Origin of the sequence: Bradyrhizobium genosp. SA-3 (genome assembly GCF_004212635.1) — a bacterium.
GTDB lineage: Bacteria > Pseudomonadota > Alphaproteobacteria > Rhizobiales > Xanthobacteraceae > Bradyrhizobium.
Window position 1 is genome coordinate 1 of the sequence record NZ_PSRT01000078.1, and the last position, 41,612, is coordinate 41,612.

The window sequence follows — 41,612 nt, forward strand, 5'->3', positions numbered from 1 at the left end:
GCGAGCGCAGCGAAGCAATCCAGAAATGTATCCGCCGAAAAAGTCTGGAATGCTTCGCTGCGCTCGCAATGACGATGTTGAAGTGGTCGCGCGCCGCTTTGTGAGTTGTGTCCGCGCCGCGGGCCGCTACCATAGGCCCTTCCTGTGACACGCAGGAGTCAGCACAGCAAGCGGGGACAAACATGAGCGGACAGGAACGCAAGGTGAAGGGATCGGACCTGTTTGTCGCGGCGCTGGAGAACGAGGGCGTCGACCGCATCTTCGGTGTCCCCGGTGAGGAGAATCTCGATCTCGTCGAATCGCTCCGCACCTCCAGGATCGAGCTGGTCCTGACCCGCCACGAGCAGGCCGCCGCTTTCATGGCCGCCACGCATGGGCGGTTGACTGGCAAGCCCGGCATATGTCTGTCGACACTTGGACCTGGCGCACTCAATCTGTCCACCGGCGCGGCATATGCGCATCTCGGCGCGATGCCGATGATCCTGATCACCGGCCAGAAGCCGATCATGAGCAGCCGGCAGGCGCGTTTCCAGATCGTTGACGTGGTCGCGACCATGAAGCCGCTGACGAAGCTGTCGCGGCAGATCGTCAGCGCCTCCAGCATCCCGACCGTGGTGCGCGACGCCTTTCGCGTGGCGATGGAAGAGCGGCCGGGGCCGGTGCATCTCGAATTGCCCGAAGATATCGCCGGCGATGAAGTGCCCGCCGCCCCGGTCATTCCGGTCCATCCGATCGAAATTCCGGTCGCCCATCGCGCCGCGCTCGATCGGGCCGCCGAGATGATCCTGGCTGCAAAGCGTCCGCTGGTGATGATGGGCGCTGCGACCAGCCGGCCGCGATCGACGCATGGCATCGCAAGCTTCGTGCGGCGGACCGGCATTCCCTTCTTCACCACGCAGATGGGCAAGGGCACCGTGCCCGGCGGCACCAATCTCTATATGGGGACCGCCGCGCTGTCCGAACGCGACTACGTCCATGACGCGATCGATGCCGCCGACCTGATCGTCGCGATCGGCCACGACCCCGTCGAGAAGCCGCCTTTTATCATGGGGCCGGCGGGGCCGAAGGTCATTCACGTGAGCTACACGCCGGCGAGCGTCGAGCTGGTCTATTTTCCCGACGCCGAGGTCGTCGGCGACGTCGGCCCGAGCCTGGAGCTGCTCGCCGACCGGCTCGAAGGCAAGCTGCCGCAGGCGGCGGCGCTCTTGCCGTTGCGCGAAGAGATCCTCAGTCACATCGCCGATCGCGCCACCGAGGCGCGCTGGCCGCCGACGCCGCAGCGGATCGTGCACGACATCCGCCAGGTGATCCCGGAGAATGGCATCGTCGCGCTCGACAATGGCATGTACAAGATCTGGTTCGCGCGGAATTACCGCACCCGTGTCGCCAACACGCTGCTGCTCGACAACGCGCTGGCGACGATGGGTGCCGGTCTGCCGTCGGCGATGATGGCCGCGATGCTCCATCCGGACCGCCGCGTGCTCGCGGTCGCCGGCGACGGGGGCTTCATGATGAACAGCCAGGAGATGGAGACTGCCGTCCGCCTCAAGCTCAATCTGGTCGTGCTGGTGCTCGAGGACAACGCCTACGGCATGATCCGCTGGAAGCAGGCGGTCGATCATTTTGCCGATTACGGCATGACGTTTGGAAATCCGGACTTCGTCGTCTATGCGAAGGCCTACGGCGCCAAGGGGCATCGCATCGCGAGCATCGACAGCTTCGGCCCGACGCTGGAGGCGGCCTTCCAAGAGGGCGGCGTGCACCTGGTCTCGATCCCGATCGATTATTCGGAGAACGTGCGGGTGCTGGTCGACGAGCTGCGGGCGCATGAGAAATCGAAGGCGTGAGTCGATGCTCTCACCACCCTCGTCATTGCGAGCGCAGCGAAGCAATCCAGAATCTTTCCACGGTGACAGTCTGGATTGCTTCGCTGCGCTCGCAATGACGAGTTCGTGGCAGCAGCTCGTCCCAATAAATCAACTGCACTTGTGTCACGCTCCTTAATCGCCGACACTCGCAAATCACCAAACCAATGACAGGAATTAGGAAATGACTCGCGTTCGTTGTGTCACCGAGATGGGCATGGGCGTCGACGTCCACGGCAGGGACGCCACCAAGGCGGCGAAGCGGGCGGTGTCGGACGCGATCAGGCATTCGAGTCTCGGCTTCTTCCGGATGATAGGCAAGACCGCGAACGACATGTTCGTCGACGTCACGATCGCGGTGCCCAATCCGGAAGCCGTGGACAAGGAAGCCGTCGCCAAGGAGCTGCCTTACGGCACGGTGACCATCAACGCAGTCAAGGGCGGGCTGGAGATTCCCTCAGCCACGGAAGTGGCCAACGACCCCATTCTCATCGCCAATGCGGCGGTGATCGTCAGCTTCGACAAGGACTAGGCCGGTGTCCGACAGCGATGTGGCGCTGCTCGATCGTCCGATCTGGAGCGCGCTGACAACGAGCCAGAAGCATCTGGCCGAGGGTGGCCCGCGCGCGCTGCGCTATCCCGTGGACATGACGCCCTTTGCCGACATGGTCGACATGTCGGCGGCGAGCTTCGCCGCGCTCGGCGATCTCATGTCGGACTCGCAGGTCGCTGCATTGTTCACGCCGGAGCCCGTCGAAGTGCCCGCCGGCTTCAAAATCGTGCTCGCCGAGAGCGGCGAGCAGATGATCGGCTCCCCGGCCGACAGTCGGCTCCGTGATGCCGAGATCGTCACGCTGGGACCCGCCGACGTGCCTGCCATGATGGCGCTGACCATGCTGACCAAGCCCGGTCCATTCGCGCTGCGCTCGCACGAACTCGGTACGTTCCTCGGTATTCGTGTCGGCGGCGAACTGGTCGCGATGGCCGGCGAGCGGATGAAGCCGGGAAAATTCGTCGAGATGACGGCCGTCTGCGTGCACCCTGATCATCGCGGACGCGGCTATGCGCAGGCGCTGCTCGCGGCGGTCGCGCGGCAGATCGAGGCCCGCGGCGAATTTCCGTTTCTGCACGTGTTTACCAAGAATACGTCTGCGATTGCGCTGTACGAGCGGCAGGGCATGCGGATTCGGCGGCGCCTGCACGTCACTGCGTTCATGAAGGAAGGATAGCGCTCGCAGGGGAGGTCTTCATTTCCCGCGAATTCCCGCTATATCCGACCCGACGATCATTGGGGAAAACACATGGACGCCAGGACACCAGATTTTTCCGCCGCACGGACGGCGATGCAGCGTTATGTCGATCAGGAGATCATCCCGGGTGCATCCTGGGCGGTGCTGCGGGGCCGCGATGTCGTCCAGCAATGCGTCGGGTTCGCCGACCGCGAGAGCAGCACTGCGCTGCGGCCCGACCACATCTTCCGCGCCTTCTCCAACACCAAGATCTTCATCACCTGCGCCATCATGCTGCTGGTCGAGGAAGGCCGCGTCGGGCTCGATGATGCCGTCGAGGAATTCCTGCCGCAGCTCGGCCATCGCATGGTGTTGAAGCCGGGCGCTGCGAGCCTTGGCGATGTCGAGCCGGCGAGGAGCGCGATCACGATCCGCCAGCTGCTGACCCACACGTCCGGGCTCAGCTACGGCATCTTCGATCCCGGTACGGTGCTGTTCAAAGGCTACAACGAGGCGCGCATCCTCAATCCGCTGACGCCGCTCGCCGACATGATCGACCGGCTTGCCGATCTGCCGTTGTCCTATCATCCCGGCGCCGGCTGGGAATATTCGGTGGCGACCGACGTGCTCGGCCGTGTCGTCGAGGTCGTCTCCGGCCAGCCGCTCGACGCCTTCCTCAAGGCACGCATCTTCGATCCGCTCGGCATGATCGATACCGGCTTCCACGTGCCGGAAGCGCAGCAGGGAAGGCTGGTCGCACTCTATAACGGCGCAGACGCGCTCGATCCGATGAAGCCCGGCCTCATGCGGGCCGACCATCTGCCTTATCCGCAGGCCTATCGGCGGCCGTTGCCGCGGCTGTCCGGCGGTGGCGGTCTGGTCTCGACCTTGGCCGACATGCTGGCGCTGGTGCGCGCGCTGCTGCCCGGTTCGGATGCGCTGCTGAAGCCGGAGACGCTGCGGCAGATGATGACGAACCAGCTGCCCGCCGGCCAGACCATCCGCTTCGCCAATCTCGGGCCGATCCCCGGCAAGGGCTTTGGCCTCGGTGGTGCCGTCACCTTCGCGCCGACGCCCTTCGATCCCTCGAATTCGACCGGTGAATTCCAGTGGGGCGGCCTTGCCGGCACCCATTGGTGGATCTGCCCTGAGGCTAACACCGCCGGCGTACTGATGACCCAGCGCTACATGGGCTTCTGGAATCCCTTCTTCTTCGAGTTCAAGCGCCTGGCCTATCAGGCGGCTGGAGGCTGACCGCGAAAAAATCTTCCGACGCCGCGAATCCCTTTTGGCGATCGCGCCCTCTTGATGGTCGAGACGATCAGTCTCGGCCCATGTCGGAGGATGTGATGGGATTTTACAGGAAGAACATCGGCGGCGCGCATCAGGCGGTGCGGGTCGTCTTGGGCGTCGCGGTCGCGGTCGCAGCATTGGTCTATCTCGCCGGCACCGCGGCGTGGCTGGTCGCGCTCGGCGGCGCGGGCTTTGCAATGACCGGTCTCGTCGGCTACTGCCCGATGTGCGCGATGGCCGGCATCGGCAAGGGAGGGGTGTCGTGAGCGCGGCTGCGATCTCGCCAAATTTGTTCGAGGCCGCGCGGCTCGGCGACCCCCGGGCGATCGCGTCTCTGCTGGAGACGGCACAGCCCGACATCCGCCGCTATGCGCGGGCGACCTGCCGCAGCTCGGCGGATGCCGAGGATGCAACGCAGGAAGCGATGTGGATCCTGTTCCGGCATGTCGGCACGATCCGCTCGCTGCTGGCGTTTTCGGCCTGGCTGTTCAGCGTGGTCCGCCGCGAATGCCTGCGGCTTGCGCGCAAGACAGGCCTTGCGCCGGCGATCGACGACAGCGAGGTGGAGGCGGCACTGCTGGCACGCCCGGAAGCCGATCTGCGGCTCGATGTGGCCGCCGCCTTCGAGGCGCTGCCGCCGCACTATCGCGACGTCGCCTTGATGCGCGACGTCAAGGAGATGACCATCGACGAGATCGCCGTCGCGCTTGGGGCCTCCAGGCAGACCGTGAAGGCCCGTCTGCATCGCGCCCGTGCCCTGATGCGCGAATATCTGACGAGATGAGACACGGCGCAAAGCCTGTTCGCGCGTCACCGGACAGGACACAAAAATGTTGCGAGTGGGGGGCCTACCTCCCACTCGCTGTTTGCGTCAGTCCTTCCACGGATCGAACTCGCCTTCGCCGGCCATGGCGACGGCGAACGGCCGCAGCGTGTGCAGCACCCGCACGGTGCCGGCGTGCTGCGCCAGCACGTCCGGCAGGCGGCGATAGGCCATCGGGCTCTCATCGAGGTCGGCACCCACAAGGGTGACGCCGCGTTCGTTGAGCCAGCGGTCCATCTCCGCGCGCGAGAAGCGCCGCTTCGCCTCCCGTCGTCCGAACAGGCGGCCGGCGCCGTGAACGGTCGAGTACAGCGAAGCCTCGGCCTCCGGACTGTCGACGCCTTCGAGGATGACGGCGTCGTCGCCCATCGAGCCGCCGACGAATCCCTTCTGGCCGGGAAACGCCGGCGTCGCGCCCTTGCGCACCACCCACAGATCCTTGCCGTCGTGGGTCTCACGCCAGGCATAGTTGTGGTGGTTGTGCACGCTCTCGGTCACGCTGCCGCCGATGATCTGGCGGACGCGCTCGACGACCCACTCGCGTCCCGCATAGGCGTAACGCCCGGCGAGCTGCATCGCCGCGATGTAGCGGCGGCCGAGCTCGGACTCCTCGTCGACCACTGCGGGCGGGACGTTCATGCCATCCTTGCCGCCGGCGGCCTTGAGGTAGCGCGTCGCGGAGGTGTGTCCGAGGCCGCGGCTTCCGAAATGGACGCCGATCCAGACAAAGCCTTCCTCGTCACGCATGAGGTCGACATAGTGATTGCCCGATCCGACCGTGCCGAGCTGGCTCACCGCCTTCTGACGGTAGGCCTCCATGTCGCTCTCGCGCCAGGCATCGCCATCGTCGAACAGCGCGTGCTCGGCCCGCTCGGCATTGGCGCGGCCGACACCGAACGAGATCCTCTTGGCGACGTCGCGGATGATCGTGGGCACGATGTCGGCGATGTCGTCGAAGCGCGTGTCGAGCTTTGCGGCCATGTTGCCGCAGCCGATGTCGAAGCCGACGCCAGAGATGCTGACCTGCTTCTCGTAGGCGATGACCCCGCCGACCGGCTGGGCGTAGCCGAGATGGCCATCGGCGCAGATCACGCCGGATACGACATTGCCGACCGCCATGCAGTTGCGCATCTGCGCCACGGTCGCCTCCTCATGCGGGCCGAAGATCTTCAGCGGCGCGTTCTGGAAGCGCGCCTCCTGCGGACGCAGGTTCGCGATCTCGCTCGCGGCGGTGTTGGCTTCGCGGGCGAGCTGCTCCTTGCGCGCGGCGTCCCGGTACGAGCACCAGGCCGGCTGGCCGCGTCCTTCGCCGACGCGCGAGTCGGGATCGACGCCGGCGGCGACGCAGAGCTCGCGGGCGCGTTCCATGTAGGGATCGGATCGTCGCATGGTCTTGAGTCCTGTTTCACATCCCGCGCGACTGCAGAGTGAACGTACGGTTCATGTCAGAGGTTTCAAGGGCTCCGGGCGCAGTCCGCGTCCGGGGTCGTTGTCATTGCGCATCAATTCAATGCCGTCTCCGACGCAGCGATCCACGCAATCGGGGCCTCAGAGAAGCCGTTGACGCGAGTCCAGGCGCTTGGGCACGCGCATCGTTTGCGCGAGCCCCGGGATCCGGGTCTCCCGTTCCGGCGATTGCCGGGATGTCTGAATGGGCCGCGCGACGGGCAACAAAAAACCCTCCGGAGCGGCAGGCTCGGGAGGGTCCGTGAGAAGCGGACTGTCGATCTTGCGGTCAGGCAAGATCGCTCCCATGAGCCGGGCATGCGCAATCGATTGGCCGCAGGCCATTCGACAGTCGCGCAAATCTTTCGTAGCTGTGCTTCATCACTGGGTTCATTGTTTTCGCGAACGGAAGTAATCGCGAGGGCGCGGGACATGCGCTCGCAACTTGCAGGTGTCAAGCGGCGCGCGTGAGAAAATTGGAAATGATGGACGCACGACGTGCCAACCTATCTCGGTCTCGATGGATTTCGCTTCGGCTGGGTCGCGGCCTGGATCGATGAGCGCGGCGATCACGGCTTCGATTATTCGCCGGGCCTGACGCGCCTGCTCGCGATGCCGCATGCGCGTGCGATGATCGACATGCCGATCGGGTTGAATCCGAGCGGCTATCGCGCTTGCGATCTGCGAGCACGCGAATTGATCGGCCCTGCCGTGTTTCTCGGCGCGCGCCGCGACCTCTGGACGTTCCCGGATATGGCTGCGGCCAATCGCCATTATTGGGCGCACGAGGGCGAGGGCAGGGGCGTATCCGCGCAGCTCTGGAACATCAGGGACAAGATCAGGGACGTCGACGCGATCATGACGCCGGCGCATCAAGCCAGCATCGGCGAAGCCCATCCGGAATTGATTTTTTGGAATCTGGCAGGACGAGTCCATCTTGCGAAGAAGACATCGGCGCAAGGCCGCGAACAGCGCATCGCGCTCTTGGAGCAGCGCGGATTCACGCGCCTGCCGAAATGGCTGACGCTTCGCTACCGCACCGGCATCGGCCGTGACGATCTCATCGATGCCTGCGCCTGCGCGGTCGCGGCGCGCGACAGCACGCAACGTGTCGGCGACGACCAGATCGATCCGCGGGGGCTGAGAATGGAGATCAACTATTGAGACCTCCGTGACCCTCGCGATCGCTTCCGTCTCCCGTGCGGCTGCGACGGGCATGGCTCTGCTTCAGATCAACGCCATCGTCGTCCAGTCTTGCTGCCCTCTCCTCGTACTCCTCGGCCATTGACTGCAAGCGTCGCGCGGCTGCGCTATGCGTGAGGTCGCCGGCGACGCGGCGACACCGCTTAGCATGGTCGAGCAGGGCGCGCTTCTCGATGCTCATCCGGCGACAACGCTTGGAAGGCTCAATGGTCCCTGCACGGGCGTTTGGAACTCTGCGATGGCGTTGTCTCGGAGAGTGGGAAAAAGCGGCAGTATTTTCAAGCGGGCAAGGAACATGGTCCTTGAACGGTCGTTGGCCAATGACTGTTGAGGGACAAAACACCATGTACGATGTCTGCCAATTGGCGACCGCGATGCTCGCGATTGCCTTTACGGCTCTGCTGTTGATCACGGGTCAACGGTTCATCGCGTACCGACTGCAGCACGACGCAACGACTCCGATCGTGGCGATGGCAACGCTGCCGCGATAAGGCGGGTTCGCCGGGACGAATAGTGACTTGCGCCGCACGGCGTCCTGCCTAGATTGGGCACGCCTCAGTCCATGCATCAAAGGTCCCGATGTCCGCTCTATCTGCCTTTCCCATCACCAAACGTTGGCCGGCGAAACATCCCGAACTGCTTCAGCTCTATTCGCTGCCGACGCCGAACGGCGTCAAGGTCTCGATCATGCTGGAGGAGATCGGACTGCCTTACGAAGTCCATCTCGTCGATTTCGGCAAGGACGACCAGAAGTCGACCGAATTCCTCTCGCTCAATCCGAACGGCAAGATCCCGGCGATCCTCGATCCCAACGGCCCCGGCGGCAGGCCGCTGCCGCTGTTCGAATCCGGGGCGATCCTGCAATACCTCGCCGAGAAGACCGGCAAGCTTCTGCCGGAGGACGCCGCACGCCGCTACCAGGCCATCCAGTGGGTGCATTTCCAGATGGGCGGCATCGGGCCGATGTTCGGCCAGGTCGGCTTCTTCCACAAATTCGCCGGCAAGGAGCTTGAGGACAAGCGGCCGCTCGAACGCTACGTGGACGAGTCCAAGCGCCTGCTCGGCGTGATGGAGGCGCATCTCGCCGGTCGGCAATGGTTCATGGATGACGACTACACCATCGCCGACATCTCCATGCTCGGCTGGGTGCGCAATCTCATCGGCTTCTACGGCGCCGGCGACCTCGTCGCATTCAGCCAGTTCAAGTCGGTTGGTGCCTGGCTCGACCGCGGCCTTGCGCGTCCGGCGGTGCAGCGCGGGCTGAATATTCCGAAGCGGCCGTAATTCGCCTCTAGAACAGCCGTCCGCCGTTCGGCACGGGCTTGCTCGGCTGCACCAGCACGACCTTGCCGGCAGCATCGGGGAAACCGAGCGTCAGCACCTCGGATACGACCGGGCCGATCTGGCGCGGCGGGAAATTGACGACGGCCGCGACCTGCAGCCCGACCAGCGTCTCGAGCGGATGATTTTCGGTGATCTGCGCCGAGCTCTTGCGGACGCCGATCGCGGGGCCGAAGTCGATCCATAGCCGCCAGGCCGGCTTGCGCGCCTCCGGGAACGGCTTGGCGTCGACGATGGTGCCGACGCGGATATCGACCGCGAGGAAGCTGTTGAAGTCGATGGTCGTCGAGGCGGCGGCTGCGGGATCGTGGGTGACGTGCATGGTCTATCCGTTCGGGGAGTGGCGTCGTTCGCAATATTGTCGCGCGAACCGGAGTTTCGTACAACGCGGCGGTCACGATACGACGCATGCGCGAGGAACGGTTTGCCCAACATCATCTACGGTATCAAGAACTGCGACACCATGAAAAAGGCGCGCACCTGGCTCGACAGCCATGGCGTGCCTTACGAGTTTCACGACTACAAGACGGCGGGAGTCGAGAAGGACAAGCTCAAGCAGTGGAGCGAGAAGGTCGGCTGGGAGACGTTGCTCAATCGCGCCGGCACGACCTTCAAGAAGCTCTCCGATTCCGACAAGGAAGGCCTCGGTGAGAAGAAGGCGCTGGCGTTGATGCTAGCGCAACCATCGATGATCAAGCGGCCGGTGCTGGAAATCGGCGGCAAGCTGCTGGTCGGCTTCAAGCCGGAGATCTATGTAAAGGAAGTTGGAGCCAAGAACGTTGGAGCCAAGAACGTTGGGGCCAAGGCGCGCTAGTTCAGCTCGATGATCTCGGCGGTGACGCTTGGGCTGGATTGGTCGGCGAGCTCGACCACATCGGCCGCCGCGATGCGGCCCGGCGCGCGATGAAACAGGTCGCGGTCGACCACGGCGCGCAGCCTCGGACGCGGCGGCGCGTCATTTCCGCGCATCAGATTCTTGATCTCGAAGCCGCCGTCCTCGCAGAAGGTTTTCACCGACGCGATGACGTGGCTGACCTTGTCCTCGGTCAGGAACGGCAGCAGCAGCCGTTCATAGGCGACGATGCGACCGTAGATGTCATCGATGTCGGCAACGCTGTAGATCGGAAGCGCGCGCGCGACGCATTCGTGATAGATGGGCATCACGAAGGGCGCGAGCCGCGGTCCGACATAGTCGTGCAGCAGGATGCCCTTGCCGGTATGTCCATAGGCGCTCGAGATGCGCGTGCCTTCGCTCTGGATGGTCAGGTGCGGCGTCGGCGTCGAATTGTCCACCGTGTAATAGATGAGATCGGACAGCTCTTCCTCGAGTCGCGCAGGCTGGTACTCCCAGATCGCCGGTGCGACCTGCTGGCGCGCATAAAGTCGCAGCCACGTGTTCAGGAGATCTACGCTGCCTGATCGACTTGACGACGGAGGGCGCGGTGCTTGCGAAATCCAAAACAATATTCCCAGCATGTCAAAACCCGCACATGATCCTCGCCGCGGGAAAATTTTCTATGAAGGCTGGCGCGGGAGACGAAAGACCGTTAACGACGACTTGATGACCGGTGCTTTGCGAACCGGGAGGCCGGGCAGGCACCACATCAATACATCTCCGACTAAGGGAGCATTTGTATCCCAGCCGGAGGCCTGATCTGCTCAGCTTTCCGCCTTGCCTAACCCCCGTCACCTCCGGCATATTCCGCGCCCGGAGGCGGCGTTCCGGATGGGCTCAAAGGCCTCCGGAAAGCCGAAGTCAACAAGGACAGCCACGCGCGGCCAGCGCGTCGCGCGGGCAGGGGGAAATCTGTTTGGCCGATGAGTTCATTCTCGAAACGGAAGGCTTGACCAAGGAGTTCGCGGGCTTCTTCGCCGTCCGCGACGTTGCGCTCAAGGTTCGCCGTGGGAGCATTCATGCGTTGATCGGGCCGAACGGCGCCGGCAAGACGACGTGCTTCAATCTTTTGACCAAGTTCCTCAAACCGTCTGCCGGAAAGATCCTCTACAAGGGGCAGGACATCACTGCGATGGCGCCGGCGGATGTGGCCCGCATGGGTCTGGTTCGCTCGTTCCAGATTTCGGCCGTGTTTCCGCATCTCACGGCGCTGGAGAACGTCCGCGTCGCACTTCAGCGCCAGCACGGCTCTTCGTTCGACTTCTGGCGTTCCAAGTCCGTGCTCAATCGCTTCAACGATCGCGCGCGCGAGCTGTTGAACGATGTCGGCCTCAGCGAGTTTGCCAATACGCCCGCGGTCGAGATGCCCTACGGGCGCAAGCGCGCACTGGAGATCGCAACCACGCTCGCGCTCGACCCCGAGATGATGCTGCTGGACGAGCCGATGGCCGGCATGGGTCACGAGGACATCGACAAGATCGCGGCGCTGATCAAGCGCATCTCCGCGAAATATACCATTCTGATGGTCGAGCATAATTTGAGCGTCGTGGCCAATCTCTCCGACATCATCACCGTGCTGACGCGCGGGCAGGTGCTCGCGCAGGGCCATTACTCCGAGCTCACCAAGGACGAGCGCGTCAAGGAAGCCTATCTGGGAGCCGGTCATGCCTGACACTGCGATCGCCCAGGCTCCGGCACAGGCTGCGACCGGCGGAAACATCCTTCAAGTCCGCAACTTGGAAGCCTGGTACGGCGAGTCTCACATCCTGCACGGGATCAACTTCGACGTGAATGCGGGCGAGGTCGTCACCCTGCTCGGGCGCAACGGCGCCGGCAAGACGACCACGTTGAAGTCGATCATGGGCATCATCGGCAAGCGCTCGGGCTCGGTGAAGTTCAACAACCAGGACATCATCCGCGCGACCTCCGACAAGATCGCGCGCATGGGCATCGCGTTCTGCCCGGAGGAGCGGGGGATATTTTCCAGCCTCGATGTGCGGGAGAATCTGATGCTGCCGCCGGTGGTCCGCGAAGGCGGGCTGCCGCTCGACCAGATCTTCGACCTGTTCCCGAACCTGAAGGAGCGGCTCAACAGCCAGGGCACCAAACTGTCGGGCGGCGAGCAGCAGATGCTCGCGATCGCGCGCATCCTGCGCACCGGCGCGAGCTTCCTGATGCTGGACGAGCCGACCGAGGGCCTTGCGCCCGTCATCATCCAGCAGATCGGCCATACCATTGCGCGACTCAAGAAGGAGGGCTTCACCATCCTCCTGGTCGAGCAGAACTTCCGCTTCGCATCGACCGTGGCCGACCGCTATTACGTGGTCGAGCACGGCAAAATCATTGACGGATTTTCCAACGCCGAGCTTGCTGCCAACATGGACAAGCTCCACACCTATCTCGGCGTCTAGAACTGCCAAAGAAGTTAGAACCATCGAGAATATTTAGAGAGGGAAGCCGCATGAACACCCGGTCGATCGCTTCATTTCTGCTCGGCACAGCGCTGGCACTTGCCGCGACAAGCGGCGCGATGGCGCAGGACAAGACCATCAAGATCGGCGTGCTCACCGACAACTCCGGGCTCTACGCCGACCTTGGAGGTCCCGGCTCGACGCTGGCCGCGCAGATGGCGATCGAGGATTCCGGGCTTGCAGCCAAGGGTTGGAAGGTCGATCTCATCTCCGCCGACCATCAGAATAAGCCCGACATCGGCACTGCGATCGCGCGGCAGTGGATCGATGTCGAGAAGGTCGACGTCTTCATGGACGTGCTGAACTCCGGCGTGGCGCTGGCGGTGAACAATGTCGTCAGGGAAAAGAATTCGATTCTGATCGACACGGGTGCGGCGACGTCCGACCTGACAAACGCGCAATGCTCGCCGAACACGATCCACTGGGTCTACGACACCTACATGCTGGCCAACAGCACGGGACAGGCGCTGGTGAAGGCCGGCGGTGACACCTGGTACTTTCTGACCGCCGACTACGCCTTTGGTCACGCGCTCGAGCGCGACACCGCTGCGGTGGTGGTCAAATCAGGCGGCAAGGTGATCGGGAGCGTCAAGCATCCGCTCAATACCGCGGACTTCTCCTCGTTCCTCCTGCAGGCGCAGGCGTCGAAAGCCAAGATCATCGGTATGGCGAACGCCGGTGGCGACACCACCAACACGATCAAGCAGGCGGCGGAATTCGGCATTGTCGCAGGCGGCCAGAAGCTCGCCGGGCTTTTGCTGTTCATCACCGACGTCCATGCGCTCGGATTGAAAGTGGCGCAGGGGCTGAACTTCACCGAAACCTTCTATTGGGATTTGAACGACGGCACCCGGGCCTTCTCCAAGCGTTTCTCCGAAAAGATGAAGAACAAGGCGATGCCTTCGATGGTGCAGGCCGGCGTCTATTCGGGCCTGATCCATTATTTCAAGACGCTGGAAGCTTTGGGTGGCAATCCGCACGATGGCGCCAAGGTGGTCGCCAAGATGAAGGAGATGCCGACGGACGATCCACTGTTCGGCAAGGGCACGATCCGCGCGGATGGCCGCAAGCTCCATCCCGCCTATCTGTTCGAGGTCAAGAAGCCTGAGGAATCCAAGGGGCCGTGGGACTACTACAAGCTGATCGGCACGACGGCGGCAGACCAGGCTTTCAGGCCGCTTTCGGAAAGCGCCTGTCCGCTGGTGAAGAAGTAGTACCGACAGCGTCCGCTGGCGGGCACCGTCGTCAACAAAACGGGACTGGGTACGAGATCGATCGATGCAGGCTCTATACGCTCAGCTACTGGTGGGACTGATCAACGGCTCGTTCTACGCGCTGCTCAGTCTCGGGCTTGCCGTGATCTTCGGCATGCTCAACATCATCAATTTCGCCCATGGTGCGCTCTACATGATGGGCGCGTTCGTTGCCTATTTCCTGTTGAACCTCGGCGGCATCAACTATTGGTGGGCGTTGCTGCTGGCGCCCATCATCGTCGGCATCTTCGGCATGATCCTGGAGCGGACAATGCTGCAATGGCTGACCGGGCTCGACCATCTCTACGGCCTGCTCCTGACCTTCGGCATCGCGCTGATCGTGCAGGGCGTGTTCCAGAACTACTTTGGCTCCTCCGGTCTGCCTTACGCCATTCCGGACCAGCTCAGGGGCGGCATGAATCTCGGCTTCATGTTCTTACCCGTCTATCGCGGCTGGGTCGTCGTGTTCTCGCTGGCGGTGTGCCTTGCGACCTGGTTCCTGATCGAGAAGACGCAGCTCGGCGCTTACCTGCGCGCCGCCACTGAAAATCCGACGCTGGTGCGCGCCTTCGGCATCAACGTGCCGCGCATGATCACGCTGACTTACGGTCTCGGTGTCGGCCTTGCCGCGCTCGCCGGCGTGCTCTCGGCGCCGATCAACCAGGTGCGTCCGCTGATGGGCGCTGACCTCATCATCGTCGTGTTCGCGGTGGTCGTGATCGGCGGCATGGGATCGATCATGGGCTCCATCATCACCGGCTTTGCGCTCGGCGTGATCGAGGGCCTGACCAAATATTTCTACCCCGAGGCCTCCAACACCGTCGTGTTCGTGCTGATGGTGCTGGTGCTCTTGGTGAAGCCAACGGGATTGACGGGAAGGGCAGCCTGACATGACGACCCTGACGGACGACACGCTGCCGACAACCCCTCGCGCGATGCGCGACGAGATGATCGTGTTCGTGGTGATGGCCCTGCTTTTGGCGGCAGTGCCGTTCACAGGAGTCTATCCGTTCTTCGTGATGCAGGCGCTGTGCTTTGCGCTGCTCGCGTGCGCCTTCAATCTGCTGGTCGGCTATGGCGGGCTGCTGTCGTTCGGCCACGCCATGTTCCTGGGAACCGCGGGCTATTGCAGTGCGCATGCGCTGAAGGTCTGGGCGCTGCCGCCCGAGCTCGGCATCCTCGTCGGCATCGCTGCGGCGTTCGTGCTGTCGATCATCACCGGCTACATCTCGATCCGCCGCCAGGGCATCTATTTCTCGATGATCACCCTGGCGCTGTCACAGCTCCTGTACTTCATCTACCTCCAGGCGCCGTTCACCCACGGCGAGGACGGCATCCAAGGCATCCCGCAAGGGCACATGTTCGGCGTGTTCGATCTGTCCAAGCCGACGGTGCTTTATTACGTCGTGCTGGTCGGCTTCCTCGCCGGCTTCCTCTTGATCTTCCGCATCATCAACTCGCCGTTCGGCGAGGTTTTGAAGGCAATTCGTGAGAACGAGCCGCGGGCGATCTCGCTCGGCTACCGCACTGACCAGTACAAGTTCCTGGCCTTCATCCTGTCGGGCACGCTGGCCGGCTTTGCCGGGGCGCTGAAAGTGTTCGTGGCGCAAAACGCCTCGCTCACCGACGTGCACTGGTCGATGTCGGGCGAAGTCGTGCTGATGACGCTGGTCGGTGGTCTCGGAACCATTTTCGGTCCGGTGATCGGTGCCTTTGTGATCATCGCGATGCAGCAATATCTAGCGGGCTTCGGCCAGTGGGTGACGGTGATCCAGGGTGGGATCTTCGTAATCTGCGTGCTCACCTTCCGCCGTGGCGTCATCGGTGAAATCGCGCATTACTTCCGGCGATCGCTCTAAGTATCTGATTTTAAATCGGTTTTCAGGTCGCTTGAAAGCGGTGGATGACCCGGCTCCGCGGGCGCGAGATGACACGCGCGTGGATCGAAAATGGTCTATGACAGTTTCATGACGGCCCTTCCGGGCCGGGCCATTTCCAACCGGTAGCCTGTCCCCATGATGCGATGGTTTCGTGCTTTCCTGCCCAAGGAAGAACGGTTCTTCGACCTGTTCGACCGTCATGCCCAGACCGTGATCCAGGGCTCGATCGCGCTCCAGGGCATGCTCAACGGGGGCGAGGAGACGCCGGTCTATTGCCAGCGCGTCAATCAGTTCGAGAACGACGCCGACAACATCACCCGCGAGGTGCTGACGGCAGTGCGCCGCACCTTCATCACCCCGTTCGACCGCGGCGACATCAAGAACCTGATCACCTCGATGGACGACGCCATCGACCAGATGCAGCAGACGGCGAAGGCCGTGATGCTGTTCGAGGTCCGCGCGTTCGAGCCGCCGATGCGCGAGATCGGCGGGCTTCTGATCGAATGCGCCAATCTGGTGGGACGCGCGCTGCCGCTGATGCAGTCGATCGGCCCGAACGTCGCCATGCTGAGCGCGATCACGGAAGAGCTGGGCAAGCTGGAGGGCCGCGTCGACGACCTCCACGACATCGGGCTGAAGGAGCTGTTCCTCAAGCATCGCAACGGCAACGCGATGGACTTCATCGTCGGTGTCGAGATCTACGACCATCTCGAGAAGGTGGCCGACCGCTTTGATGACGTCGCCAACGAGATCAACAGCATCGTCATCGAGCAAGTGTAGCGCATGATGCGGAAAAGTGTGCAGCGGTTTTCCGCTCAGATCATGCGTAAGCTTTAAGGCAGGGGCCGCGCCGTGGATGCTGCGTTGGGTTTTCCCGTCCTGGTCGGCTTGATCGCCGTCGCGTTGCTGTTCGACTTCCTGAATGGCCTGCACGACGCCGCCAATTCGATCGCGACCATCGTCTCGACCCGCGTGTTGCGGCCACAATTCGCGGTGTTCTGGGCCGCGTTCTTCAATTTCGTCGCCTTCATGGTGTTCGGGCTGCACGTCGCCCAGACCATCGGCACCGGCATCATCGATCCCTCGATCGTCGACGCCCAGGTGATCTTCGCGGCCTTGGTCGGGGCCATCGTCTGGAACCTCGTGACCTGGGCGCTCGGCATCCCGTCCTCGTCGTCGCATGCGCTGATCGGCGGCCTCGTCGGCGGCGGCATGGCCAAGGCGGGCATTTCGGCGGCGGTGTGGAGCGGATTGTCCAAGACGGTGCTGGCGATCGTGCTGTCGCCGCTGGTCGGCTTCCTGCTCGCGATGATGCTGGTGGCGATCGTGTCCTGGGCCTCGGTGCGCTCGACGCCCTTTGCAGTCGACCGCGCCTTCCGCATCCTGCAATTCGCCTCCGCCTCGCTCTATTCGCTCGGCCATGGCGGCAATGACGCGCAGAAGACCATGGGCATCATCGCGGTGCTGCTCTATTCGCAGGGCCATCTCGGCAGCGAATTCTCCGTGCCGTTCTGGGTGGTGCTGTCCTGCCAGGCCGCAATGGCGCTGGGCACGCTGATGGGCGGCTGGCGCATCGTCCGCACCATGGGCCTGCGCATCACCAAATTGACTCCGATGCAGGGCTTTTGCGCCGAGACCGGCGGCGCTGCGACCCTGTTCATGGCGACCTTCCTCGGCGTTCCCGTCTCGACCACCCACACTATCACCGGCGCGATCGTCGGCGTCGGCGCCGCCCGCCGTGTCTCGGCGGTGCGCTGGAATGTCGCGAGCTCGATCGTCTATGCCTGGGTGATCACGATCCCGGCCGCGGCCCTCGTGGCCGCGCTGAGCTGGTGGGCGGTCCAGATCGTCAAGTAACGAGCTTCAATCCGATAATTCCGGCGATGATCAAGGCGATGCTGGCGAGCCGGAAAGCGGTCGCGGGCTCGCCGAACAGGATGATGCCCAGCGTCGCGGTGCCGACCGCGCCGATTCCGGTCCAGACTGCGTAGGCGGTTCCGACGGGCAGTGATTTGAGAGCAACCCCGAGCAGGATGATGCTGCCGGCCATGGCCGCGAGCGTGACGACCGACGGAACAAGCTTGCTGAAGCCCTCGGTATATTTCAGGCCGATCGCCCAGGTGATCTCGAGAAGGCCGGCGACGAACAGGATGCTCCAGGCCATGACGACCCTCCGTTCAAGGCAGGGTCGTCCCCGCAGGCAATGACCTATGAAAGGGAGGGCCCTCCCTCCCAAAGGGCGATATGGGGCTGGCCGGAGGGCTCCGCAATCACCAAATGAGGCTTGATCAGGCCCATTTTCCCTGCCAAACGCTCCCGCCATGTCCGACATCGCCACCACCGCAGCCGAATCGCCGGCCCGTTCCCCGCTTGCCGCTGAAGTGTCGCGGCGGCGGACCTTTGCGATCATCTCCCACCCCGACGCCGGCAAGACCACGCTGACCGAGAAGCTGCTGCTGTTCGGCGGCGCCATTAACCTCGCCGGCCAGGTCAAGGCCAAGGGCGAGCGGCGCAATACGCGTTCGGACTGGATGAAGATCGAGCGCGAGCGCGGCATCTCGGTGGTGACCTCGGTGATGACCTTCGAGTTCGAGGGCCTCGTCTTCAACCTGCTGGACACGCCGGGCCACGAGGACTTTTCGGAAGACACCTACCGCACGCTCACGGCGGTCGATTCAGCCGTGATGGTGATCGACGCCGCCAAGGGCATCGAGGCGCGCACCCGGAAGCTGTTCGAGGTGTGTCGTCTTCGGGATATCCCGATCATCACCTTCATCAACAAGATGGACCGCGAGAGCCGCGACGTCTTCGAGCTGCTCGACGAGATCGAGAAGACGCTGGCGCTCGACACCACGCCGATGACCTGGCCGGTCGGCCGCGGCCGCGACTTCCTCGGCACCTATGACGTCGTCAATGGCGGCGTGCGTCTGCTCGAAGGTGGCGGCGCCAAGACCGGCGCGGCGCAGCAGATCGAGATCGCCGAGCTCGCCAAGCTCAATGCGAACCTCGACGTAACAGCGGTGAAGGACGAGCTCGAGCTCGTCACCGAAGCGTCAAAACCGTTCGAGCTCGAAGCATTCCGCGAGGGTCATCTGACGCCGGTCTATTTCGGCAGCGCGCTGCGCAATTTCGGCGTCGGCGACCTGCTGGAAGGCCTCGGCAAGTTCGCGCCCGAGCCGCGCGCGCAGGACAGCGATCAGCGCAAGGTCGAGGCCACCGATCCGCGCATGAGCGCCTTCGTGTTCAAGATCCAGGCCAACATGGATCCGAACCATCGCGACCGCATTGCGTTTGCGCGGCTCTGCTCGGGCAAGCTCAGCCGTGGCATGAAGGCCAAGCTCGTGCGCACCGGCAAGAGCATGCCGCTATCGAGCCCGCAATTCTTCTTCGCGCAGGATCGTTCGGTCGCCGACGAAGCCTTTGCCGGTGACGTCGTCGGCATTCCCAATCACGGCACGCTGCGCATCGGCGACACGCTGACCGAGGGCGAGGATTTCAATTTCGTCGGCGTGCCGAGCTTTGCGCCGGAAATCGTCCGCCGCGTCCGTCTCACCGACGCGATGAAGGCGAAGAAGCTGAAGGAAGCGCTTCAGCAGATGTCGGAGGAGGGCGTGGTGCAGGTGTTCCGTCCGCGCGACGGTGCGCCCGCGCTGGTCGGCGTCGTCGGCGCGCTCCAGCTCGACGTGCTAAAGGCCCGGCTCGAGGCCGAATATTCACTGCCGGTCGAGTTCGAGGTGAGCGAGTTCCAGCTCGCGCGCTGGGTCTCCTCGGAGGATCGCAAGAAGCTCGACACCTTCATCGCCGCCAACACCTCGAGCATCGCCGACGATGTCGATGGCGATCCCGTGTATCTGGCGCGAAACGAGTTCTATCTCGGCTACACCAGGGAACGCGCCGAGGGCATCGAGTTCACCAACGTCAAGGACGTCAAGAAGAAGGGGTAGGGCGGCCGCGCGCCCGGCTGCCGCAGCCACGCCCCCGCTGCGCAAGCACACCCTCCGCTGTCATGCCCCGGCTTGACCGGGGCATCCAGGGCGGCCTCTCGGCTCAATCACAACCGTCTCGGAATACTGGGTCGCCCGGTCCCGGCTCCGCCAAGGCTTCGCCGGGCTTTCGGTGTCGGGCCGGCGTAGCTTTAGCGAAGACGGCAAGCCGGGCGACGACACCGAGGTAGAACGCGAGCACGTGAACAGCCGCAGGCTTGAAGCCGCTCCAAGATCTCCCAACATGATTGCGGTCGCTCATCGCGGTGCTTCTCAATGCTGCGCGCAGTCCTGGTTCTGTTGCTGACCTTCCTGGCCGTGGGCGCCGCCGACGCGCGTCCACGCCAGATCAATCCGATTCCGTTTTCGCACGAGCCGTGCAGCGTGCTCGACGGCCGGCCGTGCACGCCGTCTTATTGCAGCCCGCTCGAGCCCGGCCCCTGCATTCCCGAGATCGACTACCCCTACGGCCAGAATCTCCAGCTCACGATCGAGAGCGTGCCGTCCGAGGTCGACCGCGCCAAATACCGGAAGCCCGATCACGATCTCGACACGATCGGCGATCTCTTTGCCGAGCTGCGCAGCTGCTGGTCGCCGCCATCGGACAACGCGCGCGCCGGCATGCAGATGTCGGTGCGCTTCAGTTTCAACAAGGCCGGTGGCTTGATCGGCCCGCCGCGCCTGACATACGCGACTGCGGGCGTGCCGGCCGGCACCCGCGCGACCTATCTCAATGCCATCAGCGCATCGCTGCAGGCATGCCTGCCGCTGAAATTCACTGGCGGACTTGGCGGCGCTTTGGCGGGCAGGCCGATCGCGATCCGCTATGTCGACAATCGCGAGCTCGGCAAGTAGCGCAGCTCTATCCCCTCATCCTGAGAGCGCGTTCTTCACGCGCGTCTCGAAGGATGAAGGCCCGGCTGTGGCAGCGGGGCCTCTATGGTTCGAGACGGCGCTTTCGCGCCTCCTCACCATGAGGGGCACGAGTTGCGAGCAGCAGCCAATCGATGATACCTCAGAGGCGGGGGGCTGCTTTAGGGGAGGATGTCATGGGTCTGGTGGTCATGGTCCTGGGGCTGGTGCTGTTTTTTGCCGCCCATATTTTCACGACGAAACGAAAGGCGCGCGCAGAGGCGATCGCGAGGCTGGGCGAGGGGACCTACAAGATCCTCTATTCGCTGGTTTCGCTCGCGGGGCTCGTGCTGATCATCTGGGGCTTTGGCCATTACCGCAGCTCCGGCTGGATCGACGTCTGGTATCCGCCGAAGGCGCTGAAGCACATCACGCTCGCCTTGATGCTGCCCGCCGTCATCCTGGTGGTGGCCTCGTACCTGCGCGGCCGCATCTATGCGACGCTGAAGCATCCGATGCTGGCCGGCATCAAGCTGTGGGCAGCCTCGCATCTGCTCGCCAATGGCGACCTCGGCTCCATCATCCTGTTCGGCTCGTTCCTGGGTTGGGCGGTGTATGATCGCATTACGCTGAAGCATCGCACCGATGCCGGCGGCCCGCCGATCCCGGTGGGCGGCGTCACCAACGATCTGATTGCGATCGCTGTCGGCGTCGTCGCCTACCTGGCGCTGGCGTTTGCTTTCCACCCCGTCGTGATCGGTGTTCCCGTGATCGGCGTCTAGCCGGTCAGCACAAGACGACACCCGGTGTCCATGCGCGGAAGATAACAAGGGCAACAAGCCGAGGCACGCCGATGGACTGGTCGAAATCTCAGATCCCGCCGATGCGGTTCGAGGCGCGCTTTGGCGATCGGGTGGTGCCGGCATTTTGCGATCGGCCGTCGAGCCTGTGGGCAATGATCGCGGAAGCCTGCGCGCGCAATGGCGATGGTGAGGCGCTGATTTGCGGCGACATCCGCCTGAGCTGGCGGCAAGCCGTCGAGCAGTCCGCGCGGATCGCGGCCGGCTTCCGCAAGCTTGGTTTGCAACGCGGCGACCGCGTCGCCATCCTGCTCGGCAACCGCATCGAGTTTCCGCTGCTGCTGTTTGCCGCCGCGCATGAGGGGCTGGTCACGGTGCTGCTCAGCACGCGCCAGCAGAAGCCGGAGATCGCCTATGTGCTCACGGACTGCGGCGCGAAGATCCTGATCCATGAGGCAGCGCTTGCCGAGCGACTGCCCGATGCGCAGGATGTGCCCGATGTGATCCACCGCATCGCCATCGGCGACGATCCGGCCCGGTCGCGCTTCTCCGCTCTCGCCGACAACGCGCCGGCGCCTGCGCCGGCCGAGGTCAATGAGGAGGATACCGCGATGATCCTCTACACCTCGGGCACGACGGGCAAGCCGAAAGGCGCAATGCTGGCCCATTGCAACATCATCCATTCCTCGATGGTGTTCGTGTCCTGCCTGCAATTGACGGCGGCGGATCGCTCGATCGCCGCGGTGCCGCTCGGCCACGTCACCGGCATCGTCGCCAACATCACGACCATGATCCGCTGCGGCGGCGCGCTGATCATCATGCCGGAGTTCAAGGCGGCCGATTATCTCAAGCTCGCCGCGCGCGAGCGCGTCACCTACACCGTGATGGTGCCGGCGATGTACAATCTCTGCCTGCTGCAGCCCGATTTCGATGGCTATGACCTGTTGAGCTGGCGCATCGGCGGCTTTGGCGGCGCGCCGATGCCGGTCGCGACCATCGAGAAGCTCAAGGCGAAGATCCCCGGCCTGAAGCTGATGAACTGCTACGGCGCGACCGAGACGACGTCGCCCTCGACCATCATGCCGGGCGAGCTGACGGAGAGCCATATCGACAGCGTCGGCCTGCCGTGCCCGGGCGCGCGCATTGCCGCGATGGGAACGGATGGGCGCGAGCTGCCGCATTGCGAGATCGGCGAGCTCTGGATCCAGGGCGCCTCCGTGATCAAGGGCTATTGGAACAACCCGAAGGCCACGGCCGAGAGCTTCACTGGGGGCTTCTGGCACTCCGGCGACCTCGGCTCGGTCGACGCGGAGGGGTTTGTCCGCGTGTTCGACCGGCAAAAGGACATGATCAATCGCGGCGGGCTGAAGATCTATTCGGCCGAGGTCGAATCCGTGCTGGCCGGCCATCCCGCCGTGATCGAGAGCGCGATCATCGCCAAGGCCTGCCCGGTCCTGGGCGAGCGCGTCCACGCCGTGGTGGTGACGCGCAGCCCGGTCGCCAGCGAGGCCCTGCGGGCCTGGTGCGCGGAGCGGCTGTCCGACTACAAGGTCCCCGAAACCATGGCGATCACCGCCGAGCCACTGCCGCGGAACGCCAATGGCAAGGTGCTGAAGCGGCAGTTGCGGGAGCTGCTCGGAAGCTGAGCCGGGCAGGCGGCTCCGGGCTATCCCGGGTGGTTAACGCCTTGATTGGCCTCGCTTTGCCTTGCCACCGCCATATCGTTAGGGTACCTCGCCGCCACGTGGGGACGGGATTCCTGTCGCGAACGCTTTGGCGCGCGCACCCGGACGGGCATGGGATTAGCTTAAGTGTCTGAATTATTTGACGAAGTCGACGAGGAAGTACGTCGCGAACAGCTCAAGAAGCTGTGGGACAAGTATTCGATCTACTTCATCGCCCTGATGGTGCTGATCGTGGCCGCCGTCGGCGGCTGGCGCGGCTACCAATATTTCGAGGCCAAGAAGGCCGCCGAGGCCGGCGCAGCCTTCGAGAAGGCCGTCGAGCTGTCCGAGCAGGACAAGCACGCGGACGCCGAGAAGGCCTTCACCGAGCTCGCCGCCAAGGCTCCGTCCGGCTATCGCACCCTGGCGCGGCTGCGCGCTGCGGCCGAGGCCGCCAGTCGCGATCCCAAGGCCGCTGCGAAGATGTATGACGACATTGCCGCCGATCGCAGCGTCGGTGGCGAGTGGCAGGATCTGGCCAAGATCCGGGCCGCCGGCTTGTTGCTCGACAGCGCCAGCTACGCCGACATGCAGCAGCGGCTGGAAGCCTCCGCCGCGCCGAAATCGACCTTCCGCCACAGCGCCCGCGAGATGCTGGCGTTGTCGGCCTGGCGCAACAACGACATGACCGCGGCCCGCAAATGGCTCGACGCGATTGCCGAAGACGGCGAAACACCGCCCGGCCTGCGCTCGCGCGCCGAGGCGTTGCAGGCTCTGCTGCCGCCCGTCGCCAAAAGCTGACGACGGCCCTCTGACGCAAACGAGACACAAGATGCGCCGCACGCCACGTTTGATCGCAGCCACCGTCCTGATCGCCTTCACGGGCCTGTTGGGCGGCTGCTCCAGCGGCGGATTCGATCCGAGCGACATGCTCGACTTCCTCGACACCAAGAAGAAGCTGCCGGGTGACCGCAAGCCGGTGTTCCCCGAGGGCGTGCCGGGCCTCGAGCAGGGCGTGCCGAAGGAGATGTACAAGGGCGCGCAGCAGCAGCCGGACCCGAACGCACCTGCCGTCGCGGCTCTGCCTGCAGAGCCACCGCCGGAGCCGGCCAAGCCTGCGAAGGGGGCCAAGGCGACGAAGTCCAGGCAGCCAGCCGCCACGGCGGCCGCGCCCGCTGCCGGCGAGGTCGATGGCGAGGCCCAGCCGGAGGCTGCACCGGCCACGGCCGCTCAGCCGCCCAAGCATAAGATTGTCCGCAAGCGCACCACCGCGCCGCCGCCAGATCAGCCTGTCCAGCAGGCGCAACCGACCCAGACCACGCAGCAGCAATCGCAGGGCGCTTTCCCGGCGCCACTGCCGAGCGGCAGCTTCTCGCGCTGATATTCTCCATTGCATTGACAGGCGCAGCCCCGGCAGCGCACGAATGACCGATGTCCTTCACGATCGCCATCATCGGCCGGCCCAATGTCGGCAAATCGACGCTGTTCAACCGCCTGGTCGGACAGAAGCTCGCGCTCGTCGATGACCTGCCGGGCGTCACCCGCGACCGCCGCGAGGGTGAGGCCAGGCTCGGCGACCTCCAGTTCATCATCATCGACACCGCCGGCCTCGACGAGGGCGCCAGGGGCTCGCTGACCGCGCGCATGCAGGAGCAGACCGAGACCGCGATCGCGCAGGCCGACGCGCTGTTCTTCGTCATCGATGCCCGCATCGGCCTCACGCCCACCGATCGCGCCTTCGCCGATTTCGCCCGCAAAGCCAACAAGCCGGTGCTGCTGGTCGCCAACAAGAGCGAAGGCAAGCATGGCGATGCCGGTGCGATGGAGGCCTTCGCACTCGGCCTCGGCGATCCCATCCAGATCTCGGCCGAGCATGGCGAGGGCATGGGCGAGCTTTACGATGCGCTCAGCCAGCTGATGCCGGAGCCCGTCGACGAGGACGAGGCCGAGGACGACGCGCCGCTCTCGGAGGAAGAGGCGGCGACGCGCCCGATCCGCGTCGCCATCGTCGGCCGGCCCAATGCCGGCAAGTCGACGCTGATCAACTTTCTGCTCGGCGAGGAGCGCCTGCTGACGAGCCCGGAGGCCGGCACCACGCGGGATTCCATCGCGGTCGAGATCAACTGGAAAGGCCGCGATTTCCGCGTGTTCGACACCGCCGGTCTGCGCCGGCGCTCGCGCATCGAGGAGAAGCTGGAAAAGCTCTCGGTCGCCGACGCGCTGCGCGCGGTGCGCTTTGCTGAAGTCGTCGTGCTGATGATGGACACGCAGAACCGCTTCGAGGAGCAGGATCTGCGCATCGCCGATCTGATCGAGCGTGAGGGCCGGGCGGTCGTGCTCGCCGTCAACAAATGGGACCTGATGGAGACCAAGGGCGGCGGCGCCATCTCGAGCCTGCGCCGCGATGCCGACCATTGGCTGCCACAGCTCAAGGGCGTGCCAATCGTCGCCGTATCGGGCCTGATGGGCGAGGGCATCGACCGCCTGATGCAGGCGATCCAGGATGCCTACGCGATCTGGAACCGGCGCGTGCCGACATCGGCGCTCAATCGCTGGTTCGAGCAGGCGATCCAGGCCAATCCGCCGCCCGCGGTCTCCGGCCGCAGGCTGAAGCTGAACTACATCACCCAGAACAAGGCGCGTCCGCCGAGCTTCGTGCTGTTCTGCTCGCGTGCCGATGCGGTGCCGCAGTCCTACTTGCGCTACCTCACCAATTCCATGCGCGAGACCTTCGATCTGCCGGGCACGCCGGTGCGCATCACCTTGCGCGAGAAGGCCAATCCCTTCGCGCACAAGCGCAAGCGGCCGTCGTGAGCGACGGGGCCGGCGAGGCGATGGCGCAAGGCGCGGCGCCGGTCCGGCGTGGCGCCGTTGCCTTCATCTTCGTCACCATCCTGCTCGACATGCTCGCGCTCGGCGTGATCATGCCGATCCTGCCGAAGCTGATCGAGAGCTTCGTCGATAACGACACCGCGCACGCGGCCCGCATCTTCGGCCTGTTCGGCACCGCCTGGGCGCTGATGCAGTTCGTGTTCTCGCCGCTGCTCGGCGCGCTGTCGGATCGTTTCGGGCGCAGGCCGGTGGTGCTGCTGTCGAATTTCGGGCTGGCGGCCGACTACGTGCTGATGGCGCTGGCGCCGTCGCTGGTGTGGCTATTCATCGGCCGCGTGATCTCAGGCATCACCTCGGCGAGCATCTCGACCGCGTTCGCCTATATCTCGGATATCACGCCGCCGGAACGGCGTGCGGCGATCTTCGGCAGGATTGGTGCGGCCTTCGGCGCCGGCTTCATCCTGGGCCCGGCGCTCGGCGGCTTGCTCGGCGACATCGATCCGCGCCTGCCGTTCTGGGCCTCGGCGGCCTTAAGCTTCGCCAATGCGCTCTATGGGCTCTTCGTCCTGCCGGAATCGCTGTCGCCCGACAAGCGCGCACCGTTCCGCTGGCGAAGTGCCAATCCGATCGGCGCGCTGCACCTGCTGCGATCCAATGCGGTGCTGGCCGCCTTGTCGGTCGTCAATTTCATCGCGCAGGTCGCGCATGTCGTGCTGCCCTCGACCTTCGTGCTCTATGCGACCTATCGCTACGGCTGGGATTCCAAGACCGTGGGACTGACCCTCGCCATGGTCGGCATCTGCGCCATGGTGGTGCAGGGGCTCGGCATCGGCCCGATCGTGCGCGCGCTCGGCGAGTGGAAGGCGCTGCTGCTGGGCTTGTGCTGTGGCGCGATCGGCTTCGTGGTCTTGGGCGCTGCGCCGACCGGTCCGCTATCTTGGCTCGGCATTCCGATTTTGTCGCTATGGGGCATTTCTGGTGCTGCCTCGCAATCGCTGATGACGCGGCTGGTCGCACCCGATCAGCAGGGCCAGTTACAGGGCGCGACCGCAAGCGTGCAGAGCGTGGCGCAGCTCGTCGGCCCGTTCCTGTTCACGCTGACGTTTTCCTATTTCATCGGCGCCAGCGCGCCGCTGCATCTGCCCGGCGCGCCGTTCCTGCTTGCGGCGGTGCTGATGGTGGTGTGCGTGACAATCGCGATGCGGTCGCTCGCTGCAACGAGGACGGTCTCGTAGGGTGGGCGAAGCGACTTGTCCGCCGTAGCTCAAAGAGCGAAGGCGGAAGCGTGCCCACCGCATCTCGATGTCGCGGAGAGATGGTGGGCACGGCGCTTAGGCGCCTTTGCCCACCCTACGGCAGTATCGACTGGCCTACTTCTTCACCAGCGGGCAATCGCTGTCCTTGAGCGGCTTGGCCGCGTCTTCCGGTGCGATGGTGGCGACCAGTTTGTAATAGTCCCACGGTCCCTTCGACTCTTCAGGCTTCTTCACCTCGAACAGATAGGCCGGGATGAGGCGGCGGCCATCGGCGCGCAGTGGGCCCTTGCCGAACAGTGGATCGTCGGTCGGAAGCTCCTTCATCTTGGCGACGACCTTGGCGCCGTCATGCGGATTGCCGCCGAGCGCGTCCATCGCCTTCAGGTAATGCAGGATCTCGGCATAGAGGCCAGCGACCGTCATCGAGGGCATCGAGCCCTTCGGCGAGACCTTCTGGAAGCGCTTCGACCATTCGCGGGTCTGGTCGTTGAGATCCCAATAGAAGGACTCGGTGAAGGTCAGGCCCTGCGCGGTCTTCAGGCCGAGCGAGTGCACGTCGTTGATGAACAGCAGCAGCGCCGCGAGCTTCTGACCGCCGGAGACGATGCCGAATTCGGCGGCCTGCTTGATCGCGTTCGTGGTGTCGCCGCCCGCATTGGCGAGGCCGATGATCTTGGCCTTGGAGGACTGCGCCTGGAGCAGGAACGAGGAGAAGTCGGCCGTGTTGAGCGGGTGCTTGACGCCGCCGAGCACCTTGCCGCCGGTGGCCGTGACCACGGCGCTGGTATCGCGCTCCAGCGCGTGGCCGAAGGCATAGTCCGCGGTCAGGAAGAACCAGCTGTCTCCGCCCGCCTTGGTCAGCGCCTTGCCGGTGCCGTTGGCGAGCATGTAGGTGTCGTAGGTGAAGGAGACGGTGTTGGGCGTGCAGGCCTTGCCGGTGAGATCTGCAGTGGCAGCGCCCGAATTGAGCAGCACCGAGTTCTTTTCCTTGACGAGGTTGCTCACCGCGAGCGCCACGCCTGAGCTCGGAGTATCTGCGATGGCATCGACCTTGTCGGCGTCGATCCATTGCCGGGCGATGTTGACGCCGATGTCGGGTTTGTTCTGGTGGTCACCGGAGAGGACTTCGATGGTCCAGCCCTTGGCCTTCAATCCGGAATCCTCGACCGCCATCTTCACCGCGGCGACCGAGTTCGGGCCGCCGATGTCGGCATAGAGGCTCGACATGTCGTTGAGCACGCCGATCTTGACGGTCTTGTCCTGCGCGTAGGCGGATGTGGCAAAACCGAAAGCGGCACAGGCCAGAAGGGCCGCGGAGCGGCGTGCGAATGTCGTCGTCATGAAAGCTTTCCTCCATTGTCAAATATGCGGACGGCTCTCTTGCGAAGCCTTGTTTCCGGCTGATGGCTCTAGCCTGTCCCACGGCCGGCGGCAATGCGCCTAAAGCCGGATGACGCTGTGTCGTAGCGTCATCTATCGGTTAACTTTTGGGAAAAATGCGTTGAGACGCTATTTGAGAGCGTCCGATGTCAGCTTGAATTTCTGGATGCGCTTTCGATCTTGCGATCCGGGCCACGAACTTGCCGTTTTGCGTGAACGTCAAGATTGCGTTGTCGGTCCGAGTCAATCAAGCCGGCGCGCGGAAGCTCATCAGGCCGCGCGTCTTGTAATCGTAGAACTTGCCGGTCTCGGTCCAATCAGGTGCGCACATCGGCACGATGAATTCGGCGACCTGCTCGGGCGTGTCGAGCGTCGCCGGATCTTCGCCCGGCATCAGGGTGGCGCGCATGCGGGTGCGGATCGGGCCGGGGTTGAACAGGTTGACGCGCAGCTTCGTGTTCGCGGTCTCCTGCGCCCAGGCGCGGGCCAGCGTTTCCAGCGCGGCCTTGGACGCTGCGTAGGGGCTGACATAGGCGGTGGCCTTGTTGGCGGCACCCGAGGTGATGAACACGGCGCGCCCCGCATCGGACTGCTTCAACAGTGGCTCCATGCAGCGGATCAGCTGGAAGTTCGCGGAGACATTCACGGCCATCACGTCGTTGAAGGCCTTCAGCTCGATATGGCCGATCGGCGAGGAGGGCCCGAGCACGCCGGCATTGCCGACCAGGATGTCGAGCTTGCCATAGCGCTCGTGCAGGCCGGCGCCCAGCCGCGCTATGCCGTCGGAATCGGTGAGGTTGAGCGGCACCAGGGTGGCGCTGCCGCCGTCTTTGCGGATCTCGTCGTCGAGCTCTTCCAGCCCGCCCTGCGTGCGCGCCACCGCAACGATATGCGCGCCGGCCTTGGCCAGCGCGCGTGCCGTGGCGAAGCCGATGCCGCGCGAGGCGCCGGTGACGAGAGCGATGCGGTTAGCGAGGGGCTTTGTCATGGAACGTCTTTATCCAGCGTCGTCCCGGCGAAGGCCGGGACCCATACGCCGGGTTTGTTTGGCTTGGGAAGGCGGTTGTTACACCTTCTTCGATCCATTGAAGCCTGTGGTAATGGGTCCTGGCTTTCGCCAGGACGACAGGATCAACTCGCCTCCGCCAGCAGCGACAATTGCCGCGGCTGCGGCTCGGTCTGGGTCTGGTCGGTGAGGTGGGTCGGATAGGCCCCGGTGAAGCAGTGGTCCGAGAATTTCGGATTGGCGGGGTCGCGGCCGGGCTCGCCCATGGCGCGGTACATGCCGTCGATCGACAGGAAGGCGAGCGAGTCGGCGCCGATGATCTCGCGCATCTCCTCCAGCGAATGCGTCGCCGCGAGCAGGCCGCCGCGGTCGGGCAGGTCGATGCCGTAATAATCGGGATAGAGGATCGGGGGCGAAGCGAGACGGAAATGCACTTCGGTCGCGCCCGCATCGCGCATCATGCGCACGATCTTCTTCGAGGTGGTGCCGCGCACCAGCGAGTCGTCGATCAGGATGATGCGCTTGCCTTCGATCGCGGCGCGATTGGCCGAGTGCTTCATGCGCACGCCGGATTCGCGGATCGCCTGCGTCGGCTGGATGAAGGTGCGGCCGACATAGTGGTTGCGGATGATGCCGAGCTCGAACGGCACACCGGAATGCTGGCTGTAGCCGACCGCGGCGGGCACGCCGGAATCCGGCACCGGCACGACGACGTCGACCGGCACGTGGCTCTCGCGCGCGAGCTGCGCGCCGAAGGCCTTGCGGACCTCGTAGACCGAGCGGCCGTGGACGATGGAATCCGGCCGCGAGAAGTAGATGTATTCGAATATGCAGGGGCGCGGCGCCATCGGCGGGAACGGCTTGTGGATATCCTGGCCGTTCTCGTCGAACACGATGACTTCGCCGGGCTCGATGTCGCGCACGAAGCGTGCGCCGATGATGTCGAGGGCGCAGGTCTCGGAGGTCAGGATCGGGCAGCCGTCGAGCTCGCCGAGCACCAGCGGGCGAATGCCGCGCGGATCGCGCGCGCCGACCAGCTTCTTGTTGGTCAGCGAGACCAGCGCATAGGCGCCCTCGATCTCACGCAGCGCATCGACATAGCGCTCGATGAAGCGGCTGCGCTTGGAGCGCGCGACCAGATGCAGGATCACCTCGGTGTCGGTGGTCGACTGCATCATCGCACCGCTCTTGACCAGCTCGCGGCGCAGGGTCAGGCCGTTGGTGAGGTTGCCGTTATGCGCGACCGCGAGGCCACCGGCATTCAGCTCGGCGAACAGTGGCTGCACGTTGCGCAGGATGGTGGCGCCGGTGGTGGAGTAGCGGACATGGCCGACCGCCATGTTGCCGGGCAGGCGGTCGATCACCTCGCCGCGGGAGAAGGTGTCGCCGACGAGGCCGAGGCGGCGTTCTGAGTGAAAGCGGTTACCGTCGTAAGAGACGATGCCGGCGGCTTCCTGGCCGCGGTGCTGAAGGGCGTGGAGACCGAGCGCGGTGATGGCGGCGGCGTCCGGGTGGCCGTAGATGCCGAAGACGCCGCATTCCTCGCGGAGCGTATCCCCCTCCAGGTCGTCCTGGACCTCCAGAGCGGCCGGGCCCAAACCGGCCGTTGGATCGAGATCAAGCTGGGCGTCCTGGTCAGGGTGTCGCATCTCGTCCGCGCCTTTCTCTAGGGCCAATCAACGCGCTGCAGGTTTCTCGATCAGCTTTTTCAGGCTGTCACGAGCGGGTTTACTGTATCCGTCGCCACTGCCCGAAGGCTGCTGCTCGGATTCAGCTTGATCATCATCTGGTTTGTTTTTCTTGAATCTCTTCAAGATGGTGTTCTCGGGGTCGTCGGGCAAGAGGGCCATTAGCCAATCGCCGGTTCCCTGGAGCACCACGCGGGACTTGGCTCCGGTGACCCAGTCCGGACGCTGCTTGTCCGGAACCAGCCAGGTGAAGAACAGGAAGGCGACCACGACGATCAAAAGCCCGCGAGCAAGGCCAAACAGGAAGCCGAGGGTGCGGTCCAGCGCGCCGATGCGCGAGTCCAGGATCATGTCGGAGATCCGCACCGTGATCACGGAGACCACGATCAGGGTACCCACGAACACGCCGGCGACCACGACCACGCTCGCGACCGTATCGTTGTTGAAATAGGTCTTGGCGGTCGGCAGCAGCTTCGAGAAGGAGTACAGCGTCACGATCGCGGCAGCGCCCCAGGCTGCGATCGACAGGATTTCGCGCATGAAGCCGCGGACCATCGCGAGCAGGCCCGAGATCAGCATCACACCGAGCAAGATCAGGTCGAGGAGTGTAACTGGCATCGGCTGGTCTGGTCCGCTCGTACTCTCAAAGGTGCTCAGCGAATCGGTGTTTGGCCGCTGCCCTAAAAGAGGGGCAGACGGCGTTCCCGGCAAGGCCGCAACCACGCAATCCCGTGCTGCTTTTGTGACGGCTGTATAGCGGCGGGGGCCTCCGACGTCACCTCCGGCTAACCATCTCCGCGGCGGAATCTTGCCGGTGTGGCATTTTTCTCTGCCGGCCCGTTCGATTCGCCCCGGCGCGAGCCGCGGGCGGCGATTTCGGCGACCAGTGTCGTCAGGCTGTTGACCGCGTTCAGCGACAGTCCGGCGTCTCCACCGGTCTCGCCGCGGGCCGATTCGGGCAGCACGGCACGCTGGAAGCCGAGTTTTGCCGCTTCCTTCAGCCGGGCCGGGGTCTGCGCCACCGGGCGGACCACGCCGGAGAGCGAGATCTCGCCGAAATAGACGGCATCGGTCGGTAACTGCGCATTAACCAGGGATGACACCAGCGCCGCCGCAGCGGCGAGATCCGCCGCCGGCTCGTTGATGCGCAGGCCGCCGGCGACGTTGAGATAGACGTCGTGCCCGGACAGCTTGACCCCGCAATGGGCTTCCAGCACCGCCAGCACCATCGACAGCCGGCTCGGGTCCCAGCCGACCACGGCCCGGCGCGGGGTGCCGAGCGAGGTCGGGGCCACCAGCGCCTGCAATTCGACCAGGACAGGCCTTGTGCCCTCGATCCCTGCGAAGACGGCGGTGCCGGGCGTGCCGAGATCGCGCTCGGACAGGAACAGCTCGGAGGGGTTGGTGACCTCGCGCAGGCCGAGGCCTGTCATCTCGAACACGCCGATCTCGTCGGTCGGGCCGAACCGGTTCTTCACGGCGCGCAGGATGCGGAATTGCTGCGAGCCTTCGCCCTCGAACGACATCACGGCATCGACCATGTGCTCGACCACGCGGGGGCCGGCGATCTGGCCGTCCTTGGTGACGTGGCCGACCAGGATGATGGCCGCACCGGTTTTCTTGGCAAAGCGGATCAGCGCCTGCGCCGAGGCGCGGACCTGGGTCACCGTACCGGGCGCGGATTCCACCGTATCGGTCCACATCGTCTGGATCGAATCGATCACGATCAGCCGGGGGACCGCGCCCTCCGACAGCGTCGAGACGATGTCCTCGACCGAGGTCTCGGCGGCGAGCTGCACCGGCGCATCCGACAGGCCGAGCCGCTCGGCGCGCAGGCGCACCTGCGCGACCGCCTCTTCGCCGGAAATGTAGACGACGCGGTGACCGGCGCGCGCCAGCAGGCTGGTGGCTTGTGTGAGCAGCGTCGATTTGCCGATGCCGGGATCGCCGCCGACCAGCAGCACCGAGCCGCGGACGAAACCGCCGCCGGTGACGCGGTCGAGCTCGGTCATTCCTGAGGACAGGCGCGGCGCATCCGGGCTTTTCCCAGCGAGGCTCTCCAGCGCAAAGGTCCGCCCCTTGCGCTTGGAGCGGATCGACACCGGCACGCTGCCGCCGGTGTCCTCCTCGGCGAGCGTGTTCCACTCGCCGCACGATTCGCACTTGCCCTGCCAGCGGTTATAGGCCGCGCCGCAGTTCTGGCAGACGAAGGAGAGGGTGGATTTGGCCATGGGGATAGCGAGTCGTGCTCAAGGAGATTGCGTCGCGTTCCATAGCATGGAGAGCCCGGCCGCGACCATGATCGCGTCCATCAGCAGGCGAAACATCTCCGGCTTCAGGTGCAGCACGAAGCGCTTCGCGATGAAGGCACCCGACATCAGCGAGCCGCCTGCGATCAGGCCCTTGATGAAGACCTCGCCGGTCAGCGCGCCGAAACGCTCGAAGGTCACGGATTTCGCGAAATAGAGCCCGAGCGAGGAGGCCGCTTCAGTGGCGAGGAAGGGACCCTTGCTGAGCCCGTAGAACAGGAACAGCGGCACGCTGAGCGGGCCGGTCGAGACCACAATGCCGGTGAGATAGCCGATGATTGCGCCGCCGATGGCGAGGTGCCAGAGATTGGCCTTGAGGTCGTGCCGCGCCAGCCAATGCCGCACCGGCACCATCGCGATCAGGAAGATGCCGATGGTGAGATCGACGGCATGCGCGGGCAGTGCCAACAGTGTCCGCGCGCCGAGTGCCGCGGCCGGAATGCCCGTCACCGAATAGGCTGCGCAAGCCCGCCAGTCGACCTCGCGCCACCACGCTAGGATGCGCGAAAAATTCGCCATCACGGAGGCCACCGCCATGATCGGCACGGCTTCCTTCGGCCCATAGGCATAGACCAGCACCGGCATCAGCATGATCGACGAGCCGGTGCCGACGATGCCGGAAATGGTGCCGGCGATGAGGCCGACGCTCAGGACGAAGAGAAAGGCCAAGGGCAGCGCTCCGGGAATCGCAGGAGTTTAGCCGGGGCGGGCAGGGAGCGCGATGCCGGCGGCGCTCCAGTATCTTCCCTGACAAAGATTGGAACCCGTCATTAATGCGAGCAAGTTCGACGACGGGACATGTCAGTCACCGTACGGGAGAATTCTTCGATGATGACATTGTGCCGGTGTTTTGCCCGACGAGTCAATTCGAATTTCGGAATTTGCGTAAATCATTGAGCGCACAGGGGGCGGCTACTGTGCATGGGGTTGTTTTTCAATATTTTGTTGAGGCGCCTCACTGCTGACAGCATGTTGGCAGCGGGGGCCGGCTACGACCATCTCCTGACAAAACGGAGAGCGGGTCATGCCGATCGAGGCAAGTTGTCATTGTGGTGAGACGGTGTTCGAGGTGACGGAGGTGCCTTCGAGCGTGAAGCGCTGCACCTGCACGCTATGTGCCAAGCGCGGCGCGCTGTGGGCCTATTACACGCCGGCACAGTTCCGCCTGCTCTCGCCGGCGGAGAACGTCGCGACCTATCTCTGGGGCAGCCGCACCGTCAAACATCATTTCTGCGCGAGCTGCGGCTGCGGCACCTATTCCGAGTCGCCGGACTTGTCGACTGGCAAGCCCGATTTCGACAATCCCAAGGTCGCCGTCAATGCGCGCCTGTTCGACGATTTCGATCTGGAGGCCGTGCCGGTGACCGTGATCGACGGCAGGAATCTGTGGTGAGGGTTGTCAACGCAACACGATCCACGCCGGCGCGTGATCGCTGGCGCCATCCTCGCCGCGGATCGTCTTGTCGACGCCAGCTTTGACCAGCCGCGGGGCGAGGGCAGGGCTGAGCAGGAGATGATCGAGCCGCAGGCCCGCATCGCGCGGCCAGCGGTTTCGCTTGTAGTCCCAGAACGTATAGATGCGCTGTTCGGGATGCAGCTCGCGGATCGCGTCGCACCAGCCTTGTTCGACCAGCGAGGCAAACGCCGCGCGGCTCTTCGGCTGGATCAGTGCATCCTTGTCCCATGATCGGGTCGGATAGATGTCGATCTCCGTGGGCGCGACGTTGTAATCGCCGGCGAGCACCACCGGCAAATCCTGCTTGATGAAGCTCTTGGCGTGGCGCTTGAGCCGCGCGAACCAGTCGAGCTTGTAGTCGAATTTCGGCCCCGGTTGCGGATTGCCGTTCGGCAGGTAAATGCTGGTGACGATGACGCCGCGCACGGCGGCCTCGATGTAGCGTGCTTCGTGATCATCGGCCTTGCCCGGCAAGCAATCGCGGGTGAGCACCGGCTCGGCGTTGCGAGCGAGGAGGGCGACGCCGCTCCAGGTCTTTTGTCCACGCCAGACTGCGCCATAGCCGGCTTTTTCGATGGCCGCCGCCGGAAATTCGCCATCACTTGCCTTCAACTCCTGAAGCGCGACGACATCGGGCTTCGCCACGCGCAGCCATGCCAACAGATTGGGCAGGCGGCGATTGATGTTGTTGATGTTGAATGTCGCAATCTTCATGTAGGGCTAACGCTTCTGCCTTCCGATACCGGAGACACAATGTCCAAGTTGAGCTTTGTTGCCATCGCACTCGTCATCGCGTTCTCCGGAGCCGCATCGGCACAATCGTCCGATCCGCGCGGCGCGTGCAAGGCGGACTATGACAAATTCTGCGCCGGCATCGCGCCGGGCGGCGGCATCGTCGCATGCCTCAACGCCAAGCGCGACCAGCTCACTGCGACCTGCAAGGCGGCGCTGGACAGCAGGAAGAAGAAATAAGTTTCGTGTCCCGGACGCGGCGCAGCACGCAGTGATGCGACGCTGAGCCGGGACCCAGAGGGCGACACCGTACAATGTGGAGAGATGGGCCCCGGCTCTGCAACGCACCGCTGAAGTAGCGCTGCGCTGCGTCCGGGGCACGCGCGTGTCGCTCAACTCGGCAACGGCGGCGGGCTCGCGGGCTGCTCGACCGGCGGCGGCGAGGACAGCTGCTCGGAAGCCTGTGCTGTGGGCGCCGGCCTTGCCAGCAGCTCCGCGACATTGCCGCCTTTGTAGATGCGGGCGTAGCGGTGGCCGAGGCTGGTCAGCACCTCGTAGCCGATCGTGCCGAAATGATGCGCGAGCTCGTCGACCGTGATGCCGTCTCCGAGCAGCGTCACCATGTGGCCGCGCCGCGCGGCGTTCGGCGGCAGGTCGGTGATGTCGATCGCGATCAGGTCCATCGAGATGCGGCCCGCGACCGGGCAGCGTTTTCCGGCCACGATGACTTCGGCGCCGCGGGTGCCGTCATTGGAGCTGGCGGCGCGGAAATAGCCGTCGGCATAGCCGACCGCGATGATCGCGAGCTTGGTCGGCCGCCGTGCGGTCCAGGTGCCGCCATAGCCGACGCTCTCGCCGCGATCGATGGTGCGGATCTGCACGATGCGCGCCTTGAGGTCGACCACCTGCTGCATGGGATTGTCGGCCTCCGGCGTCGGGTTGACGCCGTAGAGCGCAGCCCCCGGGCGCACCATGTCGAACTGGAAGGGCGCGCCCAGGAAGATGCCGGAGGAGTTGGCGAGCGCGGCCGGCACGCCCGAGAACTCGCTGGCGATGCTGCGGAAGGCCGCGAGTTGTCTTGCATTGACGGGGCTGTTGAGCTGCTCGCCCGAGACCAGATGGCTCATCACCAGCGTGATGCCGTGATCGCCGGCATTGATGCGGGGGATGATGGCCTGCGCTTCCGCAAGCGTCAGGCCCAGGCGGTTCATGCCGGTGTCGATGTGAACGGCGGCGCCTCCGGTCCAGCCGCTGCGGCGGCAGAACACGTCCCATTCGGCGAGCTCGTTGAGATCGCCGATCACCGGCCGGCAATTGATCTTCGCATAGTGCTCGCCGGTGTTCTGGAAGTAGCCGCCAAGCGCGTAGATCGTGGGCTCCGGCACGGCCGCGCGCACCTTGCGCGCTTCCTCGATGGTGGCAACGAAGAAGGTCTTGCAGCCGGCCTTGCTTAAGGCACGCGCGACTTCGGGGGCGCCGCAGCCATAGGCGTCGGCCTTGATCACCGCCGCGCATTCGGCCGGCACCGCCGTCTTTTCGAGCTTGCGCCAATTGGCGATGATGGCGTCGAGATCGACGGTGAGCACGCCGCCATAGGCAGCGAGCGCGGCAGCCTGATTGGCCTCCGCGGAGAGAGAACCGGATTGCGAGATCATTTTCGGGTCGGACGCCATTGTCATGACGCCGTTTTACGCAAGAGACCCGAGTGGTTCAACCCGGGGAACACTCTAGTAGTCGCTGCGATCCGGCAACTGGCCGTCATGGGCGAGGTCGCCGAAGCGGGTGACCGAGGCATCGAAGTGCAGCTCGACCGTGCCGGTCGGACCGTGGCGCTGCTTGCCGATGATGACTTCGGCCCGGCCGACCGTGCGTTCCATGTCGGCCTGCCATTTGGCGTGCTCCTCGGTGCCGGGGCGCGGCTCCTTCATCGCGAGGTAATATTCCTCGCGGAACACGAACAGCACGACGTCGGCGTCCTGCTCGATCGAGCCGGATTCGCGCAGGTCCGAGAGCTGCGGCCGTTTGTCGTCACGCGATTCCACCTGACGCGACAGCTGCGATAGCGCGATCACGGGGACGTTGAGCTCCTTCGCCAGCGCCTTCAGGCTGGTCGTGATCTCCGTGATTTCCTGCACGCGGCTGTCGCTGGCGCGCTTGCCCGAGCCTGACAGCAGCTGGATATAGTCGATCACCAGGAGATCGAGCCCCTTCTGGCGCTTCAGCCGGCGCGCGCGCGCCATCAGCTGCGCGATCGACAGACCGCCGGTGGCGTCGACATAGAACGGCAGCGATTGCAGCTCGATCGAGACCTGGCGGATCTTTTCGAAATCGGCTTCCGAGATGCCGCCGCGGCGGATGTGGGAGGAGGGGATGCCGGTGCGCTCGGCCACGATACGCGTGGCGAGCTGGTCGGCCGACATTTCGCAGGAGAAGAACCCGATCACGCCGCCATTGGCGGCCTTCATGGTGCCGTCGGCCTGGAGTTCCGGAACATAGGCTTGTGCGACGTTGTAGGCGATGTTGGTCGCAAGCGAGGTCTTGCCCATGCCGGGACGTCCCGCCACGATGATGAGGTCGGAGTGCTGCAAGCCGCCCATCTTGGTGTCGAGGTCGCGCAGGCCCGTCGAGATGCCCGACAGCTTTCCATCGCGCTGGAATGCCTTCGCCGCGAGATCGACCGCGACCGTCAGTGCCTGCGAGAATTTTTGGAAGCCGCCGTCATAACGGCCGGACTCGGCGAGCTCGTAGAGGCGGCGCTCGGCGTCCTCGATCTGCGCCCGCGGCTGGAAATCGACCGGCGCGTCATAGGCGACGTTGACCATGTCCTCGCCGATGCCGATCAGGTCGCGCCGCAACGACAGGTCATAGATGGTGCGGCCGTAATCCTGGGCATTGATGATGGTGGTCGCTTCGGCCGCGAGCCGCGCCAGATATTGTCCGATGGTCATGCCGCCGACGTCGGTGTCGGCGGGGAGGAACGTCTTCAGCGTGACGGGCGTCGCGATCTTGCCCATCCGGATCAGGCTGCCGGCGGTCTCGAATATGGTCTGATGCAGCGGCTCGAAGAAATGCTTCGCCTCCAGGAAGTCGGAGACGCGGTAGAACGCATCGTTGTTGACCAGGATCGCGCCCAGAAGGCTCTGTTCCGCCTCGATATTATGCGGCGCGCTCCGATAGGCGGGCGTTCCGGCGTCGGGCGCGAGTTTGAGAACGTTCGAATCAGTCAGGGCCATGGTCGGACGTGATTAGCAATTTTCTTGGGCGGATGCGGGGCGCGATAAAGCGCCGCCTCGGCCCAAAGCGGAAGCAAAAGCTGACCGCTATCAACCGCTCAGTGAAAATGGTGGATGATTGGTAGCCGCAGCGCGCCCCGCGCTTGACGGATTTTCGCGGAACCGGGAGCGGCCGCACCCGCGCCACGGAAAAATCCTCAAACCGTGAACCTTATGGATTGGCGCGCAGACCCATCAAGAACGCGCGAATCGACGCACGCTGGGAGCCTTCGACTCGGATTCAGACCAGCAGGAGGTAGACCAGCGCAACCAGGGCCGCCCCGACGCCGGTGACGATCAGGGCGTAATCGGTGCGGAGGTCGTCCTGCACGTCGAATGAGGTTTGCGTCTTTTTGCTCATGGCGACGATCTAAGTCAGGTCCGACCAGACTTATGTGAAGCAGATCACATCTTCCCGGATTCTTTCGGGGTAGAGGCGGAACAGGCCGGCGGGCAGTGGGGTTGTCCCGAATCGCCAGCAGGAAGACGAGGCAAGCGATGCGGCCAGAACGGCAGCAGCAGATGTGGCGAAGCGAAGCAGGCAGCCGGCTCTGGCTAGCGGGACTGATCGCGGCCATGGAGCACGCCGAGCGGCCTGAGGTGCGGCGTCAGCCGGTCGCGCCCGAACTCCTCGTCGAATTGCGAGCGCAACTGGCGTTAAACGCCTCTTTCCGGATCTCCCAGATTTCGACCCGACGTCACTAGGGCTTATTCACCTGCCAGCTTCAGCCTGGGCTTGGCGCCGCCCTCGAGGGCCCGCAGCCGGGCTTCTTCGCGCGCGATGTAGTCGCGCGTGATCGGCACCACGCCCTGGCGACGGGTGAGCTGGATCTGGAAGTTCATCATGGCCTGCTTGCGGAAGGTCATTTCGCAGGCCGCCAGGTAGAACTCCCACATCAAGGCAAAGCGCTCGTCGTACAGCTGCACGGCCTCCTCGCGCCGCGCCATGAAGCGCTCCCGCCAGGCCTTCAGCGTCTCGGCGTAATGCAGGCGCAGGATCTCGATGTCGCAGACCAGCAGGTCCGCCCGCTCGATCGCCGGCAGCACCTCGGACAAAGCGGGGATGTAGCCGCCGGGGAAGATGTATTTGGCGATCCAGGGATTGGTCGAGTCCGGCCCCTGCGAACGGCCGATCGAGTGCAGCAGCATGACGCCGTCCTCGTTCAGGAGCTCGGCGCAGCGCTGGAAGTAGGTGTCGTAGAACCGGGCGCCGACATGCTCGAACATGCCGACCGAGACGATGCGGTCGAATGGACCGTCGATGTCGCGGTAGTCCTGGAGCAGGAATTTGGCCGAGCCCGTCAGGCCCTTTTCGGCGGCGCGCGCATTGGCGATCTGCAATTGTTCGGTCGACAGCGTGATGCCGGTGACGTCGGCGCCCGCGATCTCGGCGAGATAGAGCCCGAGCCCGCCCCAGCCCGAGCCGATGTCGAGCACGCGCTGGCCGTTCCTGACGAGCAGCTTTGCGGCGATGTGCCGCTTTTTGGCGAGCTGCGCATCGTCGAGCGTCGTCTCCGGCGTCTCGAAATAGGCGCAGCTATATTGCTTGTCGGCATCGAGGAAGAGCGAATAGAGCCGGGCGTCGAGATCGTAGTGGTGCGCCACGTTGCTGCGGGCGCGCGAGCGCGGATTGAACTGCTTCAGGTGGCGCGTCAGATAGCGCAGGTGCCACCACGGTTTTGCCCACTGCGGCAATAGGTCGGGTTGATCGAGCAGGATCGCGAGGGCATCAGCTATGGTGCCGCGTTCGACCACGAACTCGCCGTCCATATAGGCCTCGCCAAGCCCGAGCTCGGGATTGATGAGGATCTTGCGCTCCGCGTCCGCGGTCATGAAGCGCACCGCGACCGGTTCGCCAGAGCCGTCGCCGACAGTGAATGTCACCCCGCTTGCGCTGGTCAAGGTCATCGACCCGCGGCGGATGAATTGAGACAGGAATCTACGCAACAAACGGTCCATCGACACCTTCCTCTCGAGCGGACCCGAAGAGATGCGACTAACCCGGCCTTTACATTTGACGCTCAGGGTCCCGCTCGGGTTCCTATGCGTTTGCATCTAAATCTAGGGGAGCAGGTCCGGCTGCGCTATTGCGCTGTGTTCAAAGCCGATATTCGAAAAGCGCTTAATCACATCCTTGCGCGCGGACCTGCTTCCATTCGCGGCTCAATCGGCTAAAAGGTGACCGCCGCCGCGCGGGATGCCGGCTGCACCTCTCGGATTTCAATGGAGATGATGGGAAATGTCGAGCCGAGCGCTCAGCCTCGCGACGGTACTGCTTCTGATCGGCTTCGGCGCGACCGATACCGTTCTTGCGCAGGCAACGAACCTCGAGGCCGGCAAGACTCCGTCCCAGCTCTTCGCGCAAACCTGCAATGCCTGCCACAAGAGCCCGCGCGGGCTTCTGAAATCCGTGGCGCCGGGTTCGCTGCCGGGCTTCCTGCGCCAGCACTACACCACGAGCTCGGACATGGCGGGCATCCTCGCCTCCTACCTCGTCTCCAACGGTGCCACCGACGCCCGCTACCAGGCCAAGGACGGCAAGGACAAGAAAGACGGCGCCAAGGATAAGGAAGCCAATACGGCTCCGGGCCAGTCCGAACATCAGGGCCGCCGCCAGCGCTCGCAGGAGGCCGTCAAGCCGGAGGGCGAGGGGGCCGCGCCGGCGGCCGAGGGCGCGCGCCAG

General features: G+C 64.4%; 40 protein-coding genes and 2 pseudogenes. 28 read left to right on the forward strand and 14 right to left on the reverse strand.

Features of this window, described 5'->3' with window-relative positions; all coding sequences use genetic code 11:
- Positions 1-182: 182 nt before the first annotated feature.
- The 6 genes from CWO91_RS25380 (at position 183) to CWO91_RS25405 (ending at position 5,171) form a co-directional block, all read left to right on the forward strand.
- Positions 183-1,847: an acetolactate synthase large subunit gene (locus CWO91_RS25380; RefSeq protein ID WP_130217307.1), complete on the forward strand. Its 1,665-nt coding sequence runs from the start codon at positions 183-185 to the stop codon at positions 1,845-1,847.
- A gap of 202 nt (positions 1,848-2,049) precedes the next feature.
- A complete protein-coding gene (locus CWO91_RS25385) occupies positions 2,050-2,397 on the forward strand; it encodes a Lin0512 family protein (protein WP_130217309.1) in 348 nt (115 codons plus the stop codon).
- A gap of 4 nt (positions 2,398-2,401) precedes the next feature.
- On the forward strand, positions 2,402-3,094 hold the full coding sequence (locus CWO91_RS25390; protein WP_130217311.1) for a GNAT family N-acetyltransferase: 693 nt from the start codon (positions 2,402-2,404) through the stop codon (positions 3,092-3,094).
- A 72-nt stretch (positions 3,095-3,166) separates the two neighbouring features.
- Positions 3,167-4,348, forward strand: a complete 1,182-nt coding sequence (locus CWO91_RS25395) for a serine hydrolase domain-containing protein (protein ID WP_130217313.1) — start codon at positions 3,167-3,169, stop codon at positions 4,346-4,348.
- A gap of 95 nt (positions 4,349-4,443) precedes the next feature.
- On the forward strand, positions 4,444-4,653 hold the full coding sequence (locus CWO91_RS25400; RefSeq protein WP_165405696.1) for a YgaP family membrane protein: 210 nt from the start codon (positions 4,444-4,446) through the stop codon (positions 4,651-4,653).
- A complete protein-coding gene (locus CWO91_RS25405; protein WP_130217317.1) occupies positions 4,650-5,171 on the forward strand; it encodes an RNA polymerase sigma factor in 522 nt (173 codons plus the stop codon). Before CWO91_RS25400 ends, CWO91_RS25405 begins: the two co-directional genes overlap by 4 nt.
- Positions 5,172-5,258: 87 nt before the next feature.
- Here CWO91_RS25405 and CWO91_RS25410 read toward each other — a convergent pair whose 3' ends face one another.
- Positions 5,259-6,599 carry an RtcB family protein gene (locus CWO91_RS25410; protein WP_130217319.1) on the reverse strand — a complete coding sequence of 447 codons (1,341 nt, stop codon included), beginning with the start codon at positions 6,597-6,599 and terminating at the stop codon, positions 5,259-5,261.
- Between the two features lie 555 nt (positions 6,600-7,154).
- Between CWO91_RS25410 and CWO91_RS25420 the strand changes: the two genes are divergently transcribed.
- From CWO91_RS25420 to CWO91_RS25425, 3 genes are all read left to right on the forward strand, one after another.
- Positions 7,155-7,820 carry a DUF429 domain-containing protein gene (locus tag CWO91_RS25420; RefSeq protein ID WP_130217323.1) on the forward strand — a complete coding sequence of 222 codons (666 nt, stop codon included), beginning with the start codon at positions 7,155-7,157 and terminating at the stop codon, positions 7,818-7,820.
- 383 nt (positions 7,821-8,203) lie between these two features.
- Positions 8,204-8,350: a hypothetical protein gene (locus CWO91_RS43230; RefSeq protein WP_165405697.1), complete on the forward strand. Its 147-nt coding sequence runs from the start codon at positions 8,204-8,206 to the stop codon at positions 8,348-8,350.
- Positions 8,351-8,438: 88 nt separating this feature from the next.
- Positions 8,439-9,143 (forward strand): glutathione S-transferase family protein, encoded by a 705-nt coding sequence (locus CWO91_RS25425; RefSeq protein ID WP_130217325.1) that lies wholly within the window; start codon positions 8,439-8,441, stop codon positions 9,141-9,143.
- A gap of 7 nt (positions 9,144-9,150) precedes the next feature.
- On the opposite strand, the gene CWO91_RS25430 is transcribed toward CWO91_RS25425, so the two are convergent.
- Positions 9,151-9,522 (reverse strand): tRNA-binding protein, encoded by a 372-nt coding sequence (locus tag CWO91_RS25430; protein ID WP_130217327.1) that lies wholly within the window; start codon positions 9,520-9,522, stop codon positions 9,151-9,153.
- Positions 9,523-9,624: 102 nt separating this feature from the next.
- On the opposite strand from CWO91_RS25430, the gene CWO91_RS25435 reads away from it, so the two are divergent.
- Positions 9,625-10,014 (forward strand): ArsC family reductase, encoded by a 390-nt coding sequence (locus tag CWO91_RS25435; RefSeq protein WP_130217329.1) that lies wholly within the window; start codon positions 9,625-9,627, stop codon positions 10,012-10,014.
- Here the strand turns inward: CWO91_RS25435 and CWO91_RS25440 are convergent.
- A pseudogene (locus tag CWO91_RS25440) lies at positions 10,011-10,659 on the reverse strand (hypothetical protein). The gene CWO91_RS25435 and the pseudogene CWO91_RS25440 overlap by 4 nt on opposite strands.
- Before the next feature lie 352 nt (positions 10,660-11,011).
- Here CWO91_RS25440 and CWO91_RS25445 point away from each other — a divergent pair.
- From CWO91_RS25445 to CWO91_RS25475, 7 genes are all read left to right on the forward strand, one after another.
- On the forward strand, positions 11,012-11,767 hold the full coding sequence (locus CWO91_RS25445; protein ID WP_008551999.1) for an ABC transporter ATP-binding protein: 756 nt from the start codon (positions 11,012-11,014) through the stop codon (positions 11,765-11,767).
- Positions 11,760-12,506 (forward strand): ABC transporter ATP-binding protein, encoded by a 747-nt coding sequence (locus CWO91_RS25450; RefSeq protein WP_130217331.1) that lies wholly within the window; start codon positions 11,760-11,762, stop codon positions 12,504-12,506. The genes CWO91_RS25445 and CWO91_RS25450 overlap by 8 nt, the downstream gene beginning before the upstream one ends.
- A gap of 50 nt (positions 12,507-12,556) precedes the next feature.
- Entirely contained in the window at positions 12,557-13,780 is a 1,224-nt protein-coding gene (locus CWO91_RS25455) for an ABC transporter substrate-binding protein (RefSeq protein WP_091894983.1), read from the forward strand.
- 64 nt (positions 13,781-13,844) lie between these two features.
- The gene (locus tag CWO91_RS25460; protein ID WP_025035788.1) at positions 13,845-14,708 is read left to right on the forward strand and encodes a branched-chain amino acid ABC transporter permease; all 864 of its coding nucleotides are present in this window, start codon (positions 13,845-13,847) and stop codon (positions 14,706-14,708) included.
- Position 14,709: 1 nt separating this feature from the next.
- Positions 14,710-15,678, forward strand: a complete 969-nt coding sequence (locus tag CWO91_RS25465; protein ID WP_130217333.1) for a branched-chain amino acid ABC transporter permease — start codon at positions 14,710-14,712, stop codon at positions 15,676-15,678.
- A gap of 156 nt (positions 15,679-15,834) precedes the next feature.
- Complete coding sequence (locus CWO91_RS25470; protein WP_091894987.1) at positions 15,835-16,479, forward strand: DUF47 domain-containing protein; 645 nt, start codon at positions 15,835-15,837, stop codon at positions 16,477-16,479.
- 72 nt (positions 16,480-16,551) lie between these two features.
- Positions 16,552-17,556, forward strand: a complete 1,005-nt coding sequence (locus CWO91_RS25475; protein ID WP_130217335.1) for an inorganic phosphate transporter — start codon at positions 16,552-16,554, stop codon at positions 17,554-17,556.
- Here the strand turns inward: CWO91_RS25475 and sugE are convergent.
- Complete coding sequence (gene sugE / locus CWO91_RS25480; RefSeq protein ID WP_130217337.1) at positions 17,549-17,863, reverse strand: quaternary ammonium compound efflux SMR transporter SugE; 315 nt, start codon at positions 17,861-17,863, stop codon at positions 17,549-17,551. The genes CWO91_RS25475 and sugE overlap by 8 nt on opposite strands.
- Before the next feature lie 157 nt (positions 17,864-18,020).
- Here sugE and CWO91_RS25485 point away from each other — a divergent pair, with 157 nt between their 5' ends.
- From CWO91_RS25485 to CWO91_RS25520, 8 genes are all read left to right on the forward strand, one after another.
- The gene (locus CWO91_RS25485; protein WP_091894992.1) at positions 18,021-19,643 is read left to right on the forward strand and encodes a peptide chain release factor 3; all 1,623 of its coding nucleotides are present in this window, start codon (positions 18,021-18,023) and stop codon (positions 19,641-19,643) included.
- A gap of 315 nt (positions 19,644-19,958) precedes the next feature.
- The gene (locus CWO91_RS25490; protein ID WP_130217339.1) at positions 19,959-20,537 is read left to right on the forward strand and encodes a hypothetical protein; all 579 of its coding nucleotides are present in this window, start codon (positions 19,959-19,961) and stop codon (positions 20,535-20,537) included.
- 194 nt (positions 20,538-20,731) lie between these two features.
- Positions 20,732-21,316 carry an NnrU family protein gene (locus CWO91_RS25495; protein ID WP_130217341.1) on the forward strand — a complete coding sequence of 195 codons (585 nt, stop codon included), beginning with the start codon at positions 20,732-20,734 and terminating at the stop codon, positions 21,314-21,316.
- Between the two features lie 71 nt (positions 21,317-21,387).
- Complete coding sequence (locus CWO91_RS25500) at positions 21,388-22,980, forward strand: class I adenylate-forming enzyme family protein (protein ID WP_130217343.1); 1,593 nt, start codon at positions 21,388-21,390, stop codon at positions 22,978-22,980.
- A gap of 165 nt (positions 22,981-23,145) precedes the next feature.
- Positions 23,146-23,799: a tetratricopeptide repeat protein gene (locus CWO91_RS25505; RefSeq protein WP_130217345.1), complete on the forward strand. Its 654-nt coding sequence runs from the start codon at positions 23,146-23,148 to the stop codon at positions 23,797-23,799.
- Positions 23,800-23,830: 31 nt separating this feature from the next.
- The gene (locus CWO91_RS25510; RefSeq protein ID WP_130217347.1) at positions 23,831-24,379 is read left to right on the forward strand and encodes a hypothetical protein; all 549 of its coding nucleotides are present in this window, start codon (positions 23,831-23,833) and stop codon (positions 24,377-24,379) included.
- A gap of 50 nt (positions 24,380-24,429) precedes the next feature.
- A complete protein-coding gene (gene der / locus CWO91_RS25515; protein WP_130217349.1) occupies positions 24,430-25,812 on the forward strand; it encodes a ribosome biogenesis GTPase Der in 1,383 nt (460 codons plus the stop codon).
- Positions 25,809-27,065: a TCR/Tet family MFS transporter gene (locus tag CWO91_RS25520; RefSeq protein WP_130217351.1), complete on the forward strand. Its 1,257-nt coding sequence runs from the start codon at positions 25,809-25,811 to the stop codon at positions 27,063-27,065. Before der ends, CWO91_RS25520 begins: the two co-directional genes overlap by 4 nt.
- A 135-nt stretch (positions 27,066-27,200) precedes the next feature.
- On the opposite strand, the gene CWO91_RS25525 is transcribed toward CWO91_RS25520, so the two are convergent.
- The 6 genes from CWO91_RS25525 to CWO91_RS25550 form a co-directional block, all read right to left on the reverse strand.
- Entirely contained in the window at positions 27,201-28,427 is a 1,227-nt protein-coding gene (locus tag CWO91_RS25525) for an ABC transporter substrate-binding protein (protein ID WP_130217353.1), read from the reverse strand.
- A 286-nt stretch (positions 28,428-28,713) separates the two neighbouring features.
- Entirely contained in the window at positions 28,714-29,454 is a 741-nt protein-coding gene (locus CWO91_RS25530) for an SDR family NAD(P)-dependent oxidoreductase (protein WP_130217355.1), read from the reverse strand.
- Positions 29,455-29,597: 143 nt separating this feature from the next.
- Entirely contained in the window at positions 29,598-31,121 is a 1,524-nt protein-coding gene (gene purF, locus CWO91_RS25535; RefSeq protein WP_130217357.1) for an amidophosphoribosyltransferase, read from the reverse strand.
- Positions 31,122-31,148: 27 nt separating this feature from the next.
- Positions 31,149-31,778: a CvpA family protein gene (locus CWO91_RS25540; protein WP_130217377.1), complete on the reverse strand. Its 630-nt coding sequence runs from the start codon at positions 31,776-31,778 to the stop codon at positions 31,149-31,151.
- Between the two features lie 167 nt (positions 31,779-31,945).
- The gene (radA, locus tag CWO91_RS25545) at positions 31,946-33,391 is read right to left on the reverse strand and encodes a DNA repair protein RadA (protein ID WP_130217359.1); all 1,446 of its coding nucleotides are present in this window, start codon (positions 33,389-33,391) and stop codon (positions 31,946-31,948) included.
- Positions 33,392-33,409: 18 nt separating this feature from the next.
- Positions 33,410-34,138: a sulfite exporter TauE/SafE family protein gene (locus CWO91_RS25550; RefSeq protein WP_130217361.1), complete on the reverse strand. Its 729-nt coding sequence runs from the start codon at positions 34,136-34,138 to the stop codon at positions 33,410-33,412.
- 355 nt (positions 34,139-34,493) lie between these two features.
- Between CWO91_RS25550 and CWO91_RS25555 the strand changes: the two genes are divergently transcribed.
- On the forward strand, positions 34,494-34,862 hold the full coding sequence (locus CWO91_RS25555; RefSeq protein ID WP_130217363.1) for a GFA family protein: 369 nt from the start codon (positions 34,494-34,496) through the stop codon (positions 34,860-34,862).
- Positions 34,863-34,868: 6 nt separating this feature from the next.
- On the opposite strand, the gene CWO91_RS25560 is transcribed toward CWO91_RS25555, so the two are convergent.
- Complete coding sequence (locus CWO91_RS25560) at positions 34,869-35,639, reverse strand: exodeoxyribonuclease III (protein WP_130217365.1); 771 nt, start codon at positions 35,637-35,639, stop codon at positions 34,869-34,871.
- Between the two features lie 39 nt (positions 35,640-35,678).
- Here CWO91_RS25560 and CWO91_RS25565 point away from each other — a divergent pair, with 39 nt between their 5' ends.
- Entirely contained in the window at positions 35,679-35,897 is a 219-nt protein-coding gene (locus CWO91_RS25565) for a cysteine rich repeat-containing protein (protein WP_130217367.1), read from the forward strand.
- A 152-nt stretch (positions 35,898-36,049) separates the two neighbouring features.
- Here the strand turns inward: CWO91_RS25565 and alr are convergent, their stop codons facing one another.
- From alr to CWO91_RS25590, 3 genes are all read right to left on the reverse strand, one after another.
- Positions 36,050-37,336: an alanine racemase gene (gene alr / locus CWO91_RS25575; RefSeq protein ID WP_130217369.1), complete on the reverse strand. Its 1,287-nt coding sequence runs from the start codon at positions 37,334-37,336 to the stop codon at positions 36,050-36,052.
- Between the two features lie 48 nt (positions 37,337-37,384).
- Complete coding sequence (locus CWO91_RS25580; protein ID WP_091895028.1) at positions 37,385-38,890, reverse strand: replicative DNA helicase; 1,506 nt, start codon at positions 38,888-38,890, stop codon at positions 37,385-37,387.
- A 747-nt stretch (positions 38,891-39,637) separates the two neighbouring features.
- Positions 39,638-40,888 carry an SAM-dependent methyltransferase gene (locus tag CWO91_RS25590; RefSeq protein WP_165405698.1) on the reverse strand — a complete coding sequence of 417 codons (1,251 nt, stop codon included), beginning with the start codon at positions 40,886-40,888 and terminating at the stop codon, positions 39,638-39,640.
- Positions 40,889-41,168: 280 nt separating this feature from the next.
- Between CWO91_RS25590 and CWO91_RS25595 the strand changes: the two are divergent.
- Positions 41,169-41,612 (forward strand): annotated as a pseudogene (locus tag CWO91_RS25595) (hypothetical protein); the annotation flags it as partial.

Excerpts from the sequence above, each read along its gene's own strand:
- CWO91_RS25380 (WP_130217307.1), top strand. The coding sequence starts at position 183 with ATGAGCGGACAGGAACGCAAGGTGAAGGGATCGGACCTGTTTGTCGCG.
- CWO91_RS25385 (WP_130217309.1), top strand. The coding sequence starts at position 2,050 with ATGACTCGCGTTCGTTGTGTCACCGAGATGGGCATGGGCGTCGACGTC.
- CWO91_RS25395 (WP_130217313.1), top strand. The coding sequence starts at position 3,167 with ATGGACGCCAGGACACCAGATTTTTCCGCCGCACGGACGGCGATGCAG.
- CWO91_RS25400 (WP_165405696.1), top strand. The coding sequence starts at position 4,444 with ATGGGATTTTACAGGAAGAACATCGGCGGCGCGCATCAGGCGGTGCGG.
- CWO91_RS25410 (WP_130217319.1), bottom strand. The coding sequence starts at position 6,599 with ATGCGACGATCCGATCCCTACATGGAACGCGCCCGCGAGCTCTGCGTC.
- CWO91_RS43230 (WP_165405697.1), top strand. The coding sequence starts at position 8,204 with ATGTACGATGTCTGCCAATTGGCGACCGCGATGCTCGCGATTGCCTTT.
- CWO91_RS25425 (WP_130217325.1), top strand. The coding sequence starts at position 8,439 with ATGTCCGCTCTATCTGCCTTTCCCATCACCAAACGTTGGCCGGCGAAA.
- CWO91_RS25430 (WP_130217327.1), bottom strand. The coding sequence starts at position 9,522 with ATGCACGTCACCCACGATCCCGCAGCCGCCGCCTCGACGACCATCGAC.
- CWO91_RS25450 (WP_130217331.1), top strand. The coding sequence starts at position 11,760 with ATGCCTGACACTGCGATCGCCCAGGCTCCGGCACAGGCTGCGACCGGC.
- CWO91_RS25455 (WP_091894983.1), top strand. The coding sequence starts at position 12,557 with ATGAACACCCGGTCGATCGCTTCATTTCTGCTCGGCACAGCGCTGGCA.
- CWO91_RS25460 (WP_025035788.1), top strand. The coding sequence starts at position 13,845 with ATGCAGGCTCTATACGCTCAGCTACTGGTGGGACTGATCAACGGCTCG.
- CWO91_RS25465 (WP_130217333.1), top strand. The coding sequence starts at position 14,710 with ATGACGACCCTGACGGACGACACGCTGCCGACAACCCCTCGCGCGATG.
- CWO91_RS25470 (WP_091894987.1), top strand. The coding sequence starts at position 15,835 with ATGATGCGATGGTTTCGTGCTTTCCTGCCCAAGGAAGAACGGTTCTTC.
- sugE (WP_130217337.1), bottom strand. The coding sequence starts at position 17,863 with ATGGCCTGGAGCATCCTGTTCGTCGCCGGCCTTCTCGAGATCACCTGG.
- CWO91_RS25485 (WP_091894992.1), top strand. The coding sequence starts at position 18,021 with ATGTCCGACATCGCCACCACCGCAGCCGAATCGCCGGCCCGTTCCCCG.
- CWO91_RS25490 (WP_130217339.1), top strand. The coding sequence starts at position 19,959 with ATGCTGCGCGCAGTCCTGGTTCTGTTGCTGACCTTCCTGGCCGTGGGC.
- CWO91_RS25495 (WP_130217341.1), top strand. The coding sequence starts at position 20,732 with ATGGGTCTGGTGGTCATGGTCCTGGGGCTGGTGCTGTTTTTTGCCGCC.
- CWO91_RS25500 (WP_130217343.1), top strand. The coding sequence starts at position 21,388 with ATGGACTGGTCGAAATCTCAGATCCCGCCGATGCGGTTCGAGGCGCGC.
- CWO91_RS25510 (WP_130217347.1), top strand. The coding sequence starts at position 23,831 with ATGCGCCGCACGCCACGTTTGATCGCAGCCACCGTCCTGATCGCCTTC.
- der (WP_130217349.1), top strand. The coding sequence starts at position 24,430 with ATGTCCTTCACGATCGCCATCATCGGCCGGCCCAATGTCGGCAAATCG.
- CWO91_RS25525 (WP_130217353.1), bottom strand. The coding sequence starts at position 28,427 with ATGACGACGACATTCGCACGCCGCTCCGCGGCCCTTCTGGCCTGTGCC.
- CWO91_RS25530 (WP_130217355.1), bottom strand. The coding sequence starts at position 29,454 with ATGACAAAGCCCCTCGCTAACCGCATCGCTCTCGTCACCGGCGCCTCG.
- purF (WP_130217357.1), bottom strand. The coding sequence starts at position 31,121 with ATGCGACACCCTGACCAGGACGCCCAGCTTGATCTCGATCCAACGGCC.
- CWO91_RS25540 (WP_130217377.1), bottom strand. The coding sequence starts at position 31,778 with ATGCCAGTTACACTCCTCGACCTGATCTTGCTCGGTGTGATGCTGATC.
- radA (WP_130217359.1), bottom strand. The coding sequence starts at position 33,391 with ATGGCCAAATCCACCCTCTCCTTCGTCTGCCAGAACTGCGGCGCGGCC.
- CWO91_RS25555 (WP_130217363.1), top strand. The coding sequence starts at position 34,494 with ATGCCGATCGAGGCAAGTTGTCATTGTGGTGAGACGGTGTTCGAGGTG.
- CWO91_RS25560 (WP_130217365.1), bottom strand. The coding sequence starts at position 35,639 with ATGAAGATTGCGACATTCAACATCAACAACATCAATCGCCGCCTGCCC.
- CWO91_RS25565 (WP_130217367.1), top strand. The coding sequence starts at position 35,679 with ATGTCCAAGTTGAGCTTTGTTGCCATCGCACTCGTCATCGCGTTCTCC.
- alr (WP_130217369.1), bottom strand. The coding sequence starts at position 37,336 with ATGACAATGGCGTCCGACCCGAAAATGATCTCGCAATCCGGTTCTCTC.
- CWO91_RS25580 (WP_091895028.1), bottom strand. The coding sequence starts at position 38,890 with ATGGCCCTGACTGATTCGAACGTTCTCAAACTCGCGCCCGACGCCGGA.
- CWO91_RS25590 (WP_165405698.1), bottom strand. The coding sequence starts at position 40,888 with ATGGACCGTTTGTTGCGTAGATTCCTGTCTCAATTCATCCGCCGCGGG.